The organism is Nitratiruptor sp. YY08-10, from assembly GCF_016629565.1.
Taxonomy (GTDB): Bacteria; Campylobacterota; Campylobacteria; order Campylobacterales; family Nitratiruptoraceae; genus Nitratiruptor.
The window spans coordinates 172,411-227,140 of the sequence record NZ_AP023057.1 but is presented as its reverse complement, the minus strand read 5'-3'; the positions used below and the strand labels follow the sequence as shown (position 1 = coordinate 227,140).

The window sequence follows — 54,730 nt, the reverse complement described above, 5'->3', positions numbered from 1 at the left end:
TTTAGACACGCATTAATAAACAAAATTAACTTTTCAAAAGAGACTGTACTGTATCAACATCGCTATACGGGATTTTTTTTCCGTTGTATTCTATATACTCTTCATCCCCTTTTCCAAGAATTAGAAGAATTTCATCTGTCTGCAATGCACGAATCGCTTGTTCTATCGCCTCTTTTCTATCAACAATTTTTTCTACATGGACATCCGTCTCAATTCCTTTTGCAATATCTTCGATAATCTCTTTTGGATGTTCGCTTCGTGGATTATCTGAAGTAAGATAGATTTTTGTACAAAATCTGCTCGCTATATTGCCCATCAGCGCCCGCTTACTTCTGTCTCTATCCCCCCCTGCACCAAAAAGTGCAACTATTTTTCTGCCCGGAAAGCTCTCAAAGACTTTTTGCATACCATCAGGAGTATGCGCAAAATCAACTATGATAAGCGGTTCTTCGCTCAGAATCTGCATTCGCCCTCTAACACCGGCAAAATGTTCTGTTACTTCACAAATCTGCTGCAAAGGCAAGTTTGTCAACATATGCACTGCACTTATTGCAGCGGTAATGTTATAGAGATTGAATAGACCAATCATTGGTGCATGAAAATCGATCATCTCATTGCCAAACCGAAGTACGGCGCTGATCCCGTTTTGCATTGAATAGGCCAGGATCTGATACGTAGCAAGCTCTTCAACGCTGTATGTTCTTGCACCCTTGGGATTGTATTGGATATGCTTATCATCTTTGTTAATGAGTTTTGACCCTTCATCCATAAAAAAACTGCTTTTTGTAGCGATATAGTTTTGCATGGTTTTATGATAGTCTAAGTGATCTTGCGAAATATTGGTAAAAACTTTCAGTGCAAATTGAAGATCTTCAATTCTCTTTTGCGCAATCGCATGGGAACTGACTTCCATGACAAAATGTGTAGCTCCCTGTTGTTTTGCAGTATACATATGATAGAGGGTTTGTAAGATTGGAGGAGTCGTCAAAGACTTTTTTTCTATTTGCTCATCACCTATAAAAAAACCTCTCGTTCCTTGCAAAGCTGCTGTAAAACCAAGATCATTGAGATATGAATAGATTGCAGCAGCTGTAGTGGTTTTTCCGTTTGTTCCTGTAACACCGACGGTTTTTATAGTATTCAACTCATACTGATTGATCAAATCCCGAGGGATTATAATTTTTGCGTTTGGTATATCTGCGGCATATTGTCGGTTTTGTTGTGTAATTAGAAAATAGTCCGCATCCTGAATGGATTTGGAATGGTCCGTGACAGTTATATTGTCAAATTGATAAATCATACTTTTGTCAATCTTTCAAAAAACTCTTGTAATTTCTGATCAGCTGGATAAAGCTTTGTTGCGTCTTCTAAATAGCTGTACACAATATCGGTAAATCCATTTTCAATCAAACGATCGATAAAATCAAAAAAATCGCTTTTTTTCGTAATAATCACTTTTGTAGAAAACATAATATCTTCGAATGCCTCTTTAAAGTTTCCTCTTGATTCTACGATAGACAGAAAATCTTTGTACGTGATTCCCTCCATTTGAGGAAGAGTGTCAAACTCGAAAAGTTTGTTCAGCTCCTCTTGATCCAAATCGAGTTCTTTGATCATTGCTAATATTTGATCCTCCGGGTTTTGAACAGCTTCTTCTTTGAGTACAATATAGTAATCATATAAAGCAATGGCCTCCTCCTCGTCTTCATGGACCATATCGCATAATATCGTTCCGAGTCGTGCTTCCTTGTGTGTTGGATCAATTCTCAAGACAGACTCGAATATTTTTTTTGCTTCTTCATATTCTCGTTTCAAGAAGTTCTCACCCGCTTTTTCCAAAAGGATCTTTTTCTTCAACTATTTCTCTCCTTCGTATTGCATAGCTATATCTTCCCACTGATCTTCATATCCAGGTGGGATGTTTACTACTTCTATTTCTGGGTGAATATCGATTTTAAGCTGTCTTTCGACGCCATATTTCAAAGTATTACCACTTGCACTGCATCCAACACATGCACCGCCAAGTTGAACGAAAACTTTCCCGTTTTTAACGCCAAGTAGTTTTATATCACCCCCATCGAGTGCCAACATTGGCTTTATTTTCTCAATCACTTTCTCTACAGCTGGATAGAGATCTTCGTCACTGAATGGAATAGCCATTGCAATCCTTTATTTCGATATGAGGGAATATAGTTTATTTTATATAAAAAGAAGATTAATAAATTATTTTAGTAGGATATAGAGGCAGAGCCTCTATAATTATACAAGTTCGATGAAAGCCATAGAAGCTGCGTCACCGCGTCTTGTTCGCGTTCGAATGATTCTCGTATAACCGCCGTTGCGCTCGCTATATTTTGGAGCGATTTCATTCATAAGTTTTTTTGTTGCCTCTTTATCTTGCAAATAGGCAAATACCTCTCTATGAGCATTGAAATCGCCTTTTTTTGCTTTTGTAATGAGCTTTTCGATGTAGCTTCGTAATGTTTTGGCTTTCGCTACAGTCGTTTCTATTCGCTCATTCATTATCAAGGCAATTGCAAGGTTTTTCAGTAACGCTTTTCTATGAGCACTTGTTCTACTCAGTTTTCTATATCCGTGTCTATGTCTCATTTGCTATCCTTTAGGACTTGTTCTGTTCTATTTTTTTAAGAATGGACTCTTTCTCTTTTTCACTCAATTTTGTAATATCCACATTGAGTTCGGAAAGTTTTTCTTGAATCTCATCAAGGGATTTTTTTCCGAGGTTCTTGATCGATTTCAATGCTTCGCTACTCATCAAAAGGAGCTCGCCAACATACTTGATCCCTGCTTTATCTAAGCAGTTGTAACTTCGAGCACTCAAATCAAGAGTATCCAATGGTTGATAAAAAATATCGCTGTTTTCTATATCTTGCCCTGAAGTCTCTGTTACTTCAATATCTTTTGTAAAAATCTCCATTTGGCTTTGCATCACGTTCATTGCCATTTTCAAAGCGGTCACTGGATCAACTTGTCCATCTGTTTCTATATCAAAAACGATTTTTTCATAGTTTGGATTATCTTCGACAAGTACTTTTTCTATCTCATAGACCGCCTTTTTCACAGGAGTAAAAAAAGCATCTAATGGAATATAGCCTTGTGGCAATAGATCTCGAATCATCTCACTCGGAACGTACCCAATCCCTTTTTGAACTATGATGCTAATTTTTAGCTCAGCATCTTCGTTCAATGTTGCAAGAAAAGCATCGGGAGTGACAACTTCGACTAATTCATTTTCAAAATCTTTACCATAAAGCTCTTTTGGCCCGTTGAATTCGTACTCAAGGGTGATGCTTTCTTGCTCACTATCTCTGAGCTTAAAGCGGACGTTTTTAAGATTGATAATGAAAGCTGCCACATCCTCAAGCATACCACGTACACTGTCAAATTCATGCTGTACGCCTTCAATTTTCAATCCAATAGGTGCATATCCAGCCGTACTGCTAAGAAGAAGTCTTCGAAGCGGATGAGCCACAGAAATGGCGTATCCGCTCTCATATGGATATACATGCAATCTGATGGCATTCTCTTTAACTTTTTCTACATCCATATGTGTCGGTACAGATGGAGTTATTTTTATTTTGTTCATTGCTCCACTCTCTTTATTTTATTTTTAACTATTATTTAGAGTATAGCTCGACGATCAATCGCTCTTCTACTGGAATCTCTATCTCTTCTCGTTCTGGAATACGTGTAAAGATACCAAAGACCTTCTCTTTATCAACATCAACCCAAGGAACGATTCCAGTCTGATTAGTCAACTCCAAAGATCGTTGAATCTGTGGATTGTTTTTACTCTTTTCTCTAATCTCAATTTTTTGGCCAGGTTTTACTCTGTATGATGGGATGTTGACTCTTTTGCCGTCCACAAGAACATGTCCATGGTTTACAAGCTGTCTTGCAAATCTTCTTGTGGTCGCGAATCCCATTCTATAAACTACGTTATCAAGTCTTCTTTCGAGAAGCTTAATCAAGTTTTCCCCTGTGTTGCCTTCCATTCTATTTGCTTCTTTGAAAAGATTTCTAAATTGTTTTTCGGCAACACCATACATAAATTTCGCTTTTTGTTTCTCTCGAAGCTGTAATCCGTATTCACTAATCTTGCTTCGTCTTTGTCCATGCTGTCCTGGCGGGTATGGTCTCTTTTCAAGTGCACTTTTGCCAGCCAGTCTTCGCTCACCTTTAAGAGCAAGACTTACACCAAGCCGTCTTTCAATCTTTTCTACCGGACCTCTATATCTTGCCATCTGTTTCTCCTAATCCAAAATATTATTGCTCTGTTTTGGCGTACCGTTTAAATCGTTTTATACTCGTCTTCGTTTTGGAGGTCTACATCCATTGTGTGGCAGTGGGGTGATATCTTTAAAAAAGAGGACTCGGATACCCTCAATAGCCCCAACACTTTTTACGGCCGTATCTCGTCCGCTTCCTGGCCCTTGAACTTTGATCCCAACTTCTTTGATACCATGTTCTTTTGCTTTTGCCATTGCATCTTCTACAGCTTGCTGTGCAGCAAATGGAGTAGATTTTTTGCTTCCCTTAAATCCCAAACTTCCAGCGCTGCTCCATGCAATGACATTCCCCATCTCATCAGTCACAGTCACAACAGTATTGTTGAATGTTGCATTGATGTACACAACACCTCGCGCGATATTCTTTTTAACGATCTTTTTTCTTGCACCTTTTCTTTTCGCCATCATTCAATCCTTTATTTAGCACCTACAGTTTTTTTCTTACCTTTTCTTGTTCGAGCATTTGTTTTTGTTCTCTGTCCTCGAACAGGAAGACCGCGTCTGTGTCGAAGACCTCTATAGCAGCCGATATCCATAAGTGCTTTGATATCCATAGCTACTTTTCTTCGAAGATCCCCTTCGACCATATAGTTTTCACGGATATGTTTGTTGATCGCAGCTACTTCATCTTCTGTGAGTTCATATACTCTTTTGTCATAGCTGATGCCTACTGCATCTAGAATTTTTCTTGATGTTGTCAAACCGATTCCATATACATATGGAAGTGCATATTCAATTCTTTTATTTTTTGGTAAATCTACGCCTGCAATCCTTGCCATGGACTATCCTTGTCTTTGTTTGTGTTTTGGATTTACACAGATTACTCGAACAACGCCTTTGCGTTTGATAATCTTACATTTTTCACACATCTTTTTGACAGATGGTCTAACTTTCATTGGTTTCTCCTTTATGATTTCGGCACGGAAACGGTACGCCTAGGTTGAGTGAGCAACTCAACCAATCCTTGTAAGAATTGTGCCTCGCTCTTACAAAGATTCTTCCCTCAGCTTATAAAAAGGGACATAATTTTACTTATATTTGCCTTAATTTAAGCTTATTTATATCGAAAAGTTATTCGACCTTTGTCGAGGCTGTATGGAGTCAACTCTACTTTTACTTTATCACCTGGAAGTATTTTGATGTAATGCATTCTCATTTTGCCAGCAATGTGGCATAAAACTACGTGCCCATTTTCCAGTTCAACTCGAAACATCGCATTTGGTAACGCCTCTTTGACTACACCGTCCACTTCTATAACATCATCTTTTGCCATTTAATCCTCCTTGCTTAATATCTCTGCTTTATTATTTATAATTGCAACGGTATGTTCATAATGACTGCCTCGAAGACCATCCTCACTCACGACAGACCATTTGTCTTCAAGAATTTTCGGAGTGCCAAGTTTTTGACAGATCATAGGTTCAAGACAAAATACCATGCCATTTTTGATTTTGGGTCCACTTTTTGGTGATCCATGTTCAAGGTAATTGGGAATCTCTGGCTCTTCATGGGGTTTTCTTCCAATGCCATGTCCACAAAAGCCGTGGAGTGGTACATATCCCCGTGAGCGGATATATTTTTCTATCTCATAACTTAATTCTTTAAAACGCATGCCAGCTTTAATAATATCGATTGCGTAGTAGAGAGTATCTTTGGCTACATTGATAAGTTCTTCATCTTTTTTCGAAACTGCACCAACACCTACTGTAATTGCCGCATCTCCATACCATCCATCAAGTTCGGTACCGATATCAAGTCCTACGATATCGCCCTCTTGAAGACGATAGTCCGTAGGGATTCCATGAATGATAACTTCATTGACCGAGGTACACACAGATGCTGGAAAACCGTATAGTCCTTTGAAAGATGGTCGTGCTCCCAGGCTTCTTATATACTCCTCACCCATTTGATCAAGTTCTTTGAGAGAAACGCCAGGCTGGCATTTCTCTTTGAGATAGTTCAGTGTTTTTGCAACGATTATATTTGCTTTACGAAGTTTTTCTATCTCAGCAGGTTTTCTAATTGCGATAGCCATCAAAGACCCACAGCACTCAGTGTTTCATAACGGTTCATATAGATCTGTGCCTCGATTTTTCGCATCGTATCAAGAGCTACCTGAACTACGATCAATACAGCTGTTCCACCAAAATAGAACGGCACACCCATCGCCTTAACCAAAACCCATGGGAGCGTTGAGATGATACCTAGATAGATGGCACCCCAAAATGTCAGTCTGCTTGCCACTTCATTCAGATATGCCGCAGTTGGCTCACCCGGACGGACCCCTGGAATAAATCCGCCTTGACGCTTGAGATTGTCCGCAATGTCTTTTGCATTGAAAACAATAGATGCATAAAAATAAGCAAAAAAGATAACAAGGAAAAACATTAATGCATTAAAAACAAATCCGTTGGGATTCAAAATATCTGAAATCTTTTGCACAATCGGATTTGTGCTTGATTGTAAAATCGTTGATGGAAACATGAGAATTGCAGAAGCAAAAATCGGCGGAATGACTCCACTCAAGTTTACTTTGATAGGAATATAGTTCATAATTCTTTTTTTCTGATTTTGCATCAACACTTTTCTTGAATAGGATATCGGGATTCTGCGTTCAGCCAATTCTACATAGATGATAAACCCGACTGTAACTAAAATAATGGCTACGATAGCTATTAAAACGAGGAAATTCATTTCACCTGTATTGACAAGATTGATAGTTCCACCAATAGCAGTCGGTATTCCTGAGACAATTCCAGCAAAAATGATCAGTGATATACCGTTCCCTATACCTTTTTGCGTAATCTGCTCTCCTATCCACATCAATATCATAGTACCTGCAAGCATACTGATAGCAGCAACCGTTACAAAAGTAGGCATATCGATCATAATGGCACTTTCCCCGCCACGGCCTGTTAAACTTTGCAGACCAATTGACACACCAATTGCCTGGATAAGTGTTATCACAATAGTTGCATATCTGATGATCTGCATATATTTGGTCATTCCGTCTCGCTCTTTTTTCATCTGAGCTAGACTTGGAAATGTTGCAGCAAGAAGTTCCATAATAATAGAAGCGGTGATGTAGGGCATGATTCCCAATGAAATGATACTGAGTCTTCGTACAGCGTTTCCGCTGAACATATTGAACATTCCTAAGGCATTGCCGCTTTGGGAATCAAAAAACTCTTTCACTATGTCAATATTTACTCCAGGAACCGGCACATACGCCAGGACTCTATATAAAAAGAGAAATCCCAGCGTAATGAGGATCTTGTTTATGAGTGCGCGACTCATTATTTTCGTCCACTATAAGAGATGTTATCGTCTTTAATTTTAGAGACGATCTCTTGTACACTGCTCCCAATCAATTTTACTCTTGTTACATATTTAGGTAACTTATAGACACTTCGGATAGTTTCCATAGTTATCTCTTCCAACTGGGCAACTTTTTTCACTTTGTCTACATTAATTGCATGTGGTTTTACGACATTGGATGTAAAACCAACTTTTGGGAGTCTTCTTTGTAAAGGTTGCTGACCACCTTCAAATCCCCTTTTCTGTGAGTATCCAGTTCTACTCTTTTGACCTTTTTGACCTCTTGTGGCGGTTTTCCCCATGCCACTTCCTTGACCTCGGCCTACTCTTTTCGTTTTGTGTGTACTTCCAGGTGCTGGTTGTAGATTGTGTAGTGCCATTGCTTATCCTTTTATTCGCTCTAATGCTTCAATAGTTGCACGAACTAGTGTTGCAGGGTTGTTGGAACCAAGTGATTTTGTCAAAATATCTTGAATTCCAGCAAGTTCTAGTACTGGTCTTGCTGCACCACCAGCGATTACACCGGTACCCTGACTTGCAGGCTTGAGCAGTATTTTGCTTGCATTATACTTATGCTCAATATCGTGAGCAATTGTAGTACCTTTGATATGTACAGTTGTTATATTTTTAAATGCATTATCGATCGCTTTTTTAATAGCATCAGGAACCTCTTTCGCTTTCCCGATACCATATCCAACGTGACCCTTTTTGTCGCCTACAACAACAAGTGCACTAAATCGAAATCGTCGTCCACCTTTTACAACTTTGGTGACACGACTGATATTTACGACAACCTCTTCGAATTCTTCTCTATTCCATTTTTCCATTGACTACCCCTAAAACTTGATTCCGTTTTCTCGTAAAGCATCAGCAAAGGACGCTACCACACCATGGTAGAGATATCCGTTTCTATCAAACACGATTGTCTCTATGTTGAGAGCTTTAAGCTTTCCAGCCAAATCCTCAGCAACTTTTTTCACATCCTCTTTATTTACTTTTACGCCCAATTTCGCACCATCACTATAGGCAAGAGTATGCCCTTTTGTATCATCGATAGCTTGTGCATAAAAGTGTCTATTGGACTTAAAAATGGATACACGAGGTCGATCAGCACTTCCTGTGATCTTTCCTCGAACTCTTCTTTTTCTTTTTATTCTCAATCTATTTTTTCTTCTTTGAATACTCTCTCTCATAACCTACCCTTTACTTCTTCGCTGTCTTACCAGCTTTTCTGATGATAACTTCATCAACATATTTCACACCTTTGCCTTTATAAGGTTCAGGTGGTCTGAAGCTTCTAATCTCAGCTGCTACCTGGCCAACTTTTTGTTTATCGTGGCCCTTGACCGTGATGATATTTTTTTCAACACTGATCTGTATACCTTCTGGAATAGGATAGAGAATCGGATGTGAAAAACCAAGCTGCAATTCAAGCTCTTTTCCTTTTACTGCAGCTCTGTATCCAACACCGTTGATTTCAAGTTTCTTTTCAAAGCCTTTTGTTAGGCCTTCGATCGCATTGTTTGTTAATGCTCGGTATGTTCCCCAAAATGCTTTGGATTGTTTGTCTTCACCTGCTGGCGAAAAAACGATTTTATTATCTTCGATTGAAACATTGACACGATTACCAAATTCAATTTCTTGTGTAAGATTGCCTTTTTTGGCAATAATTTTTCCGTTTTCAATTTTTACATCGACACCACTTGGTATCGTAACCGGTTGTTTTCCTATTCTACTCATTTTTTTCCTTTATACGATATTTCTACGATTGCTCGAATGGATATCGTATTACCAAACACTACAAAGGACTTCGCCGCCAACACCTAGGCGGTAAGCTTCATCGTTAGGTAACACACCTTTACTCGTACTTACAATAATCGTTCCGTATCCATTTTTAAATCGTTTGATTTCATCTTTGCCTTTATAGATACGTCGACCAGGTTTTGAAATTCGTTTAATTTCATTGATAACAGGTCTCTTTTTCTTTCCAGCTTCTTCATATTTCAAAACCACATTGATAAACTTTTTGTTGCCTTCTTCGACAACCTTATAACTTTCAATGTACCCTTTTTCCTGTAAAATCTTTACGATTGCTTCTACAATTTTTGAATAAAGAAGCTTTGTAACCTCTTGTCCTCTAATAGAGGCGTTTCTAATTCTCGTTATAGAATCGGCAATAATATCATTGACCATTTTTTTTTCTCCTTCATGAATATCTAATAGGGTTCGGCTGTGCCGCTACCTATTAGTGAATTACCAGCTCGCCTTTTTAACGCCTGGCAGCAAACCTTCATTTGCCATTTTTCTAAGACAAATTCTACAAAGACCAAAATCTCTATATACAGATTTTGGACGACCACAGATTCGGCATCGTGTATATGCCCGTACTTTAAATTTTGGCTTTCTTTTCGCTTTTGCGATCATACTTTTCTTTGCCATTATCTACCACCTTTAGCAAATGGGAATCCGAGCTTTTCAAGCATTGTAAACGCTTCTTTGTCGTTGTCTGTCGATGTAACGATTGTAATATTCATTCCGTGTGTTTTGATGATGTTGTCATAGTCCACTTCTGGAAACATCAACTGCTCATCGAGACCAAAGTTGTAGTTTCCTCGTCCATCAAAACCGTTTCGTGGAAGACCTCGAAAGTCTTTCACTCTTGGTAACGCAATGTAAATAAGCTTTTGCAAAAAGTTCCACATTCTATCACCACGAAGCGTTACCCGTACACCTACCGGCATTCCTTCACGAATTTTAAATCCAGCCTCACTCTTTCTTGCTTTTGTTACAACGGCATGTTGACCAGCAATAAGACTGATAGTATCTTGGATATTTTGCATGAGTTTACTATCACGACTTGCTTCGCCGGCACCAACGCTGATCACAATTTTTTCAAGCTTTGGAGTCAGCATCGGATTTGCAAGTCCAAGCTCCTCTTTTAATGCTGGTGCAACCTCTTCTTGATATTTTTTCTTGAGTTCCAATGTCATGACGCACCACCTTCTACTTTTCGCACATTCGAGATATGAATAGGCATCTCTTTATTGACAAATCCGCCTTCAGGATGCTGTTCACTTGGCTTTACAGCCTTTTTTGCCACTTTGCATCCAGCAACAATAACAGCCTCTTTTTTTGGAAGCACTTGAAGTACTTCGCCTCTTTTTCCCTTATCGTCTCCGGCGATGATTTCAACCATATCGCCTTTTTTGATTTTAAACTTAGCCATTAGAGCACCTCCGGTGCAAGAGAAACTATTTTCATAAAGTTTTTATATCGAACCTCTCTGGCAACGGGACCGAAGATACGAGTACCGATCGGTTCATTTTTGTTATCAAGAATAACTGCTGCATTGTCATCAAATCGAATTAAAGATCCGTTTTCTCTTTGAATCTCTTTCTTTGTTCGTACAACAACAGCTTTAACAACTTGACCCTTTTTTACTTTACCGTTTGGCAAAGCTTTCTTTACAGATGCAACGATAACATCACCTACAGAGGCATATCGTCTCTTTGAGCCTCCAAGCACTTTAATAGCCATGATCTCTTTAGCGCCGCTATTATCAGCGACGTTTAGTCTTGTAAAACTTTGAATCATTACTCAACTCCTGCCTGAACGATCTCTTTGAGCCTAAAAGATTTTCGTTTGGAAATCGGTCTACACTCTACGGCAGTAACGATATCACCAACTTTTGCTTTATTGTGCTCATCATGCACAAGATATTTTTTAAATCTTTTAACAATTTTGTGATATTTTGGGTGTACAACTTTTCGCTCTACAAGAAGCGAAACTGTTTTATCACCACTTTTCTTTACCACTTTTCCTTGAATAACTCTTTTGTAAGCCATTATCCAGCCCTTCTTTTTTCTGCGATTGCAGTCTTGATGCGTGCGATATCTTTTCTTGTTTTTCTAATCGCACTCGTATCCTGAAGCTGCATAGTTTTGAGCTTCATTCGAAGCCCGAACAGCTCCAACTTCTTCTCTTTCAACAACCCTTCGAGCTCTTGTAGGCTCTTCTCTTTTATCTCAGTATATTTCATTTTCACTCTCTTGTGTCACGATTTTTGTTTTGAAAGGAAGTTTATATCGTGCAAGATCGAGCGCTTCTCTTGCAAGGCTCTCTTCAACTCCGGCCATTTCGTAAATGATTCGGCCAGGTTTGATATTCATAACCCACTTTTCAACAGAACCTTTCCCTTTACCCATCCTTGTCTCCAATGGTTTTTTGGTTAAAGGTTTATCTGGAAATACTCGTATCCAGATCTTACCGGTTCTTTTTACTTTCCGTGTCATTGCAACCCTTGCAGCCTCAATTTGACGAGAGTCAATTCGGCCATGTTCAAGGGCTTTGATTCCAATAGTTCCGAAGGCGAGGCTGTTACCATTATAAGCTTTACCTCTGTTTCGGCCTTTTTGTTGTTTTCTATATTTTGTTTTCTTTGGCATCAACATGATTAGCTTCTCCTTCTTGGAGCTCTTCGTCGAGGTCTTTCAGTTGGCTCTGGTCGAATTCCTTTTTGAAGAACTTCACCTTTAAAGATCCAAACTTTAACCCCGATCACTCCATAGGTTGTATGCGCTTCTGCAAAACCGTAATCAATTTTTGCTCTCAATGTATGAAGAGGAACCCTTCCTTCAAGATACCACTCAGTCCGAGCCATTTCAGCTCCGCCAAGTCGTCCGGCAACTTGAACTTTGATTCCTTTTACGCCAGCTTTTTGCGCTGCTTGGATAACTTTTTTCATGGCTCGTCTAAAAGCAACCCGTCTTTCAAGTTGCGTTGCAACGTTCTCAGCAGCAAGCTGCGCAGATGCTTGTGGTCGTTTCTCTTCTTTAATATTGATAAAAACTTCTTTGCCAACAAGCTTTTGAAGCTTCTGTTTCAATTTTTCGATATCGGCACCTTTTTTACCGATGATGATTCCAGGTCTTGCCGCTACAATTGTTACACGAAGTTTTTTCGCTGTTCGCTCTATGATAATATTGCTGATTCCTGCATAGTAGAGCTCTTTTTTCAAAAACTTTCTGATTTTATTATCTTCTTCGACTCTTTCCGGCATTTTATTGAAATCCGGAAACCATCGTGACTCCCAGTTTCTGTTGATTCCAAGTCTTAAACCAATCGGATTGACTTTTTGACCCATTAGCTATCCTTCTTTTGTGCTACTTCCACATACACATGGGAAGTTGGCTTCATGATTCTGCTGGCTCGACCTCTCGCTCTTGGTCGAAATCGTTTTAGGTAAGGACCTCTGTCTACTCGGCAAGATGTGATCACAACCTCTTCAGGCTCATATCCGCCATTTGCTACAGCGCTCGTAATCACTTTTGAGATTACTTTTGCCGCTTTGTTTGGCATAAACTCCAATGCCGCCAATGCCTCTTCCGCATTCATACCCTGCACCTCGCGAGCGATCAATCTCGCTTTAGTAGGTGAGAGTCGAATAAATCTCAATACCGCTTTACTCATCACCTATCCTTATTTCCCGATTTTCTTTTGAACAGAGCCTTTGTGGCCTTTAAAAGTTCTTGTAGGTGCAAATTCACCAAGCTTGAAGCCCACATGGTTTTCTGTAATGTACACAGGAACAAATTGTCGTCCGTTATGCACGTTGATAGTAAGTCCGATCATTTCAGGAACGATTGTACTTCTTCGAGACCATGTTTTGATAGGCTTTTTGTCTCCGCTCTCTTTTGCTTTGAGTACTTTTTTCATGAGATGGTCATCTACGAATGGACCCTTTTTAATACTTCTTGCCATCTTCTACCCTCTTATTTCTTTCTTCTTGAGATTATAAGCTTGTCGCTTGGTTTTTTGCGTCGTGTCTTATAACCTTTGGTTGGCATACCCCAAGGTGTTACAGGGTGACCACTTGGACCGGTTTTTCCTTCACCACCACCGTGTGGGTGATCAACTGGGTTCATTGCTGAACCTCTCGTTTGCGGTCGGATACCTCTGTGTCTATTTCGACCAGCTTTACCGATTACGATGTTGGCGTACTCTTCGTTTCCAACAACACCGATTGTTGCCATACACTCACCAAGAATTTTTCTCATTTCGCCACTAGGAAGTCGCAAAATGACATATTTGTCTTCTCGACCCATAATCTGTGCATATGCTCCGGCGCTTCGCGCAAGCTGTCCGCCTTTTCCGGGTTTCATTTCGATGTTGTGTACAAGCGTACCAACAGGAATATTTTTTAGCTTCATAGCGTTGCCCGGCAATACATCTAATCCAGCTTCAGCCGCTTCTACAGTATCACCAACTTTCAATCCGCTTGGCTGAATAATATATCTTTTATCACCGTCTCTGTAAACAACCAAAGCGATTCGACAGTTTCTGTATGGATCATACTCGATTGTTGCCACACGTCCTGGCACACCAAATTTGTTTCGTTTAAAATCGATGATTCGATACAGTTTTTTTGCTCCAGCTTCTCTGTGTCTGGAAGTGATTCGTCCTTGGTTGTTTCGTCCCGCACGTGCCGGGAGTTTTACCAAGAGTTTTCGAACACTAGGTTTTGCAGTGATATCACTGCTGTCCACAACGCTCATAAAGCGTCGGCTGGGCGTATACGGTTTATATTTTTTTATTGCCATGTCTCTATCCTTACACCGCTAAACTTTCTATGCTTGCGCCCTCTGGGAGCTTCACATAGAATTTTTTATAGTTATCTCGTTTACCTTCTACTCCTCGAAATCTTTTCGTTTTACCCTTCATTCGAAGAGAGTTGATTTTTACGGGAGTAACACCAAAATACTCTTTCAAAACAGCTTTAAGCTGATTCTTTGTCATTTTGTCACTTGTTTGGATAACGACATATCCCTCTTCTTGAAGGCCCAAACTCTTTTCAGTATAAATGATTGATTTGATATCTGTTATATCTGCCATCTTAGCCCTCTTTTACGATTTTTTCCCAAACTGGTTTTTCGATCACTACAGCTCTAAAGGCCGCTGCGAGATACGCATTCAGTTCGTTTGGTTCGATCAAATATGCATTTGGCAGGTTTCTAAATGCCAAAAACGTTTTTTCATCAATATTCTCTTTAACAACCAATACATCGCGTGCACCGATTTTATTTACTATCGCTGCAGCATCTTTGGTCTTTCCAGACTCTACCGCAATAGAATCTACGATGAAAAGAGCACCCTGCTCACCTTTTTCGTTTAGTGCAAATTCGAGTGCTTTTCTTTTTTGCTTTTTGTTCACTTTTTGTGTGTAGTTTTTGGTGTTTTTCGGACCAAACGCTACACCACCACCAACAAACAAAGGTGATCGAATAGATCCGGCTCGTGCACCACCTCGACCTTTTTGCTGCCAAGGTTTTTTTCCACCGCCGCTTACTTCGCCTCTGCTTTTCGTATGCGCATTGTTTGCTCTTAAATTTGCAGCATACGCTTTTGCATAAAGGTAAAGGTTATGTGGGTTTATGCCTTGAAAATGTTCAGGAAGTGCTACTTCACTTGCCTTTTCAAAATTTTCATTTAAAACTACTGCTTTACTCATTTCACAATCCTTACTTTACCGAGTGCTCCGTTAGGTCCAGGAATTGAACCTTTCACTACCAAGATCATGTTCTCTGGATCGAAACTTACAACTTCGTTTTGAACAGTCACTTTTTTATTTCCATATTGTCCTGGCATCTTTTGTCCTGGCATGATTCGACCAGGCCATTCACACATACCCACTGAACCGGGTGCTCTGTGAAATCGTGAACCGTGGCTGTCCGGACCACCAGCGAAATTCCATCGCTTTACAACCCCGCTGAAACCTCGACCTTTGGAGTTGAAGCTTGTTTTGATTCTTTTCGCTTCACTGAGTGGTGTCACATCAAGATCACCAGCTTCTGTATTTGCAACTTTCAAAGTTATAAATCTGTTAAATTCTGGGCTGAGACCATATTTTTTCTGCTGCCCTTCGATTGCTTTATTTCTTTTTTTACCTTGAGAATATGCTACGATAGCCTTCCCACCTTCCAAAAGTTCACAAACTTTTGCTTCTTTTACCTTCAAAAGTGTGACAGGTACACTTGGAACCGAAATGGTTCTGCTCATTCCAATTTTTTCTACGATATATTCCATCTGCTCCCCTTATTCACCCATTGACCGTACTTCGACATCTACCTCTGGCGCTAAGTCGAGTTTCATCAACGAATCGACTGTATCAGGTGTTGCCGAAACAATATCAATCAATCTTGAGTGAATTCTTATCTCAAACTGTTCTCTTGAATCTTTGTTGATATGTGGTGATCTAAGAACCGTATATCTTCTGATTTTTGTAGGTAAGGGAATCGGACCTCTGATCTCTGCTCCCGTTCGCTTCACAGCCTCAACGATAGCTGAGACACTTCTATCTAAAACCCGGTGATCGTAAGCACGAAGCTTAAGTCGAATCTTTTCCATTGTCGCCTTTCACAAAGAACTCGTTGCCGAAGCAACCTAATTTGGAGTCTGAATTATAGACAATGCAATTTGGAAAATCAAGAGTTTTCGCTATAATTTTTGTAATTTATTTCCTTTTGAGAAGGAAAAATGAGAGCAATTGAATATTTTTATGAACATAGTATCACATCCTATAGCTTCTTACCAAGAAAACTGGAGATTACACCTGGGACAAGGATACTTCTAACCGGTCCAAAATTTTGTGGAAAGTATGCGTTATTGCAATCTTTTATACAGACCTATTTTGATCAAAAAGAGGTTCTATGTATTGACTTTGATGATGTACGAGCCGATAGTATAACACTCGATTCAATACAATCATTTATTGATCAAAATAAAATCAAAACTGTTGTTCTGTATGGAATACAAAATACCACGTTTTTGCCCAAAGCTCACCACCTCATCATCGCTTCTCATAATAGTCTTGATATCGATGGTTTTACACATTATCGTCTACACAATCTCGACTTTGAAGAATATCTCTTGTTTGAAAGAAAAACCGATATCAAAGTGGCTTTTAACAACTTTCTCAAAAATGGCAACTATCCCGAACTTTCTAAAATTGACGATTTCAAAAAAGAGAAATATTTTCAAAATCTACTCTACCTTACTTTCAAAGAAGATTTCGAAATTTTCAAAGAAATCGCCTATTTTCAAGGATACACAGCATCAGCCTATTTTCTTTTCAATCGCATCAAAGAACGATATCGTATCTCAAAAGACCGATTTTACACTCTTTTTGAATCCTGGCAGAAAAACGGATACATTTATGCAATAGAAAAATTTGGAGCAAAAAGGGCTGCAAAAAAGCTCTTTTTTCACGACTTTACCATAAAATCAAGACTCTTTACTCAAAAAGAGTTTCCAAAAAGTTTCGAGAATATGGTCTTTTTAGAAATTGCTGGTAAAAAAGTTTATTACCTTGAACCCATGGGACTCTATCTTCCAGAAGAGAAGCGACTCATCTTACCCATCCCCTTCGGCAATGAAACAAGGATCCAAGAAAAGATTGATCAAATTCTCAAAAGAAACAAAATAGCTCTTACAAAAATAGAAGTTATCACTATAGGGAGCAGTTTTCGATATAGTATAAGTGATATTCAATGCGAAATTCTGCCCTTTTATGCCTGGGCTGTGGGGAAAGAGTAAGATTGTTACAAATACCTAATTTTTATATGGCCAAAATTCTTTTGCAAATGCTCTGCACTTAATCTTTTATGCCATTATTCCGCTGTAGGTTCATTATAAAGCTAAACTGCATTTTCAAAATCTTTTCATACTCTCTTGTCTATTAGATTTGGTATTAAATTTTTAATAGGAACAAAAAAGTTATATTCGATATAATTTCTTAATTATAAAAAATTTTAAAGAAAAGTGATGAGAACTTTAAAAGAAATTCAAAACATAGATAGACCGAGAGAAAAACTTTTCAAAACTGGAGCTGCAAGTTTAAAAGATTATGAACTAGTTGCAATTTTGCTCGGAAGCGGTATTCGCGGTAAAGATGTGCTAAAACTTTCTAAAGAAATCATACGAATTTTAAAGCAAGATTTTATCAATATCGATATAGAAAAACTAATGCAAATTCATGGATTAGGTCAAGCCAAAGTAGCGCAAATAGTTGCGGCAATAGAGCTTTGCAAACGCTATTTGATAAAACCTAAACGAAAAATTCTAATAGCAAGAGATGTTTATGAAGAGTTAAGAGAATATCATAATAAAAAACAAGAATACTTTTTAGCTCTCTATCTTAGCGGAGCAAAAACACTTTGCCATAAAAGTATCATAACTATAGGAATCCTTGATAAAAGTATCGTTCATCCTAGAGAGGTTTTTGCACCAGCTATTGAAAAAAGGTGTGCAGGTGTAATTGTTGCTCACAACCATCCAAGTGGCAGTCTAACTCCCTCCCAAGCCGATATTGCAATAACCAAAAGACTACAAGAAAGTGGTAATATCTTAGGAATAGAACTTATAGATCATATTATAATGACAAAAGATAATTTTGTTAGTCTCAAAGATTTAGGATTGCTTTAAAAGGTGGAGAAAAAAGTATGATATATGACAAGTTTGGAGAATATGTAAGAGAGAGTGATATAGAAAATAGTTTAATAGAAAAAAAATTGCAAAACTTAGGTTATACCTATCGTCCAGATATAAAAGATAGAAAAAGTCTGGAAGAGAATTTTCGAAAAAAATTTGAAGAATTAAATAAGATTCGTTTAAGCGATAGTGAATTTGATAGACTTTTAGAGCAGATTATTATGCCAGATGTTTTTAAAAGTGCTAAGCTTTTGCGTTCAAAAAATAGTTTTGAACGAGATGACGGAACACCACTTGATTTTACTCTTGTCAATACTAAAGACTGGTGCAAAAATAGCTTTGAAGTCATAAATCAGTTACGGATCAATACCAAAAACAGTTTTCAACGCTATGATGTGATTTTACTTATAAATGGTCTGCCACTTGTCCAAATAGAGCTTAAAACTTTGCAAATAAGTCCGCGCAAAGCTATAGCGCAGATTATTGATTATAAAAACGATCCGGGTAATGGTTATACCAATACTTTACTTTCATTTATGCAACTTTTTATCGTTTCTAACGGCACTACCACTTGGTATTTTGCCAATAATCGTAATGAGCATTTTAAATTCAATGCAGATGAACAGTTTTTGCCAATATATATTTATGCAGATAGAAACAATCGTAAAATTACAGATTTAATGGAGTTTTGTGAAACATTTTTAAAAAAATGTACGCTTGCTGAAATGATTAGCCGCTATATGGTGCTTGTTGAGAGTGAGCAAAAAATTTTGATGATGCGTCCTTATCAAATATATGCAGTAGAGGCAATTGTACAAAGTATTCAAGAAAATCGGGGAAATGGATATATCTGGCACACAACTGGTAGCGGTAAAACACTCACATCTTTCAAAGCTTCTACACTCCTAAAAGAAAATCCAAATATTTATAAATGTCTTTTTGTAGTAGATAGAAAAGACTTAGACCGACAAACTAGAGAGGAGTTCAATCGCTTCCAAGAGGGGTGTGTAGAAGAAAACACCAATACTCATACACTTGTGGAGCGTCTTTTAAGTGATGATTATGCTGATAAAGTCATTGTAACAACCATACAAAAACTTGGACTTGCTCTAGATAGTAAAAATTCTCACTTCAAGGAGAGACTAAAACCATTACGAGATAAAAGGATTGTTTTTATTTTTGATGAGTGTCACCGCTCCCAATTTGGGCAAAATCACAAAGCTATTAGAGACTTTTTTCCAAAAGCGCAACTATTTGGCTTTACAGGCACACCTATTTTTGAAAAAAATGCAACTATCAGGCGTATTGGTGGACAAGAAGCAAAGCTTATGACTACAAAAGATATTTTTGACAATGAACTTCATACCTATACTATTAGTGATGCGATAAATGATAAAAATGTTTTAAAGTTTCATATAGACTATTATCAACCCCAAAATCAAAAAGCAAAACAGAGCACTATTCTTTCAAAAAAAGCTATAGTAGAAACGATCCTAAAAAAGCATGACAATGCTACAGCACATAGAAGATTTAATGCTATTTTAGCTACAGCTTCGATAGATGACGCGATAGAATATTTCGAGTTATTTGAAACTTTGCAACAACAAAAAATGCAAGAAGATGAAGAGTTTGTACCATTAAATATTGCTTGTGTATTTTCACCGCCTGCTGAAGGCAATCAAGATATTGCCCAACTCCAAGAAGATTTACCTCAAGAGCAGTTCGATAATAAAATAGAACCTAATCGTAAAAAAGTAGCCCTATCAAAAATCATTGAACACTACAATAAACAATTTGAAACCAACTTCACTATAGCACAGTTTGATACCTACTATCAAGATATACAAAAGCGCATAAAAGATCACAAATATCCAGATAGCGACCTACCTCATAATAAAAAGATAGATATAACCATTGTGGTAGATATGCTACTTACCGGTTTTGATAGTAAATATCTCAATACACTGTATGTAGATAAAAATCTCAAATATCATGGACTAATACAAGCCTTTTCAAGAACCAATCGAGTACTTAACGACACAAAACCTTATGGCAATATTTTGGATTTTTGCTCCCAGCAAGAAGCAGTAGATGAAGCAATAGCGCTTTTTAGCGGCAAATGTGAACAACCACCTAAAGAGATATGGCTCGTTGAAAGTGCCGATGAAACTATACAAAAGCTACAAAATGCCACAGAGCATCTTGAAGCAGTAATGGAGAGTTATGGTGTAGCATGCAGCCCATCTGAAGTAGTAAATCTCAAAGGTGACGAAGCAAAAGCAGCATTTATCAACGCTTTTAAAGAGATTCAGCGTTTATATACACGATTGGAGCAGTATACCGATTTAACTTCCAAACAAAAAGAGATAATTGAAAAAATAATACCACTCAATGATTTAAGAGCTTTTCGAGCTTCCTATTTAGAGACAGCCCGTCAACTCAAAGCCAAACAGCAAAGTGAACAAGAGATCTCGCCGGTAGTGGAAGCTTTGGATTTTGAATTTGTGCTATTTGCTTCTGCAACGATTGATTATGACTATATAATGCGATTAATTGCAAGATACTCTTCGCAAGAACCAAAAAAGCAGAAAATGACTAAAAAACAACTCATCTCACTACTACGCTCTCATACCAATTTAAAAGATGAAAAAGATCATATTATCGCATATATCGAAAGCTTAGAAGTTGGTAAAAAACTCACACAAGCAGAGATAGAAAAGGGGTATGAAATCTTTAAAAAACGTCAATATAAAAAGCGTTTAGAAGAAATTGCTAAAAAATATAGTATCGATTATAACACATTGGATGATTTCGTAAGCCGCATCGTAAACCGCCGCATTTTCGACGCCGGAGAACTTACCGATTTACTAGCTCCACTAAAACTTAGCTGGAAAGAGCGCAAAACAAAAGAAAAAAAGCTTATGCAAGAGCTCATCCCACTTCTTCGAAAAATGGTAAATGGCAAAGAGATATCTGGGTTGGAGGTTTATGGTGAGTAGTAAAGTTGACCTATCTACCTATCTAAAGAAGCCTCCCTTGGAGTCTTATCGGCAGATAGGAACCTTTAAGATTAAATAAAAGGAATTTAATGGCTCTTGATTTATCGGATACTTTAGTAATAGGTATTTCTGCAACCGCCCTTTTTGATTTAAGTGAAGCTGATAAAATATTTCGAACAAAATATAAAGAAAACAAAGAAACAGCTATAGATGAATATCGAAAATACATGTTAAAGCATGAAAATGATCCTTTGGATGATGGAACAGGGATGCCCTTAGTAAAAGCTTTATTAAATTTAAATAAATATTCAAAAAAAGATGAGCCTCCACTTGTAGAAGTAGTTGTAATGTCAAGAAATAGTCCTGAAACTGGGATTAGAGTTTTTAAAACAATAAGAGAGAGACAGTTACCTATTTCCCGACATGCTTTTACGGGTGGCGAACCTGTAACAGACTATTTAGAAGCTTATTATGTTGATCTTTTTTTAACTACAAATGAAAAAGATGCACAACGTGTAATGGATAGTGAAAAATGTGCTGTTGCTATTGTTCAACAGCCTCCTGAGCACATAAATTCTTTACCAGAAAATCAAGTTAGAATAGCTTTTGATGGTGATGCGGTTTTATTTAGTGAAAAAAGTGAAATTGTTTACAAGTCAAAAGGAATGGAAGAGTTTCACAAAAATGAAGACGAATTACAAGATATACCAATGGAAGAAGGGCCTTATGCAAAATTTTTAAAAAAGTTAGCTAGACTTCAAGATAGATTACCTTTTAGCGTAGAATATTCTCCTGTCAGAATTGCATTAGTAACTGCAAGAAATGCACCAGCAGAAATGAGAGTAATTAATACATTAAGACATTGGGGTGTTTATATAGATGAAATATTTTTTTTAGGAGGTTTAGACAAATCAAGAATATTAAAAGCATTTAAACCTCATATTTTTTTCGATGATCAAGAACAGCATCTTAAAAATGCTTCACAATTAATCCCATCTGCAAAAGTTCCATATAAAAGTGATTCTCCTTTATGTGAAAAAAATAGTTTATTTTCATTTAAGGATAAGCATGAAAAATAAAGTCCCATCTCTTCGTTTTCCTGAGTTCAAAGATAGCGGGGAGTGGGTAAAAATAGATATTAAAAATATTGCAAAAAAATTGTTCAAGGTGGAACTCCCAGCACCACAGAAAGAGAATATTGGAATGGTGATATAGAGTGGCTAACACCTGCTGAAATGGGAGATGATCCTTTATTAAAGTATATCAGAACAACCAAAAGAAAAATTACTCAAAAAGGCTTAGAAAAATGCTCTTCTGATTTACTTCCAATAAATAGCATAATATTATCTACTCGTGCACCAATAGGGTATATTTCTATAAATAAAAAAGAAATGGCAATAAATCAAGGTTGTAAAGCAATTATCCCAAAAGATAATTATTACTATGAATTTTTATATTATACAATCTTATATAATAGACAAAAACTTATAAATTTAGGTGCTGGTAACACATTTAAAGAACTTTCAAAGCATGCTTTAGAGTCTTTTAAAATTTATTTTCCTCTAAATAAACAAGAACAACAAAAAATCGCTGATACATTACGATCGCTTGATAAGATGATAGAGGCACAAAAGCAAAAAGTAGAAGGCTTAAAACGGTATAAAAAAGCCCTTATGCAGCGACTCTTCCCAAAAGAAGGAGAAAAAGTTCCCTCTCTTCGTTTCCCTGAGTTTAAAGATAGTGGGGAGTGGGTAGAAAAGAGAATTATTGATTTATTAGATTATGAAAGACCTGATAAATATATTGTTAAAAATGAGAATTACCTTATAAATCCCAATGAAGGAATTCCAGTATTAACAGCGAATAAAAGTTTTATTTTAGGCTATACAGATGAAAATTTCGGAATTTATACAAATCTTCCAGCAATCATATTTGATGATTTTACTATTGAAAGTAAATATGTAAATTTCCCTTTCAAAATCAAATCATCAGTAATCAAAATTTTAAAAGCGAAAAACAAAAATAATCTAAAATTTATATATGAATTAATTAATAATATTAATTTTATAGTTGCTGAACATAAAAGATATTATATTTCTGAATTTCAATATAAAAAAGTTCTTGTCCCACATCCAAAAGAACAACAAAAAATTGCCAATACACTCTTATCTCTTGACAAACTCATCGAAGCAGAATCCAAAAAAATAGAAGTTTTACAAAAGCATAAAAAAGGATTGATGCAGCAGCTTTTTGTAAATGAGGAGAAGTAATGACTATAAATAACATTGCCAAAAAAATTATAGATAGTGATAAAAAAATTATCTTACTTTATGCATTCAATACTACTGGCAAAACTAGATTATCAGTAGAATTTAAAAAACAAACAAAAATAAATAGTGATCATATAGGTGTATATTATAATGCTTTTAGTGAAGATTTATTTGTATGGGATAATGATGAAACCAATATTAGATTGAAAATCATTCCAAGTAGCCTAAATAATTTTCATAGTTCATTAACAGAAGATAATATCAAAGAAAAACTTCAACCTTATAAATTCAATTTTGATTTCAGATTTAATTCATATAATGATCCAGAAAAAGGAATAGAATCTATTTATTTTTTTACTAAAAATAGTGAGAAAAATATTAAAATATCTCGAGGTGAAGAGAGAATTTTTATATGGTGCTTTTTTTAGCCTTATTTGAAATTGAAGATTTTCAAGAAAATCAAAACCAATATTTTTTTATCGATGATCCAATATCAAGTTTAGATGACAATAATATTTTTATTACAGCTTTATCTATTATGAACCTAATAAAAAACTATTCAAGTAATCGAAAAATTATCATCACAACTCACCATATAGGTTTTTTTTCAATCATAGCTAATTGGTTAACTAAAGGTGAAAAAAGTAACAAATATAGAGAGTTAATTGAAATATATATACTCGGAAAACAAACAGATGGAGAATTATTTCTTGAAAAACCTAAAAATGCAATTTTTCTATATCATTTACACTTATTAAAAGTTTTAAATGAAGCAAAGAATGAAAATAGACTCGTTGCATATCATTTTGTATTACTGCGTCAACTACTTGAAAATATTGCATCTTTTTTAGGTACCGGAAGATTTAGCTATGTTTTAGAAAAAATAGGCATAACTGATGCAAATGACATTTCAAATCGATTAAATGTATTGTCCCATAAAAATATATTTACCTATGAAAGCGAAATTATTACATCTGACAGTAAACACTTAATCATAGAGATTTTGGATAAATTACAAGATAAATTTGAATTTAACATATAATAAAGGCTAAACTATGAGCGAAGAACAGAAAAAAAAACCTAATAAGATACTTTGGACGATAACTGATAAATATAAGATTTATACACTCTTTGGAGTAAAAAGATGACACTTTACTCCGTGCCCCAAAAATGTTATAATTTCATTAATAGAACCCCTCAAGCCTCTGCCGTAAGGCAAGCTCAAATGGAGGGGTCGCTATGAAATTTAATAAACCTTCTTTAACTCTCCAAAAACAACTAAATCATATTGAAAGTTTTTACAATATTCAAATAAACGATAGAAAAAAAGCTTTGCACTATTTAAAGCATTGTAACTATTACAAGCTTAGAGGTTATTGGCTCTATTATGAAAAAAAAGGTATAAAAGCAACATTTGAAGATGTGATAAAGCTATACGAGTTTGATAAAAAGTTAAGGGATATTCTTCTAAGCTATATAGAAAAAATAGAGAATTCGATAAAGTCCATTTTTGCAAATTACCTTACCACAAGATATAACAATTCTCATATACACCTTGATAAATCGATATTTGATAATGAAAAATATCATCAAGAGAGCATTATTAAACTAAAAGAGAGTTTTATTAAAAGTGATGAAGTCTATATAAACCATTTTAAAGAAAAATACGAAGAGGAGCTTCCACCTCTTTGGGTATGCGTAGAGTTTATGACTTTTGGAGAGCTTTCTAAATGGATAAGGAACTTAAACATAAAAGATACTAAGCAGATAGCAAAAGAGTATAACATCAAATCGCCAAAAGTTTTTAGCTCAATTTTATATCATTTTACAGAAGTGAGAAACAGATGCGCACACCATAGCAGAATTTGGAATCATAATTTTATACATAAATTTGAAATACCAAAACAGTATAAAAAGTTCTGTCATCAAAAGAATTTAAACTATCACACACATTACTCATCATGAAAGATTTACTTAAAGTAATAGAAAATACTAATAGTTTTTCAAAAAATATATTGAACTTAATCGATGAATATTCAATTAATTCTAATGAAATAGGCTTAAATGAAACAATTATCAAATTTTTAACTAAAAGGTAGAGCAATGAGCGAAGAACAGCAACAAGAATTAGGCAAGATACTTTGGGCGATAGCCGATGAGCTAAGAGGCTCGATGAATGCGGATGATTTTAGAGACTATATGTTGGCATTTTTATTTTTTAAATATTTATCAAGCAATTATGAAGAAGCTGTAGCTAAAGAGCTTGAAAACGATTATCCAAAAGCCCAAGATAATAAACTACCACTTGAGATATGGTATGAGCAAAATAAAGATGATATTGAAGAGTTTGAAAACTATATGCGCCAAAAAATACACTATGTTATAAAGCCAGATTTTCTTTGGAATAATATCGTCAAACTTGCAAAACAAGAAAGTGAAGATCTTCTAACAAGAGTAAGAAGCGCTTTTAAATATATCGAGAACGAATCTTTTGCGGGAAATTTTAGTGGACTCTTTTCAGAAGTCAATCTTGATAGTGATAAACTTGGTAAAAATTATACCGAGCGCAATAAAAGGCTTGCAAAAATTATCAAAGAGATAGCAAAAGGACTTGAAAAATTTCCAGATGATCGTGATATATTAGGAGATGCATATGAATATCTTATAGGGCAGTTTACGGCAGGCAGTGGAAAAAAAGCTGGCGAATTTTATACCCCTCAGCAAGTCTCAACGATTCTCTCTCGTATTGTAACACTTGATAGCCAAGATCCTACACGAGGTAAAAAGGAAAGGCTACAAAGCGTTTACGACTTTGCCTGTGGTTCGGGTTCGCTGCTTTTAAATGTCCGCAAACAGATGGGACGTTATGGTATTGGTAAAATCTATGGGCAAGAAAAAAACATTACCACTATAACTTAGCTCGAATGAATATGCTATTACATGGACTTAAAGATAGTGAGTTTGAAATATTTCATGGTGATACACTTACAAACGATTGGGATATGCTGCGCGAAGAAAACCCAGCAAAAAAGATAAGTTTTGAGGCTGTGGTGGCTAATCCCCCTTTTAGCTACAAATGGGATCCAAGTAAAGAGATGAAAAATGATTTTCGCTTTAAAGATTATGGCATAGCGCCAAAATCAGCTGCTGATTTTGCATTTTTACTGCATGGATTTCATTATCTCTCTCAAGATGGCACTATGGCTATTATTTTACCCCATGGTGTGCTTTTTCGTGGAGGAGTAGAAAAAAAGATACGTATAAAACTTATCAAAGATGGTAATATTGACGCTGTTATAGGATTACCACCAAAACTGTTTTACTCTACTGGAATTCCTGTATGTATTTTGGTATTAAAAAAGTGTAAAAAAGAGGATGATATACTTTTTATCAATGCATCAGAATATTTTAAAAAAGGAAAGCGTCAAAATCAATTACTTGATGAACATATAGATGAGATAGTAGAAACTTATGCTTATCGCAAAGAAAAGGATCGATACTCAAGGCGAGTCTCTTTAAAAGAGATAGAAGAAAATGACTATAACCTCAACATCTCTCGCTACGTAAGTACGATTGAACCAGAACCCCTTGTAGATTTGGATCAAGTTTATAAAGAACTTTTAATAATAGAGAAAGATATAAAAGATGCAAAGATGCAACATAACAGTTTTTTAAAAGAACTTGGATTAAAACCTTTGCCATAATCAGAAATTAGGGGTCAGTCGCTATCTTAAATTATCCAAAAAACTTAAACACTTTAATATCGCCTATTTAACCAAGATTGCAAAAGTTTTAAATGTTAATATTTGTGAATTTTTAAGGTACTGATGAAATTATTAGAAGCTAAAATTCAAGAAGTTTTAAACCCATTTTTTTCATAAAATTTGAATTTCTCATCAACAGTTGCAACAAGCAAATCATGGACTAAAGCTTGTGATATAAGCATCCTGTCAAAAGGGTCTTTGTGAAAGTAGGGAAGTTCATACAACTTCATCGCACTTTTTGCATCAAAACCTAAAATTTTTATATCCAATTTTTCTAAAACAAAATCCAAGTCAAATTCAACATTTAATTTATGAAGAGATTTTTTGATAGAAATTTCAGCTAAACTGATAGAACTTAACAAAAGATCATTGTCTCCATTTGCTAAAGTTTCCAAAATAGAGATTGAAAGTTTTTCAGGTTCATACAAAAGCCACAAAAAATATGAGTATCGATTAAAATTTTCATTATTCACCATAAAACATTTTATTAATCTCTTCAACCTCCTTATCAAAATCTTTTGGAATCTTAGCCAGTCCTTTTAAAATGCCAAATTCTCGCTTTTTATTGGAACAATTTTTGCAAATTTTGTTTTTTACCAAATTCAATAATTATCTCCTCTCCATTTTCAACCTTTTTTAATTAGTATATCTTTTTTCAAATCATCTATTTCGATTACTATCTGCATAAGTTCATTCAGATCTGGCACTCTTTAAAGGAGAGAGAGGAGTGCAAATCAGATACACATTTCCAGGGCTCAAAGGGTATAACAGATTAGAGAAAATCTATTACAATAGTCTCATGATAAGCGAAGAGGCAAAAGAAGAAAAAATATACTGGAGTTTTGGCAAAAGTATGGATTGGAAGCTACAATAGATGCTTTTGGAGTAAGTAGAAGAACGCTTTTTCGATGGAAAAAAAGTTTCAATGATGCAAATGGTGATATCAAAGCCTTAAATCCAAAATCACGCAAACTAAAAAGAGTAAGAGAGTCAAAAGTACCAATAGAAGTCATAAAAGAGATAAAACGATTAAGAAAAGCATATCCCAACATCGGTAAAGCAAAACTCTATCACCTTTTAAAACCCTTTTGTGAAGAAAGAGGTCTTAAAACTCCCTCAGAATCAACAATAGGACGAATAATCGCAAAAGCACCAGATAAAATGAGAATATTTCCTTATCGCATCGATACAAAAGGAAAAGTCAAACCAAAAAAGAGAGTTCAAAAAAATAGAAAACCAAAAAACCTCAAATCCAAACCATTTGAACTCTGGGCAGTAGATACCATCCAAATAGTCTCAAACGGTATAAAACGATATATCCTTACGATGATAGATCCTCTCACACGTATTGCATTTGCAGTAGCAATTCCTTCTAAACATACAAAACATACTGCATACGCCCTTGAAGCTCTCATCGATGGAATAACTTCCATCAAACATAAACGTACACTTGCAATTCTTTCTGATAATGGCAGTGAATTTAAAAAAGAGTTTGACGCTCTGCTTGAACAAAAAGGCTTTACACACTACTGGACCTATCCAAGAAGCCCTAAAATGAATGCACACAATGAACGATTTAATAGAACAATTCAAGAACAGTTTATTCAATACTATGAAGATGTACTCTTTACAGACTTACAAGAATTCAATAAAAAATTAGCAAAATGGCTCATCGATTACAATACCAAAATACTACACTCTTCTCTTAATTTTAAATCTCCGGTACAATACCTCCTTGAAAACTATCATGAGTGCCATATGTATTGGACTTATACACTATCATGACAATTCCTTATTTACTAAATTATAATATTATACCAAAATAAAAGTTTTGAATATTTTGAATATAAACAATATTAATTAAAAGGCAAATATTGCAAATTTGCGGCATTGATGAAGCAGGACGCGGACCACTGGCAGGGCCATTAGTGATGGCAGGAGTTGTTTTTACAAAAAGAGTCTATAAGTTGGATGATTCCAAAAAACTCTCGCCTCAAGCAAGAGAGAAGCTTTATGAAAAAATCATCAATGCAGCGCAATACAAAATCGTCATCATCGATAACGAAACAATTGATCAAAAAGGCATTTCAGCTTGTATCACCCAAGGACTCAAAGAGATTATCAGTACCCTTTATGTAAAGCGTTACATTTTCGATGGCAATTCGAAATTCGGTGTTGATAACATTGAACCCATAATCAAAGCTGACCAAACCATAAAAGAGGTCATGGCAGCTTCAATTTTGGCTAAGGTCACACGAGATCGCATCATGTGTGAAATAGACAAAGAGTATCCCGAATATGGCTTTTGCAAACACAAAGGATACGGTACAAAAGAGCATATTGAGGCAATGAAAAAATATGGTCTATCTCCTGTTCACAGAAAAAGCTTTCGCCCAAAAGCGTTACAACCGACACTATTTTAGCACTGATTCAATAAAGCGAAACAATTGTAAATTGTAGCGAAGAAAAAGCATTTTAAAACTTACCCTTTTGGGCATATTTATTTTTCGCTTCATCACAAGAATCTACTATAATTGTGAAAACTACTCTAGGAGAGCCGATGCATACCATCAAATGTCCAAACTGCGGTTATGAAATCGATATCAATCAGACACTTTACGAAGAGATAGAAAAAGCAGCCAAGGCAAAGCTGCAAAAAGAGATCGAAGCACATAGAAAGCAGTATAAAAATGAGCTTTCAAAACTCAAAGCCCAGGAAGAGGCTCTCAAAGCAAAAGAGACAGCACTTGAAGCAAAAGCAAACCAACTGGCTCAAGAGCTTCTTTCAAAAGAGCGGCAGAATCTAGAAAGGGAAATAAAAAAACGGCTCGAAAATGAGCAAAAATCGATCATAGAACATCTCAAAAAAGAGCTGGAAGAAAAAAGCAATCAAGTCAAAGAGCTCAACGAAGCAAAAATAGAGATAGAAAAACTCAAACGGCAAAAAGATGAAGCCATCCAGCAGGCCAGGCTGCAAGCCCAAAAAGAGTTAAATGAAGAACTTGCCAAGGCAAAAGAGCAGCTATCAAAACAGTTGGCTCAAGAAAATGAACTCAAACTCAAAGAGAAAGAGAAGCAACTCGAAGATCTCAAACATCAACTTGAAGAAGCCAAAAGGAAAGCAGAACTAACTTCCCAGCAGCTTCGAGGAGAGGTACAAGAACTTGCCATTGAAGAGTATTTGAAAAATCAGTTTCCATTCGATGCAATCGAAGAGATCAAAAAAGGGCAGCGTGGAGCAGACTGTATCCAGATTGTCAATACAAGAGAGCTGCAAAACTGCGGCAAAATATACTATGAGAGCAAAAGAGCAAAAGAGTTCAAAAAAGAGTGGATCGAAAAATTTAAAGCCGATATGCGAAATCTCGGATGCGATATAGGGGTGCTCGTGACACAGAGTATGCCAAAAGGAATGGATCGTATGGGACTTTTGGATGGAGTATGGGTATGCAGTTTTGAAGAGTTCAAAGCCCTAAGCGCCATTTTGCGCGAAAATCTCATCAAAATCGCTCTCATCAAAAAAAGCCAGGAAAACAGGGGAGAGAAGATGGCGATGCTCTATAGCTATCTTACCTCAGATGAGTTTCGCATGCAGATCGAAGCGATTGTGGAAGGCTTTACTCAGATGCAACAAGATCTTGAAGCAGAAAAACGAGCAATGGCAAGGATCTGGAAGCAGCGTCAAAAACAGATCGAAAAGGTTTTGGAAAACACAATCAGTATGTACGCCAGCATCAAAGGGATTGCCGGCAGTGCCATCTCGCACATCAAAGCACTAGAGCTTCCTTATAGCGAAGATTAAGCATACAGGCTAATCGTTCCGTTTGGATTTGAAGGTGGTGTTTTCGCACCACTTGCTTGCTGGATACCCTCTAACATCTTTTGCATCATCTCTTGCTGCAATTGCATCGCTTTTTTCAGCATAGAAACTTCTACGTGGTTTTTGACACTTTGCTGTTTTTGCCATGTGGAATATGCTGCTATATCATTGACACTTGAGACATTCATGATATCTCCTTTGTCTCATTATCGGCTTATAAATAGACTTTTTTGAGATGAGAGAGCTGGCTTGTTGCATTGAGTAAAAGCATATCCGCTATGACCAAAGCCATCATCGCTTCAGCAACAACGCTTCCCCTTGCAGCTACAAACGGATCGTGCCTGCCTTTGAGTTCAACCTCGACTTCATTGCCGTTTACATCGATGGATCGCTGTTTTTGAAATATAGAGGGCGTTGGCTTGAACCACACTTTTGCTATCACATCCTCACCGTTGCTGATACCGCCCAATATGCCTCCGGCATTATTGGAAATAAAACCCCCTTTAGTGATCTGGTCATTGTTTTGGGATCCATACAATCTACTGGCTTCTCGACCCAAACCGATATCGACCGCTTTCGCTGCATTGATACTCATGAGTGCCTCAGCAAGTACCGCATCCAATTTATAGTAGATCGGCTCTCCAAACCCCACGGGAAGATTGGTAGCTCGAACGAGCACCGCACCTCCAACACTGTCGTGCAACTCCTTAGCTTTTAGAATAGCCTCTTTTTGCAATGTTTCAACATGAGGATCTAGTGCGAATATCTCACTTGTTTTTGCATAATCAAAATCATATTCTTTTGCCTCGATTCCAGCTACTTCACACACGCCAGCTTCTACTTGAATGCCAAACTCTTTGAGTAAAAGCTTCGCAACTGCACCTGCAGCAACCCTAGCTGCCGTCTCTCTGGCGCTGCTTCTACCACCACCCCGATAATCTCTGATGCCATATTTATGCCAGTAGGTAAAATCGGCATGGCCTGGCCGAAAGATATCTTTAATATTGGAGTAATCCCTGCTTTTTTGATCTTTGTTGAATATCACCATCGCAATAGGCGTACCAGTACTTTTCCCTTCAAATACGCCACTTAAAATCTGCACCTCATCAAGCTCTTTTCGTGCCGTAGCAAATTTGCTTTTTCCTGGCCGTCTTCGATCCAACTCATTTTGAATAAACGTTTCATCTATTTCCAGCCCTGCCGGTACGCCATCTAAAACACACCCGATAGCTTTTCCGTGAGACTCCCCAAAGGTCGTCATGATAAGTCGCTTGCCAAAACTATTCATTACGTGCCTTCAAGATTTTGAGTGCCTCTTTTGCAGCCTCTTGCTGGGCGGCCTTTTTACTGCGCCCTTTTGCAGTGGAAATCGTCTCTTCATGGAGCAGCACCGCCACTTCAAACTCTTTTTTATGATCCGGCCCGCTTGAGCCAAGAAGCTTGTATGTGGGAGTTATACCGTAATGTGCCTGGGTGAATTCTTGCAATGCGGTTTTGAAATCTTTAAACAATGAGTCCAGGTCGATTTTTGGATAGGCCTCTTCCAAAAGTTTCAAAGAGAGTTCACGAACCTTTTCAAGTCCCTTTTCAAGGTATATAGCGCCCATGACCGCTTCAAAAGCGTTGGAGAGAAGACTCGGTTTTGTTCGGCCTTGATTATTCTCTTCTGCTTGGGAGATGAAGATATATTTTCCGATATCAAGCTTTTGTGCGAGTTTTGCAAATCCCTCTTCATTGACTAGAGATGCGCGAAGTTTCGATAGTTCTCCCTCGTTTGCCTTGGGAAACTTTTTAAAAAGATACTCTCCTACCACCAGGTCTAAAACAGCGTCACCCAAAAACTCCAAACGCTCGTTATTCACGGGGCTTTTATAGCTTTTGTGCGTCAGCGCCTCTTTCAAAAGCTTTTTATCCTCAAACCTGTAACCGAGTTTTTTTTCAAACTCTTCCAACTGCTTCATCAATCACCTCTTGAGAAGAACCAGAGAAAAAGAATGGCTTCTTCTTCTCTCATTCTCTTTTTTGTTATTCTATCCAATTCCTGCTTCCTTTGCCATCTCTTTGGCAATTTCATCACACCGCTCATTCTCTTCATGACCACTGTGACCCTTTACCCAGACCGCCTTGATGCGATGCGGTTTTGCAACTTCGATAAACTCCTTCCAAAGATCTGGATTTTTCACATTTTTGAAATCTTTTTTGATCCATCCTGAAAGCCATGAGTTTATAGCCTGTACTACATAATTTGAGTCACTATATACGGTTACAACACAGGGTTCTTTGAGTGCCTTTAATCCTTCTATTACAGCTTTGAGTTCCATTCTGTTGTTGGTTGTATGGGGTTCGCCTCCTTTGATGATCTTTTCATTGTCTTTATAGCGCAAAATAGCACAATACCCTCCTGGTCCCGGATTTCCCAGGCTCGATCCGTCACTAAACAGAGAAACTTTCTTCACGTTTTTCTTCCTTTGGTCGTAAAATCAGCTCTACTTTCGGAGATTCCACACTTTGGCAATTGGGACACCGGCTATAGGCAAAAGGAAAGATGTTTTTGCATTTTGGACACAGATATTCAAAATCAAGATCCGCATTTGGATAGTGCATCAAAACATCAAACTCGAATATATCACTTCTCTTTGTAAAGTTTCCATACCCTTTGGCGGTATAGAGTGCCTGCAAAAAAGGGTGGTCTGTTCGAATCTGATCTTTGGGCAGTCTCCATAAAATATCAACAATTTGCTCGTAATCTTTCGGGTCTAACACTCTCCAAGCCTTTTGGGGATCTGTTTTGAAAAGATGGGTGAAAATAACTCGCACAAGAGCAGGATGCTCTTTATAAAGCGTCACAAGATCATTAATTTCATTGGAAACTATAAATTTTCTAGCCATGAGATAGTTGGTATCAGAACTGGTATGACCGAGTTCATCAAGAGCCTCTTTGATTTTAAGAGCGTTTTGCATATCATTCATTTTCTCATATATCAGCATCAACTCAAAAAGAACATCCGCTGATCTTGGAAAATACCGCAAAATCTCCTCATATATCTCAATGCTTCGTGCCAGAAATCCCGCTTTGTAGTAGAGTTTTGCGAGCTGCTTGAGTATGAGCACTCTTTCTTGCATATCCTCAGTAGACTCTTTTAGCTGCAGATAGATTCCTATCGCTTTTTCAAAATCCCCATTTTTCATATAGGCTTTGGCAAGCTGTGCAAGCGCCTCTTTCTCCTTCTCCTCACCTGAAAACCGCAAAGGCTCTGACTTGGCATTTTCATCAAACCGTTCAAAAAACTGTTCAAGGGAGTTTTTTTGCTTTTTATTTTTCAGCAAGCCCCAGGCATAACTAAAAAAAGAGATGATGAAAATCAGACCAAAAAAGATAATGAGACCGAAAAGAGGATCGCGGTATCCCACCAAAAAATCCAAGCAAGCTCCTTTGTGGGAATTATACTATAATACCCCTATGATAGATCCGAACTCCATAGAACAGCTCAAAAATATCGTCGATATCGTTGATGTCATAGGAAACTATATCGAGCTTAAAAAAGCAGGTTCCAATTATAAAGCTCTTTGCCCTTTTCACCAAGAAGATACCCCAAGTTTTGTTGTCAGTCCATCAAAACAGATCTTTCACTGTTTTGGATGTGGAGCAGGGGGAGATGCGATCAAGTTTTTGATGGAATACGAAAAGCTGAGCTATCCAGAAGCCATCGAAAAACTTGCCGGGATGTATAACTTCTCTTTGCAAAGAACGGGATCAAAAGAGTCCAGTAGCAATCTTTTCAAAGCATTGGAGTCAATCAACAGACTCTACAAAAAGGAGCTCTTTTCCAAAAAAGAGGCACTCGATTATCTCAAACAAAGAGGTGTTGCCAACAATTCAATCGAAAAATTTGAACTGGGCTACGCTCCAGAGGGCAATACACAAATCCAATATCTCAAAAAAGAGTTCATTCCTTTGCAAGACGCTATCCAAGCCGGTATCCTCTCCCAAGATTCGGGACGAGTCTATGCAAGACTTGTTGAGCGTATCACTTTTCCCATCTATTCACCCAATGGAGCGCTTGTGGGATTTGGCGGCAGAACTATCACAAATCATCCGGCTAAATATCTCAATTCGCCGGAAACAAAACTTTTTCACAAATCAAAAATCCTATACGGCTATCACATTGCAAAACAGGAGATCTACAAGAAAAAAGAACTCATCGTCTGTGAGGGATACCTGGATGTGGTGATGCTGCATCAAGCAGGTTTTCAAAATGCCGTCGCAACACTGGGAACCGCTTTGACTCCTTCGCATCTGCCGCTTCTTCGAAAAGGCGAACCCAGAGTGATTCTTGCCTATGATGGAGACAGAGCCGGTATCGAAGCGGCTTTAAAGGCTTCTAAACTACTTACAAAAGCAGATATCGAAGGAGGAGTTGTCATCTTCACACAAGACCAGGACCCTGCCGATATGGTTAAAAATGGCCAGATACAAGAATTGCAGCATCTCTTTGCAAAGCCGATTGCTTTCATAGAGTTCGTACTCGAAAAAATCGTACAAAAATATGACATTAAAAACCCCAAAGAGAAAGAGAAAGCTCTCTTTGAAGGGATAGACTTTCTCAAAACTTTATCACCTCTTTTGCAAGAAGAGTATAAAGAGTATTTGGCAGCATTGCTGAATATCCTGCCCTCTAAAATAGTACTGCACCCACAGCAAAAAAAAGAGGCACATTACACAATGGAAGTCCATGATCCAAAAGAGCTCAGCATTATAAAAACGATGCTGACAAAACCCCATACGGCAGACATCATCTTGGATATTATCGACACAAGCCACTTTACCTACCACAAAGAGGAGTTTGAACTCGCTTTGCAAAACCAAGTAGACCATCCAAAAATACGCTCCATTTTGCTCAATGAAGACATTTTAGTCTTTGACGAAGAGCATCTAAAAAGCGAATTATTAGTTTTTTTGATAAAATATTACGAACAGAAAATCCAAAAGGTTGTCAAAGGAAATTTTCCATTCAACCAAAAAAGTTTTCTGATTCGGAAATACAAAGAAAATATAAAAAAATTGAAAAATGGGGAGTTGATTATTGAGTAAGATACGAGCACTCGCACTTTTTAGCGGTGGACTGGACAGTCTATTGGCTATGAAATTGATCATTGATCAAGGAGTTGATGTTATCGGCCTTCATTTTGATACCGGATTCGGTGGTAGAAACGCGGAACAAAAAAGAGAGTATCTGGAAAATATTGCCAAAAAAATTGGTGCGAAACTGGAAATCATCAATATTCGAGAACAGTTCATTCAAGATATTCTCTTTGATCCAAAATATGGCTATGGCAAACACTTCAATCCTTGTATCGACTGTCATGCCAATATGATCCGAGTCGCAAAAGCTCTGCTGCCAAAATTTGATGCCCACTTTGTCATCAGTGGCGAAGTTGTAGGGCAAAGACCCATGAGTCAGCGATTTGATGCACTCAAAAAAGTAGAAAGCCTATCCACAGCCGATGGACTCATCGTCAGACCACTTAGTGCCAAACTTCTTCCGCCTACCATTCCTGAACAAAAGGGATGGATCAACAGGGAAAAACTGTATGGCATAAGTGGCAGAAGCCGTGAAGTTCAGATGGAGCTTGCCAAAAAGTATGGAATAGAAAATTATGAGAGTCCAAGTGGGGGATGCCTCCTGACAGACGAGAATTTCAGTACCAAAATACGCGACCACATCAAATATGACTCATTCGATCTTGAAGATATCGATGTACTCAAATGGGGCAGACACTTCAGACTTCCCGGAGGTGCAAAACTGGTAGTAAGTAGAAACAAAGAGGAAAATGAGAAACTGGGATCTATAGAGGTGACCAAATACGAAAAATTCACTCTGCCATTGCCAGGCCCTTTGAGTCTCATTTCAAAAACGGCGAGCAACGAGGATAAAGAACTGGCGGCGAAAATCGCCTTGACCTATTCAAAAGCAAAACCTGAAAGTGAGTATGAAGTGCAAATAGGCCAAACTCTCATCAAAACATCTCCATTTGAGACAAAAAAAGAGGCTCAAAGCTTTTTTGTCCAATGAGAAACCAACCAAAATATCATCTTTTTAAAAACGCTCGCTATGCACTTGATGGTCTGATCGAGTGTTGGCGAAGTGAAACTAGTTTCAAAATAGAAGTTATACTTTTTATCCTCTTTTCCATACTCTTTTGGCTTTTACCGATTGCACTTCTATCGAAAGTGATTTTGCAAACATCTCTTTTCGTTCCACTCATCGCAGAACTTCTCAACAGTGCCATAGAACGGATAGTCGATCTTGCTTCACCCAACTATCACCCTTTGGCAAAAGCCGCCAAAGATGCAGGTGCAGCAGCAGTTCTTCTTTCACTCTTTTTGACTGTCGGTATCTGGGTAGCAGTAGCCATATTCGAACTATTTTGATTTTGTAGCAAAATTTGATATAATTGCAACCCTTACGGGGCATTAGCTCAGCTGGGAGAGCGCCACGCTGGCAGCGTGGAGGTCACCGGTTCGAGCCCGGTATGCTCCACCAATATTGCAAAATTCAAGCCTCTTGTACAAACTTTTTGATCTCTTCTGGAAGTTCAGCTGCAAGATCTTCTATTTCACCTGAGCTAATATGGCGTTTCAAAAAGGCAAAAAACTCTTTGACCAATGCTTTCGCACGTTCAGGATCATCACCAAAATCTTTATGAGATCCCCGATCCTCTTTCATCACTGCTTCAATAAAGTTTTTCAATTTTCTTATGGATTTATCGGGAAATTCGCTTAGCCTCCATCCTTCTACTCCTTCGGCTTTAATGCAGATGGGAAGCTGTGCAAGGAGGTCAAGATACTCTTGAGGGGCCACTCGTCTTCGCAATACTCGCAATACAGCTCGGACAATTCTATTGGCTTGTTGGATATCTTCCAATGCGGCTACCTGCGCAAACTCTTTGAGAAACTCTTTTGTTTTTTGGACATCCTTTTCGAAATGCATGGCAACCTCCTTTTGACTTGCTATCTTGATTTATTATACAATGGCGTATGCAATATTATCTGCTACTTTTGTCCCTGTTCGGTCTCATCTTATTGAGTGTGCTTATCTACCAGATATACCTTTTTATGGTAACGGATGCACGCTACAAACTCTATAAACGATTTGGCAGATTTCCATATACTGACATCTTGCATCGCTATTTCCCTTTATATGAAAAGTTGCCAAAGGAGCTGCAAAGGAGACTGAAAGCCTGTATCCTTACATTTATCCGCGAAAAAGAGTTCATCGGTAAAGGGATAAAAATAGACACAACCAAAAAGGTTCTCATAGCAGCCAATGCCTGTTTGCTAACAATTGGACATGACAGGTGTGAATATAAACATGTCAAATCGATCTTTCTCTATCCCGAAGCGGTTTTCAAAAAAGAGAAAATCCAACAGGGATGGATTGTAACAGAGCAAGACCAGATACTCCTTGGAGAAGCGTGGCAAGGAGGCGAAATTGTTTTAAGCTGGAAAGATCTGGTTGCAGGTGATTTGAATCCAACTGACGGCAAAAATGTGGGACTGCACGAATTTGCCCATCAGCTCGATATGGAAGATGGCGCAGCAGACGGAACACCTCCCCTTCCTTTAAAACTATACTCCAGATGGTCCCAGATCATGTCACAAGAGTACAAAAAACTTCAAAAAGAGCTCAAACATCATCATAAAGGATTTCTCGATCCCTATGCAGCTACCAACGAAGCGGAGTTTTTTGCGGTAGCTACAGAATACTTTTTCGAAAAACCGAAAAAACTCCAAAAAGAAGAACCCGAACTGTATAACCTTTTGAAAGAGTACTACAACCTCGATCCTGCCTCATGGAATTAACACGATTGCACAAAGTTTTGTTGGAATGGTTTGAAAAGCATGGTCGGCACGAACTTCCTTGGCGTCAAACGCAAGATGTCTATAAGATTTATCTTAGTGAAATCATGCTGCAACAAACCCAAGTTAGTAGAGTCGAGAGTGAGTACTATCCAAAATTTTTAAAGCGATTCCCAACACTCAAAGACCTCGCTCAAGCCAGCGAAAATGAAGTCTTGGCACTTTGGAGTGGGCTTGGATACTATTCTAGAGCTAGAAATCTTTTACAATGTGCAAAAATTTGCCAAGACGCTCTTCCAAAAGAGCCTAGAGCACTGATGAAACTGCCTGGTATAGGTACCTACACCGCCAATGCAATCTGCGCTTTTGCATACAACCAACCGGTTGCTGTTGTCGATACGAACATCAAACGGGTCTTGATGCGTTTTTTTGCTCTGAAAAATGAAAAAGAGGTGCACCAAAAGGCTCAAATGCTACTCAATACAGAAGTACCGAAAGAACACAATCTCGCCCTTATGGACCTTGGCTCACTTATTTGTACACCAAAAAATCCAAGATGTAATCAATGTCCACTACAACAGTGGTGTCTGGGAAAAGAGACTCCGCACGCCTTTGGAAAAGGAAAAGCCGTAAAAAGAGAAGAAAAAGTGATTCATTTTGGCATCTTTGTACAAAAGGGTCATATTGCCTTGCAACGATCTACTCAAAATCTTTATAAAAATATGTGGATACTTCCCACCATTGAATCTGCAAAACACCCTTTTGCTACTTTCAGACACAGCTATACCAAATACAATATTCAAGCCACACTCACTTTTTTAAACCAAAAACCACCCAATACGCACCTGATCCCTTTACAAGAACTCAGTACCTATCCAGTAGCTTCCATTGCCCAAAAAGGCATCAAAAAAGCCATCAAATTTCTTCAAGCAGATCTTTGACTTTTTTCAAGCTAAACCTGGTCTGATACTCCTCTTTCTCCTGTTCCAAATCTCCTATCACTTTCCCTAGAGCCAAAAGAGCTTCAAGTTCCAGCTGCTTTGAAGCAAGATCCCTTAAATGGGTGCACTGTACTTCCCTATCGTGAATGAGTCCCAAAATATCTTGAATCTTTTTTAATTTTTTTAGTGCAGACTTCCCTTTTGGATTCAAAAGCACATATATTTCATACAGATAGCGAAGTTTTTTACACTCGATTCGAACTTTATGCAAATCGACTTGGGGATCTAAAAAAAGCATCTTCTCTATTTTTCTTTTTCTTTTTTTGATAGCCGACTTGATCACTTGCAAAGCATCTTTATCGCTTTTGCATTCAATCTTTTGCATTTTTGACAGATACGAAGGGATCTGTTGAAGAAAGGGAGTGAGTTCTTCATACTCTTTGTCCCTTGTTTTGTGAAGTATGTCGAGTATTTGATCCAAATGCGGTTTCATAGCACTCGGAAGAGGGTGTTTTTGTAAAAGATCGATCATCACATCCAAATCCCTCGCCTTGTTTGTTCGCTGCGTAATCTCTTTAAGCCGATTTTGCACATTTTGTACATCGTTTTGATCAAAAGACTTTTTCAATGTTTTTATGATGGAGCGAGAACGTCTGGTATAGACACGAAGCTGATGAAGGTGTTCACGGTTGTGTGGTTCTTGCAAGACAAGTTTGCCAAAACGCTCTATTGCATCTGTGTAGCGCAGCAAAATGTCTTTGATGAATATACAAAACTTCATCCCTCACTCCTTTTGAAGATTATAGCTAATTTGATATAATCGCTCAAAAAGGAGATGTATGAGCGCCTATCTTTGGATTAAAGCATTCCATGTTATCAGTGTTATCAGTTGGATGGCAATGCTTTTTTATCTTCCAAGACTCTTTGTTTATCATGCGGAGCATAAGGAAAATAGAGGATTTGTCGAAGTTGTCAAAATACAAGAGCATAAACTCTACTATTTTATAGGCGTTCCGGCTCTTTGGGCATCGGTACTGAGCGGAGCAGCGATGCTTGCTATGGCTCCAGAGCTTTTCCGCACGGGACTGTGGCTTCATATCAAACTGACAGCTGCACTTTTACTGATCATATATCACTTCTCGTTGCGTTATTTTCTTGTACGATTCAAAGAAGATCGGTGCGAGAAAAATGGGAAGTTTTTCCGGATCTACAACGAGGTTCCTACGATTTTGATGATCATCATTGTCATCATGGTTATCGTCAAACCTTTCTAGGATTTGGTATACTTGACCTATCAAAGGAAACTCCATGTTTGAATCCATAGTACAAAAGATTATCGATTATACTTTTCAAAAACCAAAATACCCATTGCGTTTTCGAGAGTTGATGGAAGCAAACCGCATCGTCGTGGACAATCTTGATATCAAGATGATCCCCGGCGTGAAATTTTGCAGGCTCAAACTCTATTTCGTCTACTTTATCATCTGGAACCTCATCATCATACCATTGGCGCTTCTTTTTCACGGATTTTTAAAATCGCTCGATTGCCACGTATCCATCATTTTAGCGATACTCTTTACACTCCTTTTTTTCGGGACCTACAAAATATTTGAAGAAAGAATCAAAGAAGAGGCTGCAAAAAGGCTTATAAAAGAGGCTTGGCAAAAGTATCTTCCTCATTTTCCTTATGAAAAGTATGCAGAAGAAGTTGCACAGATTTATAAAGAAGCGATTGACAAAGAGATACCAAAGCACAAATTTGAACAGTATGTCATTGACCGTCTTGTTCAAAAGGGTTGACACCCCATACAATTTTTGTTTTGAAGCCAAGAGTATTGTCTGTCATCTTTACCCAAAGGAGATCTATAGCCCAGTAACTGCTTTGGAGCGCTTTGGCAACAGGAAAGGCTTGAAAGTATTGTTTACATTCATTCTGTGTAGCTTCCCTCACATCACCTATGAACTGGACACCCTGGATTTTATGGATCTTTTTTTCACATAACGCAATGGTTCCGCTCACTCTTGGAGAATGTTTGATCTGCTGCATATGAAATGTCTCTTGATCGCTTGCAAAGATGAGAACCATGCTCTTTTGATCAAATACATAAAAGCAGTTTGCAGCATATGGCCCTTGTGCACAGAGACTCAAAAGATGCTGAGATTGTAAAAAATCGATGATTTGCCTTTGCATTTGTATATAATACCAAAATGCGACTATGTATACTCATGCTTCTTTGTATTCCACTTTTTGCAGCTCAGGTCTGGATAGACTTTTTGGGAAACAGACATTTTGATAAAGAGAGGCTTTTTCAAGAGCTTGGCTTTGAAAAGAATCTGAGCCAAAAGCTGCTTTTCAAAAAGCTTCATCCCAAAGTGGATACACGTTTGCTGCCCACTTTATTGGAAGAGTTAAAACTTTTTTATCAAGAACAGGGGTTTTTTGATGTCTCTATCGACATGAAGTTTCAAAACAACAGTGTCATATTCATCATTGATGAAAAAGAGCCTGTCAAAATCGCAGCAATCTCCATCACAAGTGACTTCCCCATCAAACATCTTGTCCCTTTTCACAAAGGAGACCGCTTTGTAGTTCCGGCTTTTGTGAAAATGAAGAAAGATATCAAAAAGGCTCTGTTGCAAAAGGGATACTGCTCTTATGAATTTACCCCAAAAGCCTATGTACAGAAAAAAAATCATATTGCTTATATCGTCGTTTATCTTAAAAAAGGTCAAAAATGCGATATCGGCTCCATTCAAATACAATCCACCATCCCTCAAAAAGTGGTACAAGATCATATCTTTTTCAAACCAGGTCAGCTGTTCAGTCTCGAAAAGGTTGATGAGAGCTACAAAGAGCTCTACTCCTTGGGTTATTTTCGATCCATCTTTATCGATTATTCCAAAAAGATAGACAATCACATCCTTTTGGATATCAATCTCAAAGAGCGGAAGAAAAAAAACATTTACAAAGCAGGAATCGGCTATGAGACAGATAGAGGCGCACTGATCAATCTGTTTTACAAAAACACCAATTTTCACCTTCATCAGCCATCTATCACCCTCACCTATTCCGATATCAAAAAAGAGCTGAGCCTCCAAGATTTTTATCCATCTATCACACTTTTTCACAACGATTACGATATTGCCAATGCGCTCTCGATCGCACAAGACACTTATGACACATTCCAGACAGATTCGGTTCAAATCAACTCGAAATTGATCAAAAAATACTTTTCTTCTACCTACTCTTTTGGCTTGACACTGCAAATAGAGCGAGTTACAAGCGCACAATCTTGTATCACAAACGGAGACTATACGCTTTTATACCCTTCCGTAACTTTTTTTCTTGACCAGAGAGATTCAAAGGTTCATCCCACACAAGGCTGGTTTTTTTCGCTCCAGGCACAAACCTCCCTCAAAGCCTTCTCAAACAGCAACTTTTTCAAAACAGAAACTACATTGGGATGGTATTATCCCTTGCAATCGGTACAACTCTATGCAAAAGCAACATTTGGCCAGCTGCTTATCGCAAGCGGCGACCTGCCACCATCCCTTTTTTTCTATGCGGGTGGCTCATCAAGCAACAGAGCATATGGCTACCGATCCATCCATGCTTTGGATAGCAGTTGTGATATGGGAGGAAAATCGCTTCTGCAAACCACAGTTGAACTTCGAAAGCCGATCGTTAAAAATATCCAGGGAGCTCTCTTTTGGGACAGAGTCTATCTTTCCCGGAAAAGTTTTACGATAGACAGATATATAGACGGTGTTGGTTTGGGAGCTATCTATCCAACTCCTATTGGCGATATCAAAGCCTACTTTGGAATCGATCCAAAAAATATCAGCCAAAACAGTTTTTTCATTCTCATAGGAGAAAGCTTTTGAGAGTAGTTGTATCCCTGATAGAACTTTTTCTTCTTTTTTGCATGGGTATATTTTTGGCAGAAACGAAAACTCATTTTTTGCAAAAAAGCCTCCATCAACTTTTGCAGCAAAACGGCTTTACATGTGAACTACGACTCCAATCCTTGCACCATTTCTCAATTCAAAATTGCAAGTACCACAAAAAGCCTCTTGTACAACAGGTTGATATCTTTTTTGAATACCTTCCTCTACTTCAAGGCACTTTCGTCTTAGACAGCCTCACAATAAAAGATCTTGATCTAAAAACTGCTCAAAGTATCACAATACAAAGGAGCGATCACTCAACTCAAAACATTTTTGATATTTTGATCAAAAAAGCTTCCATCACTGCACACTATCAAAGGAACAACATCAAAGCCACATTGCACCATATCACCCCTTCCTATGCCACAATCGATGCAATAGCGGCAACTACGCCATATGGAAAAGCGGACGCAAAAGGAATCTATAAACAAAAAAAAATATACCTTCAGGGGACAGCATATCCCAAAGAGAATCTCTATCCCCATACCAAGAGCACTCCTATCCCATTTGAGCTGACGATTTCTACTAAAAGAATCGATTTTGAAGCCTCATGCCAAAAGGTTCAGTATCAATCACTTCTTGCCAAGAATATCAAAGCAGAAGGAGTGTATGACTACAAAAAAGTTCATGCTGCCATCAAAACATCACTCCATCACGATTTGGCTGATGCAAATGTAACTGCAAAGATACTCTATGATGGAAATCTGCAATACCGTGCAAAAGGCCTTTTGCACAACAAACCTTTCTTGCCAGAAATAGACTACACAAGTTATCAAACATTCGATTTTGAAGCCAACGGTTCATTGAAACATCATGCAATTCTCTTAAAAAATTCCATTTTCCATATCACAGCAAATCTGAACACTGACAAAACTTTCTCAATCGATGTTGCACCGCTGCAACTCTACTCTGTTTTGAAACTTCCTCACATACCAAAAGATGCTACGGTATCACTGAAAGCAAACGGTGATAGACAACAGGGAAATTTTCATATTCTTTCCAACTATTTCTGGACAAAAGGCTACTGGAAAAAGGATGTAATTGAAGCGAACTTGCGTTTTTTCAAAGATATACCACCCTTTCGACTATCAAAACTGCCCAAAACTCTCCTACAAGCCAATCTATCCCAAAAAGCAGTTACCATTCACAATGATCTTTTGAATCTATCATTCAAAAACAATCATGGAACGATCCAGTTTGACGATACTTCCATCCAATTTACAAAAAAGCAATCCTCCATCAGCTTTCAAGCAGTATCCAAATCACTACAAAAAGCGACTTCTCTTCTCAAGACCATCTATCCCGATATTCCTATAATAGAGGATGTACCCTGCAAATGCAGCGGGATATATGATTTACACAAAAAAAGGTATGAAGCCAAGATAACCATCCATCCCAAAAAGAAACCCTTTTTGAAAAATGTTCAGTTTTTCGAAGCAAAATTTCATGGCAATATGCAAAAAATCATCCTTGATTATTATGCGCTTGTCATCAAAGGACATGGGATGTATGCCACAAAACCATCAGTTCTTATCAAAAAGAATCAAACATTTTTGATCAAAAGCTTTTGGATTGACGATTCTATTCTTGCACAAGGGAGATACGATATCGGTAAAAAAAGCGGAATTGTTACGATTCATTCCGATGCATATCGATATTCAAACATCGAAGGCGAAGCCATCGCTGCCATCGACCTTCGCACCACCATTCACAATACCTACTTCGATGTCGAAGGAACAGTCACAATTGATTCAGCCACCATTACATATGCTCCCAAAAAGGTTCGAACCATCAATGATAAAGACATCATCATCCTCGATGAACCTCTCCAAAGCCAGTCCAACTTTTTCAAAGACCATGTAGCATTGGCTGTTACGATCAAGTCCAAAAAGAGGCTTCGATACAAGATACCTGAACTCGATGTGTGGTTTCAACCCGATATCATGCTTTACAAAGAGTATCAAAAAGATCTTCAAGTGTTAGGCACTGTAAAAATTTTGAAAGGAATGTACGAAACAATCAATTCAAAATTTATTATCTTGCCATCACAGCTTAACTTCTATGGACCGCCAACGTCACCGATGCTTGAACTCTATCTAAAAACGGAAAAAAAAGGGTATCGTATATTTATCACTATCAATGGAGACACAGAAAATCCGGTGCTTCATTTTGACAGCGAACCACCACTACCAGCTAACGATATACTGGCTCTTCTTGCGTTCGGAGGCAAAAGCGGCTCTTTAGTCTCTTCAGCTCTTGGAGGTCCAAAGTTGAGCGCACTTTTTTCCAATCTCTTTATCAAAGATCTCCTCGGTACTTTCTCTATTCAACCAGATTCTTTGTCGCTCATTACCTCAAAAAATAGAATCGGATTTGAAATCGGAAAGAAGTTGAGCGACAAAATCACTATTCTTTACAAAAATGATGAGGTTTCCACTATCATTGTTCGATATGAGATCAATGACCATTTTGAAGGAGATATCGAGTTTGGTCCCCAAAAAAGCGGAGCCCATCTTTTTTACAGAAAAATAAAATAATATTCTTTGCTACAATTTGGAAAAAATTTGGAGGGGATGTGAAAGAGGCAATACTTTTTGATCTCGATGGCACGCTCATCGACAGTGTCCCGGATCTTGCAGATGCAGTAAATGCCATGCTTATGGAAATTGGCAAGGAACCCTTTGAAGAAAAAAAGATACGAAACTGGGTGGGAAATGGTGCAACAATGCTGGTTAAAAGAGCTCTCAGTGGCTCAAGCGAACCAAAAGGAGTAGATGAGGAGCTTTTTCAAAAAGCATTGCAGATCTTTTTTGAAAAATATGAAAACAATCTTTGCAATAAAACCTCTTTGTATCCGGGAGTCAAAGAGACTCTGTCACAACTGCATACGAAGTATCCTCTCGCCATAATAACCAACAAACCGCATCGCTTTGTTAGACCAATTTTAGAATCTCTCGGTATCGATACCTATTTCTCGCTTATCTTGGGAGGCGATTCACTGCCTGAGAAAAAACCGCACCCAAAGCCTCTTTTGCATGCCTGTGAAAGACTCTCTTGTCACCCAAAAAATTCTCTCATGGTGGGAGACAGCAAAAACGATATCATAGCTGCCAAAGAGGCTGGTATTCCGGTCGTTGCCGTAGATTGGGGATATAACTATGATGAACCGCTAACAATCTATCAACCAGATTATATCATCAAAGATTTTACGGAGTTGGAGAAACTGCTATGAAAATAGCTATCGTAGGAGGCGGAGTCGCAGGAGCAAGTACAGCCATCTATCTTGAGAAATTGGGAATTGAATGTACTCTTTTTGAAAAGAAACCCCGTTTGATCTCGGGTCCACCGGCATGCCATCTGCATGCAGGCGGCAATCTCTATCCAGATATCAGCGATGAACAGAGAAAGCAGCTTTTACGAGAATCGATCGAATTTTTACGCTTCTATCCACAGGCCATCGAAAAGCGCCCGACACTTTTGGCTGTCCCCAAAGATATACCGATCGATATCGATGAGTTGGTAAATCGCACAAAGAAACTGGCTCTCTTTTATGAAAAACTTGTCCAGTCCGATCCGGCAAATGAAGTACTGGGTAAACCAGAAAACTACTTTTTGACCTTTTCAAAAGCGGATGTTTTAGCATTGCGAGGCCTAAAACCAAAAAAAATCCCTCAAACGCCAAAAGAGTGGCTCATTCCTTTTGCCAATGAAGTGGATCTTGAAAAGCTTAAATTTCCTGTCATTTTAGTGCAAGAGTATGGAATCAACATTTTTCGTCTCAGCGCCATAGCCGAGCTTCTGCTTCAAAACACCGATCTTCGTCTAAACACAAAAGTCACTCATGTGCAAAAAAGAGAAGATGGATTTGTAATCACTTCCCAAAATACACATGAAACGAAAGAGGAGTATTTTGATTTTTTGATCAACGCCGCCGGATTTGAAAGCGGAATTATCGATGACTTTTTGGGATACTACCGAGAAAGGCTTGTTGAGTTCAAAGCTGCATATGTTACAAAATATCATAACAAATATCTCTATCCGGAGATGATCTTTCACGGTATACGAGGAACGGACAAAGGAATGGCACAGTTTACCCCATATCCAGAGGGCTACTATCAGCTTCACGGTATGCGAAAAGATATCACTCTTTTCAAAGATGGTGTGGCAAAAAGTGAACCTCCTTCGAGCCAACCAAAACTCCCTCAAAAATATGTCAACTTCATAGAAAAAGGTTTCGATCCCAAGCTTGCACATGATAGGACCAAAAAAGCCATCTGGTATGTCAGCCGCTACATTCCTCCATTTTCCAAGGCACTGCCCACTTCTACACCACTTTTTGGAGCCCAGCAGGTCCCAGGAAGAGATTTGAGTCTAAGAGCCGCGGAGATCTCTTTTGAAGGGGACCGTTATGCAAGATGTGAAATCGTCAAAGTCTCATCCATTTTCACTATGGCCGATGCAATTGTTCAAAAACTGATCACATTGCAGACTCTTCCTCCCACATCCCAAGGAATTCGAATCGAAGGTGAGCTATTGGATGAGAAAGCTATCGATCAATTGGCACAAAATATTGCGGCACAAAGAGGCTATCCGACAGCAATGGCAAAACTCTCTATCCCTTACATTGCTTTAGAATCTGGGAACGAAGCTCTTTGATATCATAGCTTTTTGCCGTTTTTACTCGTATGAGTGGAACACCTGCCGTTTTGCAGGCCCACTCTATGAACCGATCTCTCTCTACTCGATCAGCTCTGGAATGCGATGCATCATCTAGCTCCAAAGCAGCCACAATATCCAGTTTTGCATCACACAGTACATAGTCAAAATGTTTACAAGCCACTTTGTTAAAAGCGCTTTGCCATCTGCTTCGATCTTTTGTGGTGATTGGCAGCAAAACATCCGCCGCTCGTACTTTAGCAAAAATATAGTATTCATTTCCTATTGCTTGTTGTAAATGAATAAAAAACTTTCGTTCACTTGGCGTAAATATCTTTTCAACAGCTTTGTATTTTAACGGCGCTTTTTTCCAAAAGAAGAGAAGAATGAGGATAACTATGAGAAAAAAAAGTGACAGGATTAAGATTTGATCTAGTGAAAAATTGTACAAATATACGCCTCTGTGGTGCGGGAGAGAGGACTCGAACCTCCACGCCTTGCGGCACCAGATCCTAAGTCTGGCGCGTCTGCCAGTTCCGCCACTCCCGCGAAGTGGTACGCCCGCCAGGACTCGAACCTGGAACCTACGGCTTAGAAGGCCGTTGCTCTATCCGGTTGAGCTACGAGCGCATGATAAACAGTATAAACAGTGATAAGTAGTGGCACGCCCGAGAGGAGTCGAACCTCTAACCTACGGATCCGAAGTCCGTTGCTCTATCCAATTGAGCTACGGGCGCACATTCGACCCATAGGCGAAAGCTTTTTAGAGAAACATATCAAATGGCCCGTTACCTATGGGGTGGATGACCGGATTCGAACCGGCGACCCCCAGAGCCACAATCTGGTGCTCTAACCAACTGAGCTACACCCACCGTCGAGTGCTGAAAAAAAAATATTTTGAAAATGGTCGGGGCGGAGGGATTCGAACCCCCGACCCCCTGGTCCCAAACCAGGTGCGCTAACCAGACTGCGCTACGCCCCGCTCATCTTTAGGACTGAAATTATAGGCAAAATTGTTCCCTTTGTCAAGATAGTTGCTATAATATCGAAAACCAAATAATAGGAGAGGTCTTGAAAATACAAAAATTTAGCAAGATCGGGTTTATTATGGCTGCAGCTGGAAGTGCCGTCGGACTTGGTAATATCTGGAAATTTCCCTATATGACAGGCGAATATGGTGGTGGGGCTTTTGTTCTTGTCTATCTCGTAACGATCGCTTTTATAGGTTTTTCTGTCATGATTGCTGAAATGCTCATAGGTGCACTTGGGAAAAAAGATACGGTCAGCTCTTTTGAAGAATTGGCGCCACCAAATAAAAAATGGTGGAAATATGCCGGTTTTATGGGTTTTAACGGTATCATTATCATGACTTTCTACTCTGTCGTCATAGGATGGATACTCTATTATCTTTTTTATGTTGTATTAGCGGGTCTTCCAAGCGATACGCAAACCGCAAAAAACATCTTTTCTGATTTGGTAGGCAATGAGATTTTGGCTCAGATATTTTTTCACACTGTCTCCACTATCATCGTAGGGTATGTAGTCTATCGTGGAATCAAGGGTGGAATAGAAAAAGTCAACCTCATTTTGATGCCAGCACTCATGATCATACTCTTCGGTCTTTTGGTCTATGCCTCTTCACTGGACGGTTTTTCAAAAGCTTTGGCTTTTATGTTTGAACCAAAGTGGGAGAAGCTGAACTCCGAAGCCTTTATCCGTGCCATAGGACACTCTTTCTTCACTCTTTCTCTCGGTATGGGTGCCATCATGACCTATGCCGCCTCTTTGCCAAAAGATGCAAGTATCACAAAAACCGCATTCATCGTTACTTTCATGGATACGCTCATTGCACTCGTAGCAGGACTTGTTATTTTTAGCTTTTTGTTTCAGTTTGGTGCCAAGCCTGGACAGGGTCCTGGACTTGTTTTCATATCTTTACCAACAATTTTGAACAACTTTGGAACTTTAGGCATATTTTTTGCCCTTCTGTTTTTCTTAGCTCTGGCTTTTGCAGGGCTCACATCAGCAGTGAGTCTGGTAGAGCCTGTTGTGCAATATTTTATCGATAGATTTAACATGACACGAACAAAAGCAGTAGTGGTTACGAGTATTGTCTACTGGCTGGTAGGAATAGCAGCACTTTTATCTTTTACAAATAGCTGGGGAAAAGTTTTTAGCATTGCCGGAAAACCGCTCTTTGATATCTTAGAATTTACGACAGACTCTATCTTACTTCCACTTGGAGGTTTTGCAATTGTTATTTTTGTAGGATATGTTTTACCAAAAACAGAGGTACGAGCTCACCTTCACAAACCCGGCGAACTCACAGGAAATCTCTTCTCGATCTGGATGTTCAGTATCCGCTATATCGCTCCAGTCGCTCTTATTTTTATGATGCTCAATCTTATGGGAATTGTACAATTGTGATCACTGGGATAAGGCAACGCCTTATCCATTTTGCTCCTGCTTCGCCATCTCTTCCCGCACCTTATCCATATCAAGTTCTTTGACTTGTCGGATAAGATCTTCCAAAGCCTCTTCAGGTAAGAGTCCTGGCTGCATAAAAAGTACGATCCCTTCTCTTATAATAGCAACAGTAGGGATAGAAGTGATGTTGAAATGTGCTGCCAAATCTCTTTCCTCTTCCGTGTTTATCTTTCCAAAAAGTATTTCCGGATGTTTTTGGGAGACCTTTTCAAAAATTGGACCAAACTCTTTACAAGGCCCGCACCAAGGTGCCCAAAAATCAAGTATCACAATATCGTGTGATGCGACTTTTTCGTTGAAGTTCTGTGAAGTCAAATTTTCCAATGCCATAGTATTCCTTTCAATAAAATCATAACATTATATAACAACCTCTGAGTGTGTTACAATACCTCCATGAAATTTCTACTCTTTTTCCTCACCATACTATATACCTATGTATTTGCAGTAACGATTCACAATGGTCAAACATTCATTCACCATTTTGATCAAAACTTTTCCACAAGCTGTAAAAATTATACTTCGGCCAACCACCTACTCATCATTCCATTCTCCTATTACACAAATGAAACCTCCTGCTTTGTTTTAATTGATGGCAAAAAAATAGTGCTCACTATAACACCAAAAAAATATCCACAAGAGTCCCTCCATGTGCCCAAAAACAGAGTTGCTCCTCCTAAAAAAGTCTTAAAACGCATCGAAAAAGAGTTCAAAGAAGCAAAGAAAATATACTTGACAACCTCACCAAACAATTACCTCCGTGGACATATCATCTTACCCGTTGATACATCGATCACAGATCCATTTGGCATAGCAAGGATCTTCAACGGCAAACTCAAAAGCTATCATTCCGGTACCGACTTTCGAGCTTTGGTAGGTTCACCTGTCAAAGCTATCAATAGGGGAAAAGTGATATTAGCGAAAAAACGATACTATGCAGGAGGTTCTATTGTCATAGACCATGGCAAAGGTATTTATAGCTGTTACTATCATTTAAGCAAATTCCTAATCCAACCAGGAGATATGGTGGAAAGAGGGGATATTATCGGATTGAGCGGAAAAAGCGGACGAGTGACGGGACCACATCTTCATCTCACTATCAAAATCAAAGGGGTCGCTGTGGACCCCATCCAATTTATCAAAACGTATAACAAAACTATTAAAACTGTATCATCCCCTCACTTGGACTGGAAGCCGTAGCATACGGTTTTTTAGGAATTCTTCCAGCTAAATAGCTCATACGACCCGCTATTACTGCATGTTTCATTGCTTCTGCCATAGCAATCGGATTTTTCGCCTGAGCAATTGCTGTGTTTGTCAGAACTCCATCAGCTCCTAATTCCATCGCGATCGCCGCATCGCTAGCGCAACCTACTCCGGCATCAACAATTACTGGAACATTGACAGCCTCTTTAACAAAAACTACATTGTATCTGTTTTGGATACCAAGTCCACTTCCAATAGGAGCTGCTAGTGGCATAACCGCTGCAGCTCCGGCATTTTCAAGCTTTTTTGCCGTAATTGGATCGTCATTGGTATATGCCATAACAGTAAATCCGTCATTGGCTAGTACTTCGCACGCTTTGATGGTTTCAATTACATCGGGATAAAGTGTCTTTTGGGTATCGCCAATGATCTCCAATTTGATGATATCGATACCCGTTGCTTCACGAACCATTCGAAAAAGCGTTATCGCCTCTTCGGCCGTCGTACACCCTGCACTGTTTGGCAAAAGCTGCACATCACTATCTTTAAAATAGTCCATAAGATTCTCTTTATTTGGATCAGTAATATTGACTCTTCGTACAGCTACCGTAATCATCTGGGCACCACTTGCAATGGTTGCGTCATAAGTCGTCTTAAAATCGGGGTATTTCCCGCTTCCAACAATGAGTCTACTGGTAAACTCATATTTTCCGATTTTCAAAATATCAGCCATTTGCACTCCTATTTAGGATAGAATTTGTCTTATTCTACTTCAAACTGACGTTCTTGTCAAAAGCTTCAATTTATCTATAAAAAGCTACAATCATACTATGAGTGAACAATTTTTAGGCCAGTTTCTCCTTTTGTTGGCTCTTTTGTTTGGCTTTACCTACTTTTTAGCAGGCTTTTTTGAAAAATTAAAGATTCCTGGTATTTTAGCTGCTCTCTTCGTAGGTATGGGGATTCATTACACTCCTATCAATACAATGCTGCAATCTGGGCTCGGGGGAAACATCTTTACTCTCCTTGCAGATCTTGGCGTGCTATTTTTACTCTTTTTTATCGGACTGCAAATTGATATAAAAGAGATGAAAAGCCAAAGCGGTGAAATAGTCCTTGCTACACTGCTCAATACGATCATTCCCTTTTTGATGGGCATTGGTGTTATGCTCTATCTGGGATATGGATGGCTCATCGCCTTTGTGATAGGCCTTACCCGTATGCCAACAGCTGAAGCTGTAATAGTACCCATTTTAGATGAATTCAATCTCATCCGAACAAAAATTGGCAACTATATCGTTGGAGCTGGGGTACTTGATGATGTTATCGAAGTATTTCTCGTAGCTTTCGTCTCTGTGTGGATCGGTATGAAAACCGGAGTAGTAAGGAGTGAATCCCAAGAGATTACCGATATTTTAATAAACGCAACTATCTTCATCGCTGCTGCTTTTCTTGCTAGAAAATTTATATTAGTACCTCTATCTAAATGGACAAAAACGACAGTAGTCAACCTCATCGTCTTGATGATCCTCACACTTTTCATCTTTGGAGGATTTGCCGAATACAGTGATCTTGGCCTTGTTGTGGGTGCCATTGTCGCTGGTATCATTATCCGGCCTGTTTTTGACAAGGCAGGTGAAATTGGCGAAAATGCAACAAAGGCAGTGAAAGCTGTAAGCTACGGTTTTTTTGGTATTCTCTTCTTCCTTTGGATTGGAATGAGTGTGGACCTTGAGGGTCTTATCAAAGCTCCGGAACTCGCAATCCTACTCTTTTTGGCTACCTTTGTAGGAAAACTCATAGGTATCCTCCTTATGGTCCCTATGAAAAAACTTACTTTTAAAGAGGCAATAACGATTGGAATAGGACTCAATGCAAGGCTTACTACTGAAATCATTGTCGCCAAACTGCTTTTGGATGCAAAAATCATCGATACGGAGCTCTTCACAGCTTTAATAGCCGCTTCGAGTGTTTCTACCGTTATTGTGCCACTCACATTCTCTTTGCTAGCTTCAAGATGGAAAGATGAGTTTGTATCTGCACCCGCTATTACACCAAAAGAGCGTGCAGCCATCAAAGAGGCTCCAATACCTTGGCATGCGAAAAAGATTGAAGAAATTATACAGCTTTTGCATACCGATCCTAAAAGAGGACTCAGTGATGAAGAAGCGCAAAAACGGCTGCAAGTTTATGGCCCCAACAAGATAGTTTCCACCAAAAAAATCCCTTGGTACGTTATCTTGTTTCGGCAGTTTACTGATGTACTCATCCTTATCCTTCTTGTAGCTGCAGGGATCAGTTTCGCTATAGGCGAAGTGGGCGATGGCTGGACTATTATGGCTATTGTTATCCTCAACGGCATCTTGGGTTTTGTTCAAGAATTCAAAGCAGAAAAAGCGATCGAAGCACTGCAAAAAATGCTCTCACCACACTGCAAAGTACTTCGTAATAGTGAGCAAAAAGAGATAGAGACCAAATACCTTGTACCTGGTGATGTTGTCATACTTCAAATAGGAGACAAAGTCCCGGCAGATCTTCGTCTTATTGAATCTGTCAATCTTAAAATAGACGAATCCGCACTCACAGGCGAATCGGTACCGGTCAACAAATGGATAGATCCCGTTCCTCAACAAGCCCCATTAGCAGAGCGAAAAGATATGGCTTATAT

The 54,730-nt window shown here is 38.3% G+C and carries 71 protein-coding genes, 6 tRNA genes and 1 pseudogene (1 of these 78 cut by a window edge); 29 read left to right on the top strand and 49 right to left on the bottom strand.

Annotated elements, in window-relative coordinates:
* Positions 1-25: 25 nt before the first annotated feature.
* From JG735_RS01320 to rpsJ, 32 genes are all read right to left on the bottom strand, one after another.
* Positions 26-1,300 (bottom strand): UDP-N-acetylmuramoyl-L-alanyl-D-glutamate--2,6-diaminopimelate ligase, encoded by a 1,275-nt coding sequence (locus JG735_RS01320; RefSeq protein ID WP_201335059.1) that lies wholly within the window; start codon positions 1,298-1,300, stop codon positions 26-28.
* Positions 1,297-1,857, bottom strand: coding sequence for a hypothetical protein (locus tag JG735_RS01315; RefSeq protein WP_201335058.1), 561 nt, complete (start codon positions 1,855-1,857; stop codon positions 1,297-1,299). The genes JG735_RS01320 and JG735_RS01315 overlap by 4 nt, the downstream gene beginning before the upstream one ends.
* Positions 1,858-2,160, bottom strand: a complete 303-nt coding sequence (locus JG735_RS01310) for a NifU family protein (RefSeq protein ID WP_201335057.1) — start codon at positions 2,158-2,160, stop codon at positions 1,858-1,860.
* 99 nt (positions 2,161-2,259) lie between these two features.
* Positions 2,260-2,610, bottom strand: a complete 351-nt coding sequence (gene rplQ / locus JG735_RS01305; protein ID WP_201335056.1) for a 50S ribosomal protein L17 — start codon at positions 2,608-2,610, stop codon at positions 2,260-2,262.
* A 10-nt stretch (positions 2,611-2,620) separates the two neighbouring features.
* Positions 2,621-3,607 carry a DNA-directed RNA polymerase subunit alpha gene (locus tag JG735_RS01300; RefSeq protein ID WP_201335055.1) on the bottom strand — a complete coding sequence of 329 codons (987 nt, stop codon included), beginning with the start codon at positions 3,605-3,607 and terminating at the stop codon, positions 2,621-2,623.
* A gap of 31 nt (positions 3,608-3,638) precedes the next feature.
* Complete coding sequence (gene rpsD, locus JG735_RS01295; protein WP_201335054.1) at positions 3,639-4,265, bottom strand: 30S ribosomal protein S4; 627 nt, start codon at positions 4,263-4,265, stop codon at positions 3,639-3,641.
* A gap of 57 nt (positions 4,266-4,322) precedes the next feature.
* Positions 4,323-4,715, bottom strand: a complete 393-nt coding sequence (gene rpsK, locus JG735_RS01290; RefSeq protein WP_012081624.1) for a 30S ribosomal protein S11 — start codon at positions 4,713-4,715, stop codon at positions 4,323-4,325.
* An 11-nt stretch (positions 4,716-4,726) separates the two neighbouring features.
* A complete protein-coding gene (gene rpsM, locus JG735_RS01285; protein ID WP_012081623.1) occupies positions 4,727-5,089 on the bottom strand; it encodes a 30S ribosomal protein S13 in 363 nt (120 codons plus the stop codon).
* Positions 5,090-5,092: 3 nt separating this feature from the next.
* Positions 5,093-5,206, bottom strand: a complete 114-nt coding sequence (rpmJ, locus tag JG735_RS01280) for a 50S ribosomal protein L36 (protein ID WP_012081622.1) — start codon at positions 5,204-5,206, stop codon at positions 5,093-5,095.
* Positions 5,207-5,364: 158 nt separating this feature from the next.
* Positions 5,365-5,583, bottom strand: coding sequence for a translation initiation factor IF-1 (gene infA / locus JG735_RS01275; RefSeq protein WP_201335053.1), 219 nt, complete (start codon positions 5,581-5,583; stop codon positions 5,365-5,367).
* Positions 5,584-6,345, bottom strand: coding sequence for a type I methionyl aminopeptidase (gene map / locus JG735_RS01270; RefSeq protein ID WP_201335052.1), 762 nt, complete (start codon positions 6,343-6,345; stop codon positions 5,584-5,586).
* Complete coding sequence (gene secY, locus JG735_RS01265) at positions 6,345-7,607, bottom strand: preprotein translocase subunit SecY (protein ID WP_201335051.1); 1,263 nt, start codon at positions 7,605-7,607, stop codon at positions 6,345-6,347. The genes map and secY overlap by 1 nt, the downstream gene beginning before the upstream one ends.
* Entirely contained in the window at positions 7,607-8,008 is a 402-nt protein-coding gene (gene rplO, locus JG735_RS01260) for a 50S ribosomal protein L15 (protein ID WP_201335050.1), read from the bottom strand. Before rplO ends, secY begins: the two co-directional genes overlap by 1 nt.
* A 3-nt stretch (positions 8,009-8,011) precedes the next feature.
* The gene (gene rpsE, locus JG735_RS01255) at positions 8,012-8,455 is read right to left on the bottom strand and encodes a 30S ribosomal protein S5 (protein ID WP_201335049.1); all 444 of its coding nucleotides are present in this window, start codon (positions 8,453-8,455) and stop codon (positions 8,012-8,014) included.
* Between the two features lie 9 nt (positions 8,456-8,464).
* Positions 8,465-8,821 carry a 50S ribosomal protein L18 gene (gene rplR / locus JG735_RS01250; protein WP_012081616.1) on the bottom strand — a complete coding sequence of 119 codons (357 nt, stop codon included), beginning with the start codon at positions 8,819-8,821 and terminating at the stop codon, positions 8,465-8,467.
* A gap of 10 nt (positions 8,822-8,831) precedes the next feature.
* Entirely contained in the window at positions 8,832-9,368 is a 537-nt protein-coding gene (gene rplF, locus JG735_RS01245) for a 50S ribosomal protein L6 (protein WP_201335048.1), read from the bottom strand.
* Positions 9,369-9,416: 48 nt separating this feature from the next.
* The gene (rpsH, locus tag JG735_RS01240) at positions 9,417-9,821 is read right to left on the bottom strand and encodes a 30S ribosomal protein S8 (RefSeq protein WP_012081614.1); all 405 of its coding nucleotides are present in this window, start codon (positions 9,819-9,821) and stop codon (positions 9,417-9,419) included.
* 60 nt (positions 9,822-9,881) lie between these two features.
* Positions 9,882-10,067: a type Z 30S ribosomal protein S14 gene (locus JG735_RS01235; protein WP_012081613.1), complete on the bottom strand. Its 186-nt coding sequence runs from the start codon at positions 10,065-10,067 to the stop codon at positions 9,882-9,884.
* Positions 10,067-10,618, bottom strand: coding sequence for a 50S ribosomal protein L5 (rplE, locus tag JG735_RS01230; protein ID WP_201335047.1), 552 nt, complete (start codon positions 10,616-10,618; stop codon positions 10,067-10,069). Before rplE ends, JG735_RS01235 begins: the two co-directional genes overlap by 1 nt.
* Positions 10,615-10,854, bottom strand: a complete 240-nt coding sequence (gene rplX, locus JG735_RS01225) for a 50S ribosomal protein L24 (RefSeq protein ID WP_201335046.1) — start codon at positions 10,852-10,854, stop codon at positions 10,615-10,617. The genes rplE and rplX overlap by 4 nt, the downstream gene beginning before the upstream one ends.
* Complete coding sequence (gene rplN, locus JG735_RS01220; protein ID WP_012081610.1) at positions 10,854-11,222, bottom strand: 50S ribosomal protein L14; 369 nt, start codon at positions 11,220-11,222, stop codon at positions 10,854-10,856. Before rplN ends, rplX begins: the two co-directional genes overlap by 1 nt.
* The gene (gene rpsQ, locus JG735_RS01215) at positions 11,222-11,473 is read right to left on the bottom strand and encodes a 30S ribosomal protein S17 (protein ID WP_012081609.1); all 252 of its coding nucleotides are present in this window, start codon (positions 11,471-11,473) and stop codon (positions 11,222-11,224) included. The genes rplN and rpsQ overlap by 1 nt, the downstream gene beginning before the upstream one ends.
* Positions 11,473-11,667, bottom strand: coding sequence for a 50S ribosomal protein L29 (gene rpmC, locus JG735_RS01210; RefSeq protein ID WP_012081608.1), 195 nt, complete (start codon positions 11,665-11,667; stop codon positions 11,473-11,475). The genes rpsQ and rpmC overlap by 1 nt, the downstream gene beginning before the upstream one ends.
* Positions 11,654-12,079, bottom strand: a complete 426-nt coding sequence (rplP, locus tag JG735_RS01205) for a 50S ribosomal protein L16 (RefSeq protein ID WP_012081607.1) — start codon at positions 12,077-12,079, stop codon at positions 11,654-11,656. The genes rpmC and rplP overlap by 14 nt, the downstream gene beginning before the upstream one ends.
* A 2-nt stretch (positions 12,080-12,081) precedes the next feature.
* Positions 12,082-12,771, bottom strand: a complete 690-nt coding sequence (gene rpsC / locus JG735_RS01200) for a 30S ribosomal protein S3 (protein ID WP_012081606.1) — start codon at positions 12,769-12,771, stop codon at positions 12,082-12,084.
* Positions 12,771-13,097 (bottom strand): 50S ribosomal protein L22, encoded by a 327-nt coding sequence (gene rplV, locus JG735_RS01195; protein WP_012081605.1) that lies wholly within the window; start codon positions 13,095-13,097, stop codon positions 12,771-12,773. The genes rpsC and rplV overlap by 1 nt, the downstream gene beginning before the upstream one ends.
* 9 nt (positions 13,098-13,106) lie before the next feature.
* A complete protein-coding gene (rpsS, locus tag JG735_RS01190; protein WP_012081604.1) occupies positions 13,107-13,388 on the bottom strand; it encodes a 30S ribosomal protein S19 in 282 nt (93 codons plus the stop codon).
* A gap of 11 nt (positions 13,389-13,399) precedes the next feature.
* Entirely contained in the window at positions 13,400-14,227 is an 828-nt protein-coding gene (gene rplB / locus JG735_RS01185; RefSeq protein WP_201335045.1) for a 50S ribosomal protein L2, read from the bottom strand.
* Between the two features lie 10 nt (positions 14,228-14,237).
* Positions 14,238-14,519: a 50S ribosomal protein L23 gene (locus tag JG735_RS01180; protein ID WP_201335044.1), complete on the bottom strand. Its 282-nt coding sequence runs from the start codon at positions 14,517-14,519 to the stop codon at positions 14,238-14,240.
* Between the two features lies 1 nt (position 14,520).
* A complete protein-coding gene (gene rplD, locus JG735_RS01175) occupies positions 14,521-15,135 on the bottom strand; it encodes a 50S ribosomal protein L4 (protein ID WP_201335043.1) in 615 nt (204 codons plus the stop codon).
* Entirely contained in the window at positions 15,132-15,710 is a 579-nt protein-coding gene (gene rplC, locus JG735_RS01170; RefSeq protein WP_201335042.1) for a 50S ribosomal protein L3, read from the bottom strand. Before rplC ends, rplD begins: the two co-directional genes overlap by 4 nt.
* Before the next feature lie 9 nt (positions 15,711-15,719).
* The gene (rpsJ, locus tag JG735_RS01165; RefSeq protein WP_012081599.1) at positions 15,720-16,031 is read right to left on the bottom strand and encodes a 30S ribosomal protein S10; all 312 of its coding nucleotides are present in this window, start codon (positions 16,029-16,031) and stop codon (positions 15,720-15,722) included.
* A gap of 129 nt (positions 16,032-16,160) precedes the next feature.
* Here rpsJ and JG735_RS01160 point away from each other — a divergent pair, with 129 nt between their 5' ends.
* The 10 genes and pseudogenes from JG735_RS01160 (at position 16,161) to JG735_RS09925 (ending at position 27,086) form a co-directional block, all read left to right on the top strand.
* A complete protein-coding gene (locus tag JG735_RS01160) occupies positions 16,161-17,219 on the top strand; it encodes an ATP-binding protein (RefSeq protein WP_201335041.1) in 1,059 nt (352 codons plus the stop codon).
* Positions 17,220-17,447: 228 nt separating this feature from the next.
* On the top strand, positions 17,448-18,107 hold the full coding sequence (gene radC, locus JG735_RS01155; protein ID WP_236584116.1) for a DNA repair protein RadC: 660 nt from the start codon (positions 17,448-17,450) through the stop codon (positions 18,105-18,107).
* A gap of 17 nt (positions 18,108-18,124) precedes the next feature.
* Complete coding sequence (locus JG735_RS01150) at positions 18,125-21,112, top strand: type I restriction endonuclease subunit R (RefSeq protein ID WP_201335039.1); 2,988 nt, start codon at positions 18,125-18,127, stop codon at positions 21,110-21,112.
* Positions 21,113-21,201: 89 nt separating this feature from the next.
* The gene (locus JG735_RS01145) at positions 21,202-22,191 is read left to right on the top strand and encodes a 5'-nucleotidase (protein WP_201335038.1); all 990 of its coding nucleotides are present in this window, start codon (positions 21,202-21,204) and stop codon (positions 22,189-22,191) included.
* Complete coding sequence (locus tag JG735_RS01140; protein WP_201335037.1) at positions 22,181-22,327, top strand: hypothetical protein; 147 nt, start codon at positions 22,181-22,183, stop codon at positions 22,325-22,327. The genes JG735_RS01145 and JG735_RS01140 overlap by 11 nt, the downstream gene beginning before the upstream one ends.
* Positions 22,270-23,382 carry a restriction endonuclease subunit S gene (locus JG735_RS01135; protein ID WP_370583462.1) on the top strand — a complete coding sequence of 371 codons (1,113 nt, stop codon included), beginning with the start codon at positions 22,270-22,272 and terminating at the stop codon, positions 23,380-23,382. The genes JG735_RS01140 and JG735_RS01135 overlap by 58 nt, the downstream gene beginning before the upstream one ends.
* Positions 23,382-23,810 (top strand): hypothetical protein, encoded by a 429-nt coding sequence (locus JG735_RS01130; protein ID WP_201335035.1) that lies wholly within the window; start codon positions 23,382-23,384, stop codon positions 23,808-23,810. The genes JG735_RS01135 and JG735_RS01130 overlap by 1 nt, the downstream gene beginning before the upstream one ends.
* Positions 23,795-24,424, top strand: a complete 630-nt coding sequence (locus JG735_RS01125; RefSeq protein ID WP_201335034.1) for an AAA family ATPase — start codon at positions 23,795-23,797, stop codon at positions 24,422-24,424. The genes JG735_RS01130 and JG735_RS01125 overlap by 16 nt, the downstream gene beginning before the upstream one ends.
* A 197-nt stretch (positions 24,425-24,621) precedes the next feature.
* Positions 24,622-25,347, top strand: coding sequence for an Abi family protein (locus tag JG735_RS01120; protein WP_201335033.1), 726 nt, complete (start codon positions 24,622-24,624; stop codon positions 25,345-25,347).
* Between the two features lie 138 nt (positions 25,348-25,485).
* Positions 25,486-27,086 (top strand): annotated as a pseudogene (locus JG735_RS09925) (type I restriction-modification system subunit M).
* Between the two features lie 146 nt (positions 27,087-27,232).
* Here the strand turns inward: JG735_RS09925 and JG735_RS01105 are convergent.
* Positions 27,233-27,646 carry a type II toxin-antitoxin system VapC family toxin gene (locus JG735_RS01105; RefSeq protein WP_201335030.1) on the bottom strand — a complete coding sequence of 138 codons (414 nt, stop codon included), beginning with the start codon at positions 27,644-27,646 and terminating at the stop codon, positions 27,233-27,235.
* Between the two features lie 227 nt (positions 27,647-27,873).
* Between JG735_RS01105 and JG735_RS09725 the strand changes: the two genes are divergently transcribed.
* From JG735_RS09725 to JG735_RS01090, 4 genes are all read left to right on the top strand, one after another.
* On the top strand, positions 27,874-28,020 hold the full coding sequence (locus JG735_RS09725) for a hypothetical protein (RefSeq protein WP_236583925.1): 147 nt from the start codon (positions 27,874-27,876) through the stop codon (positions 28,018-28,020).
* Positions 28,005-28,931: a DDE-type integrase/transposase/recombinase gene (locus JG735_RS01100; protein WP_236584107.1), complete on the top strand. Its 927-nt coding sequence runs from the start codon at positions 28,005-28,007 to the stop codon at positions 28,929-28,931. Before JG735_RS09725 ends, JG735_RS01100 begins: the two co-directional genes overlap by 16 nt.
* Positions 28,932-29,020: 89 nt before the next feature.
* Complete coding sequence (locus JG735_RS01095; RefSeq protein WP_201335029.1) at positions 29,021-29,569, top strand: ribonuclease HII; 549 nt, start codon at positions 29,021-29,023, stop codon at positions 29,567-29,569.
* Between the two features lie 137 nt (positions 29,570-29,706).
* Positions 29,707-30,948, top strand: a complete 1,242-nt coding sequence (locus JG735_RS01090) for a DUF2130 domain-containing protein (RefSeq protein ID WP_201335028.1) — start codon at positions 29,707-29,709, stop codon at positions 30,946-30,948.
* On the opposite strand, the gene JG735_RS01085 is transcribed toward JG735_RS01090, so the two are convergent.
* The 5 genes from JG735_RS01085 to JG735_RS01065 all read right to left on the bottom strand — a co-directional run bounded on the left by JG735_RS01085 (position 30,945) and on the right by JG735_RS01065 (position 34,389).
* Positions 30,945-31,154 carry a putative motility protein gene (locus JG735_RS01085; protein ID WP_201335027.1) on the bottom strand — a complete coding sequence of 70 codons (210 nt, stop codon included), beginning with the start codon at positions 31,152-31,154 and terminating at the stop codon, positions 30,945-30,947. The genes JG735_RS01090 and JG735_RS01085 overlap by 4 nt on opposite strands.
* Positions 31,155-31,180: 26 nt before the next feature.
* Positions 31,181-32,254, bottom strand: coding sequence for a chorismate synthase (aroC, locus tag JG735_RS01080; RefSeq protein WP_201335026.1), 1,074 nt, complete (start codon positions 32,252-32,254; stop codon positions 31,181-31,183).
* Positions 32,247-32,927: a ribonuclease III gene (gene rnc / locus JG735_RS01075; protein WP_201335025.1), complete on the bottom strand. Its 681-nt coding sequence runs from the start codon at positions 32,925-32,927 to the stop codon at positions 32,247-32,249. The genes aroC and rnc overlap by 8 nt, the downstream gene beginning before the upstream one ends.
* A gap of 69 nt (positions 32,928-32,996) precedes the next feature.
* Positions 32,997-33,422: a ribonuclease HI gene (rnhA, locus tag JG735_RS01070; protein WP_201335024.1), complete on the bottom strand. Its 426-nt coding sequence runs from the start codon at positions 33,420-33,422 to the stop codon at positions 32,997-32,999.
* Positions 33,400-34,389, bottom strand: coding sequence for a lipopolysaccharide assembly protein LapB (locus JG735_RS01065; RefSeq protein WP_201335023.1), 990 nt, complete (start codon positions 34,387-34,389; stop codon positions 33,400-33,402). The genes rnhA and JG735_RS01065 overlap by 23 nt, the downstream gene beginning before the upstream one ends.
* A gap of 37 nt (positions 34,390-34,426) precedes the next feature.
* Between JG735_RS01065 and dnaG the strand changes: the two genes are divergently transcribed.
* The 4 genes from dnaG (at position 34,427) to JG735_RS01045 (ending at position 37,511) form a co-directional block, all read left to right on the top strand.
* The gene (gene dnaG / locus JG735_RS01060) at positions 34,427-36,058 is read left to right on the top strand and encodes a DNA primase (protein WP_236584105.1); all 1,632 of its coding nucleotides are present in this window, start codon (positions 34,427-34,429) and stop codon (positions 36,056-36,058) included.
* A 1-nt stretch (position 36,059) separates the two neighbouring features.
* Entirely contained in the window at positions 36,060-37,040 is a 981-nt protein-coding gene (locus tag JG735_RS01055; RefSeq protein WP_370583461.1) for an argininosuccinate synthase domain-containing protein, read from the top strand.
* Positions 37,037-37,399, top strand: a complete 363-nt coding sequence (locus JG735_RS01050; RefSeq protein WP_201335020.1) for a diacylglycerol kinase — start codon at positions 37,037-37,039, stop codon at positions 37,397-37,399. The genes JG735_RS01055 and JG735_RS01050 overlap by 4 nt, the downstream gene beginning before the upstream one ends.
* Positions 37,400-37,435: 36 nt before the next feature.
* Positions 37,436-37,511: transfer RNA gene (locus JG735_RS01045), tRNA-Ala, on the top strand.
* A 12-nt stretch (positions 37,512-37,523) separates the two neighbouring features.
* On the opposite strand, the gene JG735_RS01040 is transcribed toward JG735_RS01045, so the two are convergent.
* Positions 37,524-37,958: a DUF2267 domain-containing protein gene (locus tag JG735_RS01040; RefSeq protein WP_201335019.1), complete on the bottom strand. Its 435-nt coding sequence runs from the start codon at positions 37,956-37,958 to the stop codon at positions 37,524-37,526.
* Positions 37,959-38,005: 47 nt separating this feature from the next.
* Here JG735_RS01040 and JG735_RS01035 point away from each other — a divergent pair, with 47 nt between their 5' ends.
* A complete protein-coding gene (locus JG735_RS01035) occupies positions 38,006-38,830 on the top strand; it encodes a zinc-dependent peptidase (protein WP_201335018.1) in 825 nt (274 codons plus the stop codon).
* 5 nt (positions 38,831-38,835) lie between these two features.
* On the top strand, positions 38,836-39,768 hold the full coding sequence (locus JG735_RS01030) for an A/G-specific adenine glycosylase (protein ID WP_201335017.1): 933 nt from the start codon (positions 38,836-38,838) through the stop codon (positions 39,766-39,768).
* On the opposite strand, the gene JG735_RS01025 is transcribed toward JG735_RS01030, so the two are convergent.
* Positions 39,743-40,549, bottom strand: a complete 807-nt coding sequence (locus JG735_RS01025; RefSeq protein WP_201335016.1) for a CHAD domain-containing protein — start codon at positions 40,547-40,549, stop codon at positions 39,743-39,745. The genes JG735_RS01030 and JG735_RS01025 overlap by 26 nt on opposite strands.
* 58 nt (positions 40,550-40,607) lie before the next feature.
* Between JG735_RS01025 and hemJ the strand changes: the two genes are divergently transcribed.
* Both hemJ and JG735_RS01015 read left to right on the top strand, forming a co-directional pair.
* The gene (gene hemJ, locus JG735_RS01020) at positions 40,608-41,042 is read left to right on the top strand and encodes a protoporphyrinogen oxidase HemJ (protein WP_201335015.1); all 435 of its coding nucleotides are present in this window, start codon (positions 40,608-40,610) and stop codon (positions 41,040-41,042) included.
* A 34-nt stretch (positions 41,043-41,076) separates the two neighbouring features.
* Positions 41,077-41,568: a hypothetical protein gene (locus tag JG735_RS01015; protein WP_201335014.1), complete on the top strand. Its 492-nt coding sequence runs from the start codon at positions 41,077-41,079 to the stop codon at positions 41,566-41,568.
* On the opposite strand, the gene JG735_RS01010 is transcribed toward JG735_RS01015, so the two are convergent.
* On the bottom strand, positions 41,540-41,959 hold the full coding sequence (locus tag JG735_RS01010; RefSeq protein WP_201335013.1) for a hypothetical protein: 420 nt from the start codon (positions 41,957-41,959) through the stop codon (positions 41,540-41,542). The genes JG735_RS01015 and JG735_RS01010 overlap by 29 nt on opposite strands.
* Before the next feature lie 35 nt (positions 41,960-41,994).
* Between JG735_RS01010 and JG735_RS01005 the strand changes: the two genes are divergently transcribed.
* Genes JG735_RS01005 through JG735_RS00990 form a run of 4 tightly spaced genes read left to right on the top strand, consistent with a single transcriptional unit; the run spans position 41,995 to position 48,372 of the window.
* The gene (locus JG735_RS01005; protein ID WP_201335012.1) at positions 41,995-43,653 is read left to right on the top strand and encodes an autotransporter assembly complex family protein; all 1,659 of its coding nucleotides are present in this window, start codon (positions 41,995-41,997) and stop codon (positions 43,651-43,653) included.
* A complete protein-coding gene (locus JG735_RS01000) occupies positions 43,650-46,253 on the top strand; it encodes a translocation/assembly module TamB domain-containing protein (RefSeq protein ID WP_201335011.1) in 2,604 nt (867 codons plus the stop codon). The genes JG735_RS01005 and JG735_RS01000 overlap by 4 nt, the downstream gene beginning before the upstream one ends.
* 38 nt (positions 46,254-46,291) lie before the next feature.
* Complete coding sequence (locus tag JG735_RS00995) at positions 46,292-46,948, top strand: phosphoglycolate phosphatase (RefSeq protein ID WP_201335010.1); 657 nt, start codon at positions 46,292-46,294, stop codon at positions 46,946-46,948.
* Positions 46,945-48,372 (top strand): FAD-dependent oxidoreductase, encoded by a 1,428-nt coding sequence (locus JG735_RS00990; protein ID WP_201335009.1) that lies wholly within the window; start codon positions 46,945-46,947, stop codon positions 48,370-48,372. Before JG735_RS00995 ends, JG735_RS00990 begins: the two co-directional genes overlap by 4 nt.
* Here the strand turns inward: JG735_RS00990 and JG735_RS00985 are convergent.
* The 6 genes from JG735_RS00985 to JG735_RS00960 form a co-directional block, all read right to left on the bottom strand.
* Positions 48,329-48,823 (bottom strand): DUF2726 domain-containing protein, encoded by a 495-nt coding sequence (locus tag JG735_RS00985; protein WP_201335008.1) that lies wholly within the window; start codon positions 48,821-48,823, stop codon positions 48,329-48,331. The genes JG735_RS00990 and JG735_RS00985 overlap by 44 nt on opposite strands.
* Positions 48,824-48,836: 13 nt before the next feature.
* Positions 48,837-48,921: transfer RNA gene (locus JG735_RS00980), tRNA-Leu, on the bottom strand.
* A gap of 4 nt (positions 48,922-48,925) precedes the next feature.
* Positions 48,926-49,002, bottom strand: a tRNA-Arg gene (locus tag JG735_RS00975).
* A gap of 30 nt (positions 49,003-49,032) precedes the next feature.
* Positions 49,033-49,109: transfer RNA gene (locus JG735_RS00970), tRNA-Arg, on the bottom strand.
* Between the two features lie 58 nt (positions 49,110-49,167).
* Positions 49,168-49,244 (bottom strand) — tRNA-His (locus JG735_RS00965).
* Positions 49,245-49,276: 32 nt separating this feature from the next.
* Positions 49,277-49,354: transfer RNA gene (locus tag JG735_RS00960), tRNA-Pro, on the bottom strand.
* An 89-nt stretch (positions 49,355-49,443) separates the two neighbouring features.
* On the opposite strand from JG735_RS00960, the gene JG735_RS00955 reads away from it, so the two are divergent.
* Positions 49,444-50,799 (top strand): sodium-dependent transporter, encoded by a 1,356-nt coding sequence (locus tag JG735_RS00955; RefSeq protein ID WP_201335007.1) that lies wholly within the window; start codon positions 49,444-49,446, stop codon positions 50,797-50,799.
* 21 nt (positions 50,800-50,820) lie between these two features.
* Here the strand turns inward: JG735_RS00955 and trxA are convergent, their stop codons facing one another.
* Positions 50,821-51,189, bottom strand: coding sequence for a thioredoxin (gene trxA, locus JG735_RS00950; protein WP_201335006.1), 369 nt, complete (start codon positions 51,187-51,189; stop codon positions 50,821-50,823).
* A gap of 63 nt (positions 51,190-51,252) precedes the next feature.
* Between trxA and JG735_RS00945 the strand changes: the two genes are divergently transcribed.
* Positions 51,253-52,056, top strand: a complete 804-nt coding sequence (locus JG735_RS00945; RefSeq protein WP_201335005.1) for a M23 family metallopeptidase — start codon at positions 51,253-51,255, stop codon at positions 52,054-52,056.
* Here JG735_RS00945 and JG735_RS00940 read toward each other — a convergent pair.
* Positions 52,016-52,795 carry a thiazole synthase gene (locus JG735_RS00940; RefSeq protein ID WP_201335004.1) on the bottom strand — a complete coding sequence of 260 codons (780 nt, stop codon included), beginning with the start codon at positions 52,793-52,795 and terminating at the stop codon, positions 52,016-52,018. The genes JG735_RS00945 and JG735_RS00940 overlap by 41 nt on opposite strands.
* A gap of 97 nt (positions 52,796-52,892) precedes the next feature.
* Between JG735_RS00940 and JG735_RS00935 the strand changes: the two genes are divergently transcribed.
* Positions 52,893-54,730 carry the start of an HAD-IC family P-type ATPase gene (locus tag JG735_RS00935; protein WP_201335003.1) on the top strand. The gene runs 2,098 nt beyond the window's last position, so 1,838 of the gene's 3,936 nt are visible here — the first part of the coding sequence; the start codon lies at positions 52,893-52,895; its stop codon lies off the right edge, out of view.

Bases quoted from the DNA above. Each gene is read 5' to 3' on its own strand.
- JG735_RS00940 (WP_201335004.1), bottom strand. From the start codon at position 52,795: ATGGCTGATATTTTGAAAATCGGAAAATATGAGTTTACCAGTAGACTC.
- JG735_RS01085 (WP_201335027.1), bottom strand. From the start codon at position 31,154: ATGAATGTCTCAAGTGTCAATGATATAGCAGCATATTCCACATGGCAA.
- JG735_RS01040 (WP_201335019.1), bottom strand. From the start codon at position 37,958: ATGCATTTCGAAAAGGATGTCCAAAAAACAAAAGAGTTTCTCAAAGAG.
- rpsJ (WP_012081599.1), bottom strand. From the start codon at position 16,031: ATGGAAAAGATTCGACTTAAGCTTCGTGCTTACGATCACCGGGTTTTA.
- JG735_RS01180 (WP_201335044.1), bottom strand. From the start codon at position 14,519: ATGGCAGATATAACAGATATCAAATCAATCATTTATACTGAAAAGAGT.
- rplN (WP_012081610.1), bottom strand. From the start codon at position 11,222: ATGATTCAAAGTTTTACAAGACTAAACGTCGCTGATAATAGCGGCGCT.
- JG735_RS00990 (WP_201335009.1), top strand. From the start codon at position 46,945: ATGAAAATAGCTATCGTAGGAGGCGGAGTCGCAGGAGCAAGTACAGCC.
- rpsS (WP_012081604.1), bottom strand. From the start codon at position 13,388: ATGGCAAGAAGTATTAAAAAGGGTCCATTCGTAGATGACCATCTCATG.
- rpsK (WP_012081624.1), bottom strand. From the start codon at position 4,715: ATGGCGAAAAGAAAAGGTGCAAGAAAAAAGATCGTTAAAAAGAATATC.
- map (WP_201335052.1), bottom strand. From the start codon at position 6,345: ATGGCTATCGCAATTAGAAAACCTGCTGAGATAGAAAAACTTCGTAAA.
- JG735_RS01310 (WP_201335057.1), bottom strand. From the start codon at position 2,160: ATGGCTATTCCATTCAGTGACGAAGATCTCTATCCAGCTGTAGAGAAA.
- JG735_RS01010 (WP_201335013.1), bottom strand. From the start codon at position 41,959: ATGCAAAGGCAAATCATCGATTTTTTACAATCTCAGCATCTTTTGAGT.
- rplX (WP_201335046.1), bottom strand. From the start codon at position 10,854: ATGGCTAAGTTTAAAATCAAAAAAGGCGATATGGTTGAAATCATCGCC.
- JG735_RS01120 (WP_201335033.1), top strand. From the start codon at position 24,622: ATGAAATTTAATAAACCTTCTTTAACTCTCCAAAAACAACTAAATCAT.
- JG735_RS00945 (WP_201335005.1), top strand. From the start codon at position 51,253: ATGAAATTTCTACTCTTTTTCCTCACCATACTATATACCTATGTATTT.
- rpsC (WP_012081606.1), bottom strand. From the start codon at position 12,771: ATGGGTCAAAAAGTCAATCCGATTGGTTTAAGACTTGGAATCAACAGA.
- JG735_RS01300 (WP_201335055.1), bottom strand. From the start codon at position 3,607: ATGAACAAAATAAAAATAACTCCATCTGTACCGACACATATGGATGTA.
- rplO (WP_201335050.1), bottom strand. From the start codon at position 8,008: ATGGCACTACACAATCTACAACCAGCACCTGGAAGTACACACAAAACG.
- rplQ (WP_201335056.1), bottom strand. From the start codon at position 2,610: ATGAGACATAGACACGGATATAGAAAACTGAGTAGAACAAGTGCTCAT.
- rplR (WP_012081616.1), bottom strand. From the start codon at position 8,821: ATGAGAGAGAGTATTCAAAGAAGAAAAAATAGATTGAGAATAAAAAGA.
- hemJ (WP_201335015.1), top strand. From the start codon at position 40,608: ATGAGCGCCTATCTTTGGATTAAAGCATTCCATGTTATCAGTGTTATC.
- infA (WP_201335053.1), bottom strand. From the start codon at position 5,583: ATGGCAAAAGATGATGTTATAGAAGTGGACGGTGTAGTCAAAGAGGCG.
- JG735_RS01025 (WP_201335016.1), bottom strand. From the start codon at position 40,549: ATGAAGTTTTGTATATTCATCAAAGACATTTTGCTGCGCTACACAGAT.
- JG735_RS01050 (WP_201335020.1), top strand. From the start codon at position 37,037: ATGAGAAACCAACCAAAATATCATCTTTTTAAAAACGCTCGCTATGCA.
- rplD (WP_201335043.1), bottom strand. From the start codon at position 15,135: ATGAGTAAAGCAGTAGTTTTAAATGAAAATTTTGAAAAGGCAAGTGAA.
- rplB (WP_201335045.1), bottom strand. From the start codon at position 14,227: ATGGCAATAAAAAAATATAAACCGTATACGCCCAGCCGACGCTTTATG.
- rplE (WP_201335047.1), bottom strand. From the start codon at position 10,618: ATGACATTGGAACTCAAGAAAAAATATCAAGAAGAGGTTGCACCAGCA.
- rpmJ (WP_012081622.1), bottom strand. From the start codon at position 5,206: ATGAAAGTTAGACCATCTGTCAAAAAGATGTGTGAAAAATGTAAGATT.
- JG735_RS01130 (WP_201335035.1), top strand. From the start codon at position 23,382: ATGACTATAAATAACATTGCCAAAAAAATTATAGATAGTGATAAAAAA.
- rpsM (WP_012081623.1), bottom strand. From the start codon at position 5,089: ATGGCAAGGATTGCAGGCGTAGATTTACCAAAAAATAAAAGAATTGAA.
- radC (WP_236584116.1), top strand. From the start codon at position 17,448: ATGAGAACTTTAAAAGAAATTCAAAACATAGATAGACCGAGAGAAAAA.
- rplP (WP_012081607.1), bottom strand. From the start codon at position 12,079: ATGTTGATGCCAAAGAAAACAAAATATAGAAAACAACAAAAAGGCCGA.
- JG735_RS01125 (WP_201335034.1), top strand. From the start codon at position 23,795: ATGGTGCTTTTTTTAGCCTTATTTGAAATTGAAGATTTTCAAGAAAAT.
- rpsH (WP_012081614.1), bottom strand. From the start codon at position 9,821: ATGGTCAATGATATTATTGCCGATTCTATAACGAGAATTAGAAACGCC.
- rpmC (WP_012081608.1), bottom strand. From the start codon at position 11,667: ATGAAATATACTGAGATAAAAGAGAAGAGCCTACAAGAGCTCGAAGGG.
- JG735_RS01005 (WP_201335012.1), top strand. From the start codon at position 41,995: ATGCTTCTTTGTATTCCACTTTTTGCAGCTCAGGTCTGGATAGACTTT.
- rpsQ (WP_012081609.1), bottom strand. From the start codon at position 11,473: ATGGCTTACAAAAGAGTTATTCAAGGAAAAGTGGTAAAGAAAAGTGGT.
- rnc (WP_201335025.1), bottom strand. From the start codon at position 32,927: ATGAAGCAGTTGGAAGAGTTTGAAAAAAAACTCGGTTACAGGTTTGAG.
- rplV (WP_012081605.1), bottom strand. From the start codon at position 13,097: ATGAGTAAAGCGGTATTGAGATTTATTCGACTCTCACCTACTAAAGCG.
- JG735_RS01145 (WP_201335038.1), top strand. From the start codon at position 21,202: ATGGCTCTTGATTTATCGGATACTTTAGTAATAGGTATTTCTGCAACC.
- rplC (WP_201335042.1), bottom strand. From the start codon at position 15,710: ATGGAATATATCGTAGAAAAAATTGGAATGAGCAGAACCATTTCGGTT.
- JG735_RS01320 (WP_201335059.1), bottom strand. From the start codon at position 1,300: ATGATTTATCAATTTGACAATATAACTGTCACGGACCATTCCAAATCC.
- JG735_RS01160 (WP_201335041.1), top strand. From the start codon at position 16,161: ATGAGAGCAATTGAATATTTTTATGAACATAGTATCACATCCTATAGC.
- rpsE (WP_201335049.1), bottom strand. From the start codon at position 8,455: ATGGAAAAATGGAATAGAGAAGAATTCGAAGAGGTTGTCGTAAATATC.
- JG735_RS01140 (WP_201335037.1), top strand. From the start codon at position 22,181: ATGAAAAATAAAGTCCCATCTCTTCGTTTTCCTGAGTTCAAAGATAGC.
- aroC (WP_201335026.1), bottom strand. From the start codon at position 32,254: ATGAATAGTTTTGGCAAGCGACTTATCATGACGACCTTTGGGGAGTCT.
- JG735_RS01090 (WP_201335028.1), top strand. From the start codon at position 29,707: ATGCATACCATCAAATGTCCAAACTGCGGTTATGAAATCGATATCAAT.
- JG735_RS01150 (WP_201335039.1), top strand. From the start codon at position 18,125: ATGATATATGACAAGTTTGGAGAATATGTAAGAGAGAGTGATATAGAA.
- trxA (WP_201335006.1), bottom strand. From the start codon at position 51,189: ATGGCATTGGAAAATTTGACTTCACAGAACTTCAACGAAAAAGTCGCA.
- JG735_RS01015 (WP_201335014.1), top strand. From the start codon at position 41,077: ATGTTTGAATCCATAGTACAAAAGATTATCGATTATACTTTTCAAAAA.
- rplF (WP_201335048.1), bottom strand. From the start codon at position 9,368: ATGAGTAGAATAGGAAAACAACCGGTTACGATACCAAGTGGTGTCGAT.
- secY (WP_201335051.1), bottom strand. From the start codon at position 7,607: ATGAGTCGCGCACTCATAAACAAGATCCTCATTACGCTGGGATTTCTC.
- JG735_RS01035 (WP_201335018.1), top strand. From the start codon at position 38,006: ATGCAATATTATCTGCTACTTTTGTCCCTGTTCGGTCTCATCTTATTG.
- dnaG (WP_236584105.1), top strand. From the start codon at position 34,427: ATGATAGATCCGAACTCCATAGAACAGCTCAAAAATATCGTCGATATC.
- JG735_RS01235 (WP_012081613.1), bottom strand. From the start codon at position 10,067: ATGGCAAAGAAAAGTATGATCGCAAAAGCGAAAAGAAAGCCAAAATTT.
- rpsD (WP_201335054.1), bottom strand. From the start codon at position 4,265: ATGGCAAGATATAGAGGTCCGGTAGAAAAGATTGAAAGACGGCTTGGT.